The following is a 57,671-nucleotide window of genomic DNA, read 5'->3' as shown; positions in this document are numbered from 1 at the left end:
CTCGGTGAGCAGGACTCGAAATACAACCTGCAAGCCATCGCCCGTGCGCTGCATGGCGAGCTGATGATCGGTACCGTCGGCGACCGTCTGGTGGAACTCGCCGCAGGCTGGGGGGTGATGCTGGTGGTATCGGGCCTGTACCTGTGGTGGCCGCGCGGCAAGTCTTCGGCAGGCGTTTTGTGGCCGCGTTTCAGCCGTCGTGGCCGGGTGTTCTGGCGCGACATGCATGCGGTCACCGGCTTCTGGGGCGCGTCACTGTTGCTGGTGATGCTGCTCAGCGGCATGACCTGGACCGGCTTCTGGGGCAAGCAATACGCTGACCTGTGGAACACATTCCCGGCGGCCATGTGGAACGACGTGCCGCAGTCCGATCAACAGGCGCGCGTGCTCAACACCGCCACTCAACAGACCGTGCCCTGGGCCCTGGAAAACACCCCGATGCCCATGTCCGGCGACCACGCCGAGCACATGAACCACGGCGCGATGCACTCAGCGCCGGCAGCGCCGACCCTGCGCCTGCAACAGGTGGTCGACCTGGCCACCGCGCGCAAGGTCGAGCCCGGCTACAGCATCACCTTCCCTACCACCGCCGAGGGCGTGTTCACCCTTGCGGTGTTCGCCAACGACCCGCGCAACGACGCCACCCTGCATGTGGACCAGTACACCGGCAAGGTACTCGCCGATGTGCGTTGGGCGCACTACAACCTGGTCGCCCGCGCCACCGAAACCGGCGTGATGCTGCACGAAGGCAAGATGTTCGGCCCGATCAACCAGATCATCGTGTTGCTGATCTGCCTGATGATCCTGCTCAGCGCCGTCAGCGGTGTGGTGATCTGGTGGAAGCGTCGGCCACAGGGTGGCCTGGGAGTTCCGCCGTTACGCCATGACCTGCCGAAATGGAAAACCGCGATGGTGATCATGCTCGGGCTGGCGATCATTTTTCCGCTGGTGGGTGCATCGCTGATCGTCGTGTGGGCGCTGGACCGCCTGGTGCTGTCACGCTTTTTTGGCCAGCATCAACCGGTCTCAGGTTCACGATGAAGCGCACAAACGCCGTCATCAAAGCTCATCTTTTTGATGGCCATACCAGAGCTCGCCTGCATCCGGATCTATCGCTGCCCATTCATCACCCAACGGCCCACGCTTTCTCCAGAAAGCATCAGTGACCAGCACCGACAGGCTGCCCAGTCGCCTCAAACGACTGACCAGCGCACTCGGGGAAGGCGCGGGCCGGGCGCTGAGCATCATCGACTCGGCCGCCGTCAGCGCCGGTATGTACTTGAGTAGGGCCCCCCCCTGGCAGGACAGGTAAATACGCCCGGCGTCGGGCTGGTTACTCAGCACCACAGACAGGTAGCTGTTCAGTACGTCGTGGGAGATAAAATTAGGTAACAGGACGAGGTCAAGCGGCTTGAGGTTGGGCCTCGACGGGATTGACTTGTAGAAGGCATGCACCGCCGCAACTTTGTAATTACGCAGCACATTCTCAGCCGGTACGTCGAACCCGGCATGCCCCTTCCAGAACAGCAACTCCAGCGTACTGTTACCAAAACCGGACCGGTCCTCCACGGGATCGATCGCGACAAACCCGGTCATTTTCGCAGGCATCAACACCGCGCCTAAATACGATTTACCGGCAAAGGGCGCGATCAATCGCTGAGCGTAACGGGCTGCGTCATCGGCATAAAAAAACAACGGCCCGCAGAATGAATGGAAATGGGGGTCGGCAGTGAACGAATGCGGCGACCGCTTGGGCCACCATCGCGTCGTGACCCGCTCCTTGCGGCCCCATATTTCACTGGTGAGCCGGATACGCAACTCCCCTATGGCTGCCAGCCGGCGCACATAGTCGCGTACGGTTAATGAGCCATCGCGCAGTCGCGCCGAATCGTGGCTCACATTCCTTGCCCATTCGGACACGGGCGCGGTCTTGGGCACGGTATACCAAAGCAGTGCACGGTCAGCGCATAGCAGGTACAGCGGCAATGCCTCGCCGTTGCGTGGCGTCGTCATGAATGACAACGCTTTGGAGATGACCGGAGGGGCAAAGAAGTGCTGAGCCATTTCATCGTCGGCGGCAGCGATGGTTTCGGTCGACGCACACAGGTACAAACCCGCCAACACATAGCCTTGGGGGAGTTGGCCCTTGACAAAGACCGGTTTCAAATCGTCATAACGGTCTCTGACAAGCGGCAGGGTCGTCATGTACAACTCCTTGCCAAACGCCTTGAGCACATAACCGACGGCAACCTGAGCCTGTGCGTTCCAATTACGGTAGACATGCCGAACCGCATCGAGTGCGCGAGTAAAGATCGGGCCGCACGGTGAGTCGGCTCCAGCATCGCGCACCTCCAATGGGGCAGCGCGGTACTGATTCGGCACAAACCCGATTTGTATCCGCCTGGGACTGCCCCACACTGCATTGCCTTCCACCACACGCAAATCGCCGGCCCGTGCCGCCTGATCGATAAATGCCTGCGGTAGCAGTGCTCCACTGCGCAGTTGTCGTTCGATAGGGTTATCACTCAAGTCGCCAGCGCCAGGGGATGTAGCGGCCAACTTGTTTCTCAACAGCGTTTCCTCGACATCGTTCGTCAACTGGTAACTGAGGATCGTGCCATTTGGCCCGAACACATACTGGCGTTTAACGTGCGCTTCACGGGTCAGCAGCCTGCACAAAACCGCCGTGGGGATCATGCTTTGATAAAGGGCTTTTTGAGACGCCGACAACAGTATCTGCACCTCCTGTTCCATCCGGGACTGATAGAAAGCCGCAAGGGTCGCGCCCCCTGGATAGAGCCCAGTCGCAATCACGGGGTCAGGGTAGATCCAGTCAAGTGTTGGGCCTTGAGCCGGGACCACCAACGGTTCAGTCGCCACAAACAGGCCATTGGTCAGCCTGAGGATGACGCCGCCGTAGGTCCGGCGTTGCCTGCTGCCAACCGCAACCGCGGCATGGCGTGCCGCATCATCCGCTGAGGCAAACGCCGGGCTCAGGCGTCGAGGCGCCAGCGTTTCATAGCCGCTCCACGTCGGCTTGACCTGCCCGCTCGTATCCCAGAGCTGACTGCCGCGCACCACGTAAAGCATGCCCTTGGCGATCCATTCCCGGACAAACTCCAACGCCGTTTTCTTGCCGGACTCCAACTGCATGCTTGCGAGCCCCAGCAGGTTGTCCGCCAGGCCACCGACTTTCACGTCGATCAATGATGGCTGATAGCGCAAAAGCGCACCGTCCAAGTTGGAAAAGTAAACCGGCAGACTCTGCGCTCTATCGCGCAGGCCTTCGGTCAACGCGGCCAGCAATACTCCCGGCCTTACAAAATACAGCGTCAACCACGCATTCGCCCCCTTCAGCCACGGCGGCGACCAATGCTGCGACCGGAACAAGGCGTGCATCTCATAGCCCTCGGGCAATATCGGCTCATTACGTAGGTTGCGAGAGAACAAGCGATTGAACTTAAACAGCTCACCTGCGTTGACGGCGCCTACCGCTTCGGTCGCAATGTACTGCGGCAGGTCTTTATGCTTAAGGATGTACGCATAGCAGGCCGGCTCGGGAACTGTGCGTCCCTGCAAACGCGCATGCAGGTTACGCGCAGCATCATCGCCACTGGAGAACACGGCACTGTAGAGGACGTAATCGAGTGGTCCGAACCTGGCTGCATAGGTGAAGTTGGGCGACCAATCACTGTAGACGGCCCCACGTGGGCCCCACAACTTGTTGCCCTGGATGATTTTGAACTCCCCTGCAACCGCCAGTCTCCGCACCCAATCGGCCGGCCTGATATCACCGCGATCGAGTCGCCGCCCGAGTCGGTTCTCCCCAGCCAGCGGGCCAATATTGGCCAGCAGCAACTTTTCCTGAGGCGAATGATTCGGGGCGAACTCCAACAAACAATCTTGCGCCCCGGACAGGTAGGCCACCCTTTCATCCGAGATGATCGAGTACATCTCGTCATCGGAAAACACTTGCAGGTTGATCAGCGCTTCTTCCTGCGTCCAGCCACGTCGCATAACCCAGTTCGGATGGACCATCGACAGCGCCACATGCGAGCCGTAGCGGGCGTGCAGCTCATAACCCTCCATCGGGATCAGCGCCCCTTGGTCACCCGCGGGAAAAAACAGCGTGGACGAAAACGGATGTCCCATGCTTTCCAGGGGCGGCGTGACCACGAAACGGCCGTCTACCCCCTTGAGCACATACCCGCCGTAATAGAGGCTGCGTCGGCTGCCGATTTGTTCATGGGCGTGCAGAGCCGCATCACGAGCACTGAGAAACGAGCGGCCAAAGGCCAGCGGATACTCCGGGGCCAACAGCGGCGAGTGCGTATCCACGCGCCCGACATCACGCCATAACTTACCCGCCTGCACCACCCACAGTTCAGTGGCTTCGATCACCCTGCGTAAATAGTTGCGCGGTGTCAGCGTACCGGCGACCAGTGCAGCCTGGGCGCCGTTGTCACTGATTACGCCGTCGCTATCTGACTTGAACAGTTCGGTAACCCGTGCTGTCGACGGCACCTTGAGTTTAAGCAACGCGTCGTCATGGGCACGCATGTAGAGGTCAAGACCGCGACTGGGGTTTTGCAGGGCCAGCGTACTGTGCCCCTGACGAATAGCGGCCACCACCTGTGCAGGAGAAAAGAACGCGCTGGCCAGCCAGCGCTCTTTCGCCGCCACGGCATCCTTCTCGTACCAGTCATTGAAGTAAATGGCCTCCAGACGATACTGGGCAGGCAACACCAACGCGCCGCCAGGCCCCTTTGGAAACAACGCATCCAGCGCAAACAAAGGCTCACGCTTGGGCGACGCGAGGGTCGCGATATAACGGTCCTTGCTGATGTGCTTGAGCACAACGCCAACGTGCGGCTCCGCAGGCTGTGCCGACGGTGTAGAGAGCGCCGCCGCCAGCGCCAACGGCACCTGGTCGAAGACGGCAGTGAACAACGGCTGCTCGGTCAGCGCTGATGACGTAAAGGGTTCGAAAACCACCCAATCGGCCGGCACTCGGCCCACGGAGCCACCCCACAATGCGGTAGGCACAACCAGGCTTAACGAGCCGAAGCTGGAAACTTTTTTGACGAACTGATCAAAGCTGCCATACACCCCAACCGGGTTGTTGGGCGGTTTTCCAGCCTGCACCCACAACGCAAAGCTGAACTCCGCCGGTGAACCGGCGGGGGTATGGCAAATCAATGAACCATCCGGGCCGGACAAGTAGGATGACGGGAAAAAATCGCGGTCATGCACATCCCGGTAAAAGTCCACTCCAGACAAGAACCCCAGGAAAGCCTTGGCCATGCGCTCATCAAAACTGGGGTTTTTCTGCAGAATCGCAGCGTGCTGCGCGGGGTGCGAATGGTAGCTGGCGACACAGGTATAGCCCGCTGGCTGAAGATAGTAGCCATCGGCACCGATGCCCAATACCGCGCGCAGATCAAACTGCATCCCCCCACCCGGCACCGGCTGAGTCGCGAAATAGTCACCGGCGGGGTTGCGCACAATCACCCCGCCGTATTCGACGTCGCGCCGGTCGCCGATTGCCTGGTGTGCCCAGTAGGCGGCGTCCGCCTCATTCACAAACGCAGGGCTCAGCGGCGGCAACGTGGCCGCCCCCCGGTTCGAACTCGCAGCGCGTTCTTCACGTGACAATCTGATAGCCATTTCAACTCCTTGAAAGAATGCCTGGGCATAGCGCCCGGCCCCTCATTCTTGCGGCGGGGGGCGTCTTCCAATCGGTAGATAAGTAGCCACCGGGATCAGCGCTCACCGTTGTCCGGGCGTTGGCAGCGCACCATTACGGCACAGACGCGTGCCCAACCGCTGCAACCGGGAGCCACATTGGTGCGCTACGCAACCTTGCGCTACCCCTCCACGCCGTCTGTTCAAGGCTTTTGCGACTTCGGCACACCCCTTGCTATCACCTGTGCAACGTCCCTCATCTGCCACCCATAAAAATATCGGTCACGGAGATCGCACCATGAAGCGTCGCAGCTTGATCAAGGCTTTCACTCTTTCGGCATCCATTGCCGCCATGGGCATGACCTGGACGATCCAGGCTGCCGAGACCATCAAGGTCGGCATCCTGCATTCGCTGTCCGGCACCATGGCGATCTCCGAAACGTCGCTCAAAGACATGGCGTTGATGACCATCGACGAGATCAACGCCAAGGGCGGGGTAAACGGCAAAATGCTCGAACCTGTGGTCGTCGACCCGGCGTCGAACTGGCCGCTGTTCGCCGAGAAAGGCCGCCAGTTGCTGACTCAGGACAAGGTCGCCGTGGTGTTCGGTTGCTGGACATCGGTGTCGCGTAAGTCGGTATTGCCGGTGTTCGAAGAACTCAATGGCCTGCTGTTCTACCCGGTTCAATACGAGGGCGAAGAGATGTCGCCAAACGTGTTCTATACCGGTGCGGCGCCGAACCAGCAGGCGATTCCGGCAGTGGAATACCTGATGAGCGAAGAAGGCGGCAGCGCCAAACGCTTCTTCCTGCTGGGCACCGACTACGTGTACCCACGCACCACCAATAAAATCCTGCGCTCGTTCCTGCATTCCAAAGGCGTAGCGGATAAAGATATCGAAGAGGTCTACACCCCGTTCGGCCATGCCGATTACCAAACCATCGTGGCCAACATCAAAAAATTCTCGGCGGGCGGCAAGACCGCGGTGATCTCCACCGTAAACGGCGACTCCAACGTGCCGTTCTATAAGGAGCTGGCCAACCAGGGCTTGAAAGCGACCGACGTACCGGTGGTGGCGTTCTCCGTGGGTGAAGAAGAACTGCGCGGCATCGACACCAAGCCGCTGGTGGGCAACCTCGCTGCCTGGAACTACTTCCAGTCGGTGGAGAACCCGGTCAACAAGAAATTCGTCGCCGACTGGAAAGCCTACGCGAAGAAACACAACCTGCCGGGCGCCGACAAAGCCGTGACCAACGACCCGATGGAAGCCACTTACGTGGGCATCCACATGTGGGCGCAGGCGGCTGAAAAAGCCAAGTCCACCGACGTCGACAAAGTGCGTGAAGCACTGGCCGGGCAGACCTTTGCTGCGCCGTCCGGCTTCACGCTGACCATGGACAAGACTAACCATCACCTGCACAAACCCGTGATGATCGGCGAGATCCAGGCTGACGGGCAGTTCTCGGTGGTGTGGCAGACCCAGGAGCCGATCCGGGCGCAGCCGTGGAGCCCGTATATCCCTGGCAATGACAAGAAGCCGGATTATGCGGTGAAAAGTAACTAAGCCCGACCCGGTCTAACTGTGGGAGCGAGCAAGCTGGCTCCCACAGTTAGACCGCGCATGATCAGGACACTTTGTTATGCCCACTGCCCTCTACCGCTTCATTCTCGCCGCGCTGCTGTTGCTGCCCTTGGCCGCACACGCCAGCGACGCCGAAGACTTCCTGTCTGCCAACCCGACCCAACAAGCCAAGCTCCTGAAGGACTGGGCTGCGCAGCCTGACCCGGCGCGTATCGAGTTGGTGGACGCCTTGCAACAAGGCCAACTCACCGTCAACGGCGAGATCAAAACCGTCCGCCTGAACAACCGTCTGCGCGGCTTGATCGACAACGTACGGGCCAGCCAGCAACTGCTCGCCGCCGACCCCAAGGTGCGCCTCGCCGCCGCGCAAACCCTGCAAAAAAGCGCGCAACCTGCGCAGCTGAAATTCCTCGACAAGCAGGTCGCCGCCGAAACAGACGAGGACGTGCACACGGCACTCAGCCTGGCGTTGGCCAATCTGCAACTGGTCGACCCCGATCCCGTGGTGCGCCTTGCCGCCGTGCGCTTACTCGGCAACACCGGCGACCCGCTGGCCCGCACCCGCCTTGAGGCGCTGCTGGCCCCAGGCGTCGAAACCGATGCCGCCGTGCACACCGCCGCCGAAACCAGCCTGGCCCAGGTCAAACGCAAGTTGATGGTCGGCGAGCTCCTCGGCCAGGCCTTCAGCGGCATGTCCCTGGGCTCGATTCTGTTGCTGGCGGCCCTGGGCCTGGCGATCACCTTCGGCCTGCTCGGCGTGATCAATATGGCCCACGGCGAGATGCTGATGCTCGGCGCCTACTCCACTTACGTTGTGCAAATGCTGATGCAGCGCTACGTGCCGCAAGCCATCGAGTTCTACCCGCTGATCGCGCTGCCGGTGGCGTTTTTTGTCACCGCTGCCATCGGCATGGCGCTGGAGCGCACGGTGATTCGTCACCTGTACGGTCGACCGCTGGAAACCCTGCTGGCCACCTGGGGCATCAGCCTGATGCTGATCCAGTTGGTGCGCCTGGTGTTCGGCGCGCAGAACGTCGAAGTGTCCAACCCCGAATGGCTGTCGGGCGGGATTCAAGTGCTGCCCAACCTCGTGCTGCCGTACAACCGCATTGTGATCATCGCTTTCGCCTTGTGCGTGGTGCTGCTGACCTGGCTGCTGCTGAACAAAACCCGCCTGGGCCTCAACGTGCGTGCCGTGACCCAGAACCGCAGCATGGCCGCGTGCTGCGGCGTACCGACAGGCCGCGTGGACATGCTTGCGTTTGGCCTGGGTTCCGGCATTGCCGGGTTGGGCGGTGTGGCGCTGAGTCAGATCGGCAACGTCGGCCCGGACCTGGGCCAGAGCTACATCATCGACTCGTTCCTCGTCGTGGTGCTCGGCGGCGTCGGCCAGTTGGCCGGGAGTGTCATGGCCGCCTTCGGGCTGGGCATTGCCAATAAGATCCTGGAACCCCAGATCGGTGCCGTGCTCGGCAAAATCCTGATCCTCGCGCTGATCATTCTGTTTATCCAGAAACGCCCGCAGGGACTCTTCGCACTGAAAGGACGGGTGATCGACTGATGAACCAGCCATTGATGCTTACGGCCGCGCAAAAGGCCGGCCCCAAGGTGACGGTTGCCGTCGGCGCAGTGATCCTGACCCTGCTGCTGGCGCTGCCGTTGTGTTCCTTGCTGTCGCCGGAACACCCGCTGCATGTGTCGGCCTACACGCTGACGCTGGTGGGCAAAATTCTCTGCTACGCCATCGTCGCCCTCGCGCTGGACCTGGTGTGGGGCTATGCCGGTATGTTGTCTCTCGGCCACGGTTTGTTCTTTGCCCTGGGCGGCTATGCGATGGGCATGTACTTGATGCGCCAGGCGTCCGGCGATGAATTGCCGGCGTTCATGACCTTCCTCTCGTGGACCGAATTGCCCTGGTACTGGGTCGGCACCGAGCACTTCCTCTGGGCCATGTGCCTGGTGGTGCTGGCGCCCGGTCTGCTGGCACTGGTCTTTGGTTTCTTCGCCTTCCGCTCGCGGATCAAGGGCGTGTATTTCTCGATCATGACCCAGGCCCTGACCTTCGCCGGGATGCTGCTGTTTTTCCGCAACGAGACCGGTTTTGGCGGCAACAACGGCTTCACCAATTTCCGCAGCATTCTCGGCTTTGGGATTACAGAGCCGGGCACGCGGGCGGTGTTGTTTGTGGCAACGGTGCTGCTGCTGGTGGCGAGCCTGTACATCGGCTGGCGCCTGGCCAAGAGCAAGTTCGGTCGGGTGCTGACCGCCCTGCGCGACGCCGAGAACCGCCTGATGTTCTGCGGCTACGACCCACGTGGCTTCAAGCTGTTCGTGTGGGTGTTGAGCGCGGTGTTGTGTGGGTTGGCCGGGGCGTTGTATGTGCCGCAAGTGGGCATCATCAACCCCAGTGAAATGTCGCCGACCAACTCGATCGAAGCGGCGGTGTGGGTGGCCTTGGGCGGGCGCGGGACGTTGATCGGCCCGCTGCTGGGCGCAGGGGTGGTCAATGGCATGAAGAGTTGGTTCACCGTGGCCTTCCCGGAATATTGGCTGTTCTTCCTCGGGGCGCTGTTCATCATCGTCACCCTGTACCTGCCCAAGGGCGTTATCGGTCTGCTGAAGAAATGAGGAACGTCATGCTTGAACCTATTTTCGACGCAGGCAGCGGCCGCGATGCCATCGGCATTGGCCAGGCCGCCGGCAAGGGCCTGAACACCCGCCACGGCACCATCCTGACCCTGGAAGACATCAGCGTCAGCTTCGATGGCTTCAAGGCACTCAACGATTTGAACCTGTACATCGGCGTCGGCGAATTGCGCTGCATCATCGGCCCCAACGGCGCGGGCAAGACCACGCTGATGGACGTGATCACCGGCAAGACCCGCCCCAGCCATGGCACCGCCTGGTTTGGCGAAAACCTCGATCTCACCGGTATGAGCGAAGTGCAGATCGCCCAGGCTGGCATTGGGCGCAAGTTCCAGAAGCCCACGGTATTCGAAGCCCTGAGCGTGTTTGAAAACCTGGAGCTGGCGCAGAAGACCGATAAATCGGTGTGGGCCAGCCTGCGCGCACGCCTGAGCGGCGAGCAGAAGGACCGTATCGATGAAGTGCTCGACACCATCCGTCTCACCGCGTCGGCACAGCGCCCGGCCGGCTTGCTGTCCCACGGCCAGAAGCAGTTCCTGGAGATCGGCATGCTGCTGATGCAAGACCCGCAACTGTTGCTGCTGGACGAGCCGGTAGCGGGCATGACCGACGCCGAAACCGAATTCACCGCCGAACTGTTCAAGCGCCTGGCGGGTAAGCACTCGCTGATGGTGGTGGAACATGACATGGGCTTTGTCGGTTCGATTGCCGACCACGTGACCGTGTTGCACCAAGGCAGCGTGCTGGCCGAAGGGTCGCTGGAGCAGGTGCAGGCCGATGAGCGGGTTATTGAGGTGTATTTGGGCAGATAAATCGGCCAGCTTTGAGTCGCAAGCCGCTTGAAGCCTAACTAACGGAGTTCCAATGCTACAAGTACAACACCTGCACCAATACTACGGCGGTAGCCACATCCTGCGCGGGCTGTCTTTTGACGTGAAGATCGGCGAAGTCACCTGCCTGCTGGGCCGTAACGGCGTAGGCAAGACCACTCTGCTCAAATGCCTGATGGGTCTGCTGCCCTCCAAGGAAGGCGTGGTGAATTGGGAAGGCAAGGTCATCACCGGGGTCAAGCCGCATCAGCGTGTGCATGCCGGGATTGCCTACGTGCCCCAGGGCCGGGAGATTTTTGGCCGGCTGACAGTGGAAGAAAACCTGCTGATGGGGCTCTCGCGTTTTCCGGGCTCAGAAGCCAAGGAAGTGCCCGCCTTCATCTACGAATTGTTCCCGGTGTTGCTGCAAATGAAGCATCGCCGTGGCGGTGACCTGTCCGGCGGCCAGCAACAACAGCTGGCCATCGGCCGGGCGCTGGCCAGCCGTCCGCGCCTGTTGATCCTCGATGAGCCCACCGAAGGCATCCAGCCGTCGGTGATCAAGGAGATCGGCGCGGTGATCAAGAAACTCGCTGAGCGTGGCGATATGGCAATCCTGCTGGTCGAGCAGTTCTACGACTTTGCCGCGGAACTGGCCGACCAGTATCTGGTGATGTCCCGGGGTGAAATCGTGCAGCAGGGCCGTGGTGAAAATATGGAAAACGAGGGTGTACGCGGCCTGGTTACGATCTAACCTGTAGCGTCCTGACGATAAGCACACACCATGAACCTGCCCCTTACTTGCGCCCTGTTCACCCCCAGCTGGCACGCCGAGCTGGAACTCGGCTACGCGCGTTTCGGCGACACCACGCGCCCGGTGATGCGTCGCCACCTCGGCCCGCTGCGCGTGCAAAAACACCTGTACGCCGAAGGCCCCGAGGTGTGCCAGCACATCATCGTGCACCCGCCGGGCGGGATTGCCGGTGGCGATCGCCTGGACATCAGCGCCCACGTCGGTGCCGGTGCCTGGGCGCAGCTGACCAGCCCCGGCGCGGCCAAGTGGTACCGCGCCAACGGGCCGGCGTTTCAGCAGCTCGACCTCAGGGTCGAAGCCGGCGCGACGCTGGAGTGGCTGCCCCAGGAAACCATTGTATTCAGCGCCGCCCAGGCCGAACTCACCACGCGCATTGAGCTGCAAGGCGATGCGCGGCTGTTCTACTGGGACGTGGTCGCCCTCGGTCGCCCGGCCAGTGGCGAGCGTTTTGACCTGGGCCACTTCCAGTCGCACCTGGATATACGCCGCGACGGCCAGTTGCTCTGGCATGAGCGCCAGCGCATTGTGGGCGCCGACGGTTTGCTCGATTCACCTATCGGCCTGGACGGGCAACCGGTGTTTGCCACGCTGTTGCTGACCGCCGATATTGACCCTCAATTACTGGAAACCTGCCGCGCCCTGCCCAACGCGGTACGCGGCGACCTCACCCAATTGCCCGGCTTGCTGGTGGCCCGTTGTTTGGCCAGCGAAGCGCTGCTGGCACGGGGGTGGCTGATCGATTTATGGCGCGTGTTGCGCCCGGCCGTATTAGGCAGGGAAGCGGTATCACCGAGAATCTGGAGCACATGAAGATCAAACATGTGGGAGCGGGCTTGCTCGCCCCCACACGGGATCTCCATTGTTGATAAGAATGCTGCCTAAGAGAGACCTTGAACCATGGACCTGACCCCACGGGAAAAAGACAAACTGCTGATTTTCACCGCCGGCCTGGTAGCCGAGCGCCGCCTGGCGCGCGGGGTGAAGCTCAACTACCCGGAAACCATCGCCTACATCTGCGCCGCCTTGATGGAAGGCGCCCGCGACGGCCGCACCGTGGCCGAGCTGATGCACTACGGTACCACCCTGCTCAGCCGCGAGCAGGTGATGGAAGGCATCCCGGAAATGATCCCGGATGTCCAGGTCGAAGCCACCTTCCCCGACGGCACCAAGCTGGTCACCGTCCACCAACCCATTGCGTAAGAGGCCGGCCATGATTCGTGATGCAACCGAGCAGGACCTGCCTGCGATTCGCGACATCTACAACGATGCGGTGCTGAATACGACGGCGATCTGGAACGAACAACCGGTGGACCTGGCCAACCGTAAAGCCTGGTTCAGCGCGCGCCAGGCTCTGGGATATCCGGTCCTGGTGGCGGTGGAAAACGGCGAAGTCACGGGCTACGCCGCGTTTGGCGACTGGCGCCCGTTCGAGGGCTTCCGCTACAGCGTCGAACACTCGGTGTATGTGCGCAGCGACCAACGCGGCAAGGGCCTGGGCCCGCGCCTGATGGAAGGCTTGATCGAACGCGCGCGCACCTGCGGCAAACACGTGATGGTCGCCGCCATCGAAAGCAGCAACCAGGCCTCGATCCGCCTGCATGAACGCCTGGGGTTCATCACCACCGGGCAGATGCCGCAAGTGGGTATCAAGTTTGGCCGCTGGCTCGACCTCACCTTTATGCAGCTTGCCTTGAATCCGGGCGCAGAACCGCCCCAGGAGTGACATCGATGAACGCGGCTCAACTGCGTCGAGTCCATACTGAAAGTTTTGCCCACTACCGCCTGGGCTTGATCGAGCTGTTGCTGGACGCGGTCAAGCATGGCGCTTCAGTGGGTTTCATGGCCGATTTCGATGAGGCTCAAGCGCGTGCGTATCTGAACGGCGTGCAGGCGAGTATTGAAGACGCCAGCCTGCTGCTGTGGGTGGTGGTGCGCGACGAGCAGGTCATCGCCAGCGTGCAGTTGGCGCTGTGCCAGAAAGCCAACGGCCTGAACCGCGCCGAAGTACAAAAACTGCTGGTGCACAGCCGCGCACGGCGCCATGGCCTGGGCCAGCAACTGATGAACACCCTGGAACTCGCTGCCCGCCAGCACAAACGTGGCCTGCTGTACCTGGACACCGAGGCTGGCTCCGGCGCCGAAGCCTTCTACCAGTCCCTGCGCTACACCAAGATCGGCGAACTGCCCGACTACTGCCAACGCCCGGACGGGCGCTACAGCCCGACCGCTATCTACTTCAAGACCCTGGGGCAACCTGCATGATTCCTGGCGAATATCAGATCCAGCCTGGCGACATCGAACTCAACGTGGGCCGGCGCACCGTCACCCTCAGTGTGGCCAACAGCGGCGACCGGCCTATCCAGGTGGGTTCGCACTACCATTTTTTCGAGACCAATGACGCGCTGACGTTTGACCGCGCGGCAAGCCGTGGCATGCGCTTGAATATTCCGGCGGGAACGGCGGTGCGGTTTGAGCCGGGGCAGGCGAGGACTGTCGAACTCGTCGAACTGAGCGGAATGCGGCGAGTTTATGGGTTTGCGGGAAGAGTCATGGGCGAGCTTTAGGTCGACTGCAAGCATCAAGCTGCAAGCTGCAAGAAAGAGCAGCTTGTGGCGCCACACCTGCTTTTTCTTGAAGCTCGCAGCTTAAAGCTCGCAGCTCATATCCGAGGACCGAGGCTATGAAAATCACCCGTCAGGCATATGCCGACATGTACGGCCCCACCGTCGGTGACAAGGTCCGCCTGGCCGACACTGACCTGTTCGTGGAAGTCGAACAGGACTTCACCGTCTACGGCGAAGAAGTCAAATTCGGCGGCGGCAAGGTCATCCGCGACGGTCAGGGTCAAAGCCAATTACTCGCCCATGAAGTCGTCGACACACTGATCACCAACGCGTTGATCATCGACCACTGGGGCATCGTCAAGGCCGATGTGGGCCTGAAGAACGGGCGCATCCACGCCATCGGCAAGGCCGGCAACCCGGACATCCAGCCCGGCGTGACCATGGCCATCGGCGCCAGTACCGAAGTGATCGCCGGTGAGGGCATGATCCTCACCGCCGGCGGCATCGACAGCCATGTGCATTTCATCTGCCCGCAGCAGATCGAAGAAGCACTGACCAGCGGCGTCACTACCATGATCGGCGGCGGCACCGGCCCGGCCACCGGCACCAACGCGACCACTTGCACCTCCGGGCCCTGGCACCTGGCGCGCATGCTCCAGGCCAGCGATTCGTTTGCGATGAACATCGGCTTTACCGGCAAGGGCAACGCCAGCCTGCCGGAGCCGTTGATCGAACAGGTCAAGGCCGGCGCCATCGGTTTGAAGCTGCACGAAGACTGGGGCACCACGCCCGCGAGCATCGACAACTGCCTGAGCGTCGCCGACCAATACGATGTGCAGGTGGCGATCCACAGCGACACCCTCAACGAGTCCGGCTTTGTCGAAACCACATTGGCCGCGCTCAAGGGCCGCACCATCCACACCTACCACACCGAGGGTGCCGGTGGGGGGCACGCGCCGGATATCATCAAGGCCTGCGGCTTCCCCAACGTGCTCCCCAGTTCCACCAACCCGACGCGGCCGTTCACACGCAATACCATCGACGAACACCTGGACATGCTGATGGTCTGCCATCACCTCGACCCGAGCATTGCCGAAGACGTGGCCTTCGCCGAAAGCCGCATCCGCCGCGAGACCATCGCCGCCGAAGACATCCTGCACGACCTCGGCGCATTCTCGATGATCAGCTCCGACAGCCAGGCCATGGGCCGCGTGGGCGAGGTGATCACGCGCACCTGGCAGACCGCCGACAAGATGAAAAAACAGCGCGGCGCCCTGCCCGGCGACGGCCCCGGCAACGACAACTTCCGCGCCAAGCGCTACATCGCCAAGTACACCATCAACCCGGCGATCACCCACGGCCTCAGCCATATCGTCGGTTCCATCGAAGTCGGCAAATGGGCCGACCTGGTGCTGTGGCGCCCGGCATTCTTTGGCATCAAGCCGACCCTGATCCTCAAGGGCGGCGCGATTGCCTCAAGCCTGATGGGCGATGCCAACGCCTCGATCCCCACGCCGCAGCCGGTGCACTACCGCCCGATGTTCGCCAGCTTCGGCAGTTCGTTGCACGCCACCAGCCTGACCTTTATCAGCCAGGCCGCGCAGGACGCCGGATTGCCCGAAGCCCTGGGTTTGAAAAAGCAGATCGCCGTGGTCAAGGGCTGCCGCGACGTGCAGAAAACCGACTTGATCCACAACGATTACCTGCCGGATATTGAAGTGGACCCGCAAACTTATCAGGTCAAGGCCGACGGCGTGCTGCTGTGGTGTGAACCGGCGGACGTGCTGCCGATGGCCCAGCGGTATTTCCTGTTTTGAACGTCAGCCCAGCGGCTGCACTTCAGCCCGCGATGGGCCGGGCTGGTCCCCGGCCTGGGCCACCACCTCACGTTGCGACAAGTCGAGCAGGGTTTGATAGCGCTCCTCCTCCACCTGACTGTAGAGCGCGTTCAAGGCATTCGTGTAATCCTGATCGAACTGTGGATGGGCGCTTTCCAGTGCATCCAGCCTCGAGTCACGGCTGCGCTGCCACTGCGCGAACGTCTCGGGGTATTTCTGCTGTAAGTAATCAACCCAGTAGCCACGCGCGACCAGTTCGTGGAAAAACGCCTGGGTGCTCTCCGCGGCCAATACGCTCTGGACCGCAGCCTCCAGCTGCTGCCTCGGGAGCGGCATGCCATAGTTCATATGCGCGGGCTGGGCCGGCAGGTCCAGTCTGGACTGCAATCCCACACGGTATTCCAGGCGAATCTCGGCCTCGTCAGGGTGGGCACGCCGTGCAATTTCTGCGGACGCCAACGCTTCAACCTGCCCTAGACGAAACAATTGCCGGGACAGCTTCAACAGCGCCGGCCCCTTGAGATCCAGCCGCGACGGGTCGATCCCAAACAGAGTGTCGTGCTCGTAAACCTTCACCTCCAGCCCGCTGAAGGTAAGAATACGTCCGTCGACGCAGGTGCCATGAGTATTAGAGATGCCGAATAGGGTTTGCCGCAGCTCAGTGTCAGCGCCCGCGGCCTTGAGTACCCGCCATACGCGTCGTGTCAGGTCGGCGCGAGCCACCCTGAATTCCTTGGTGTCCTGCAACATCTTCAGCAGATTAAAAAACGCCGCGCTGTCCGGCTCCGCCTCTAACTGATCCCAAAGCCCGCGATGTTCTTGCAGCGTTTCAGATTCCAGTGTTTCAAACCACGGATCGCGCTCTGCTGGCGTGGCTTGCACCGGTTCAAGCACTTCATCGGGTTCGGCCGGCGCGTCCTCGTCTTCGCTGCTCGTCGGGCTGTCAAGTTGCTCAAGCATTTGCCGCAACTCGCGCCTGGAAAAGCCCAGCGCATGAGTGCGCTCGGTGCGCTCGGCATAGTCTTGCAGCCGCTCCAGCGCCTCGCGCGGCAGTTGCATGTTGCCGGAAAGATCGGTACCGAACATCAATGCGTCATGGCCACCCTCAAGCGCCAGGGGCGGAATTACATCGATTTCGTTGAGGCTCAGATTCAGTCGGTTCAAGGCCGCATGCTGCAAGACGCCTGCGGGCCAGTCTGTCAGTCGGTTACTGGCAATATCGAGTGTTTGCAGATGCGGGAACGCCTGCATATCGAACGTTTCCAGGTTGCAATGGCTGAGATCCAGCCACCGCAGTTGTGGCATCGTGGCCAATGCGCGGTACAGGCGCGCGGGGTCTATCAGTGGGTTGGTCGACAGTTCCAGGCGCTGCAGATGTTCCATGCGGCTGACAGCCTCGGGCACCTCCACCAGCAGGTTGCCGTTGAGCATCAACGTACGCAGCTGAGGAAATGCGTGCAGAAAACCGTTGGAGCCGTCCTCGGTCAACCTGACGCCCTTCAGGTTCAAGCTTTCAACGTGGGTGAAGCCGGTGGGCAATCCAGGCAAATCGCCGACCTGGACGCCCTCCAGTACCAGCGCGCGCTGAACGGCCTCGCCCGGCAACAGGCTGCTGCGCCAGGACTCAAGAATGCGTTGCGCCGCCCATCGGCGTGTCTGGGACGAAACCCGCCAGCCGTGACCGTGGGCTTCGCGGATAAACATCCAATCATTCAGTTCACGGGTCAACGTCTGCGACGAACGCTCCCACTCCAGAACACGCAGGTGAATGCTCAGCTCGGTGGCGCCATCGGCCTGCAGATGCTGTGCCCAGGCGTGCAAGGCGTCAGGTTGCAGCGCAGGGTTAAGGCGTTGCAGGCGCTGCTCAACCGATAGCGCGCGGCCTGCGGCGTCCGATGGCAGAGGCAGTAACCGCTGGATAACCGTCATACCGGTCTCGATCGGTGGAAACGCGTCCGGAACGTCCTCCAAGGCAAACCGGCCCAGGGCGCCATGCGCCAGACCGTAAGCGTCCTCAACCCGCTGCTGCGCCGCCGCGAATGCCGACTGGGTGGCGGGGTCCAGCGGCGCCCCGGTCAGGTTGCTGGCAATGACCAATCCATCGCGGTCCAGAGCGACCTGCGGCACGTGGGTGAGCTGGCTATCACGCAAATCCAGCCAAGACAGTTGCGTCAGGTTTTGCGCCCCGATCGGCCAACTCTGCAGTTTTGTGCGGCTAAGATTAAGCGCTTGTAAACCCGGCATGGCGCTCACATCCAGCGCGATGATCGGGTTATCTGCCAGGTTGAGGTGCGCAAGCGACGGCAGCGCACCCGGCGCCAGCGGCGACTCGACGAGGGCGCAATTGCTGAGGTCCAGTGTGCGCACGTTGGCAAAATTCTGAATGAACCGGGCCAACTGTGCAGGCGGCACGCGTGCACCGATCAGTTGCAACGTCTCGACATGGGCAAAGCCCTCGGGCGCCAACTCGGGCAGTTCGCTCACGGCCAACGCGCGCACGACCAATTTTGATGACCGTTGCGCGGTACCGAAGCGCTTGAGCAGGCCGTTGTACCAGCACGCCCGCAAAGTGAAGCGCAAATTGGAGCGCCGCATGCCTTCGCCCGAGGTGTCGAGGGTGTGGCTCCAGTCATCCAGTGTGCGGTTCAATTCGGCGTATTCGGTGCTCAAGGCTTCCATGGCATTAAACCGCGCCTGAAAGCCGCTCACCTGTGCCTTGAACGCTTCGAACAATGCCTGACGCTGCTCCATCAGACCCATATAGCTCAGTTCGTCGTGGCCCTGCCATTGCAGCCGGCTCAGTTCGCCCTCGCAGTAACTGCGGACCATTTGCTCCAGGTCCAACAGGTGTTCGGCGTGACGGGTCACGTAGGCGAACGCCGGTAGGAACTGCTCTCGGCTGATGTGCGACCAATTCATGGTCAGCCCCGACCACAGCCGCTCACGCCCCGGCTGGAACATCTCGGGCGGCAGCGTACTGATCGATGAGCTGGAAAAGTCCAGACGTTCCAGCAGAGGCAATTGAAATACGCCGGTCGGGAACCGCCACTGGAAGGCCCTGCCGAGTTTTAACCTGCGCAGTTGGCTCAGACGGCTGACATCCAGCACCTGCCCGGACGTCAACGCACACTCCAGGCTGAGTTCCCGCAAACCGGTGAGATTGCCCAGGCGCATTACCTGCATCTGTTCCAACGGAAAATTCGAGGCGATGCTCAAATTCGTCAGGTGCGGCATGTGCTCCAGCGCCGCGGGAACCGCACTCAGATCGGGAGTGTTGGCCACCAGCCTGAGGGTTTCAATCTGCGGAAAATAGCCGAGCACCTGCTCAACCGTGGCATTGGTGATCCCGCGACCGCTAAGGGTCAAGGTGCGTACATGGGAAAAGTCTGCGGTTAACGCCGGTAAGGGCTCATCGGTAAATATCTCCAGTTCGGCAAAACGCGCTCGCTCGGCCAGGGGCGAACGCCGCCAGCAGGCTTTGATCGCCTGAACGACCTGTCGCTTGCCGCCCATTGCCGCGAAAAATCCCTGCATCAATTCGGCCGAAGGCGCGCCGGCCCATTGGTCGAGGGTACTCTCCAGCGTTTGCCATTCGCGCATACGATTATTGAGCAGGTTGTAGATTTGCGATTCGTCGTCTCCTGCGGTCATGCGCCTGAGGATGAATCCATTGGCTTCGTCCTCCGTGAGTTGTGGATAAACCGCCCGCACCCGGCTGGCCAACGACGCCATCATGCCCTCGCCGCGACCGCTGGCGGGGTAGCCGATCAGCCTCGGCGAAATCCGCTGCGGCGGTTTGAACCAAGGTTGACCTCGCACATGGCCTTCAACGATCTGCGCCGACGCCTGGCGATGCTCCACCGCGTAGTCGATGATTGCTCGACGTAACGCCAGGCTTTGGCTGACCTGCGGCATACCCAGCGCCTGACGCGCATCATCCGGCAAGGCGTGCATGATCGAATCGTAAAAACTATCACCGTGCTGCGTGAGGCTGTTAAGGGCCTCACCGCGCGCGTTGAATGCTTGGTAGCGCGGCCCTTTCTTGACCAAGTATTTGCGTTGCGCGGCGGTCTCGCTGCCGATGCTGTCAAGCAAAGCGCCGTCGATGCTGCCTTCGCGCACCTCAAGTCGCAGTTGGCCCGACCAGCCCGGCAAGTGTCCCAGGGTGTGCAAGGCCAAGCGCTTGCTGTCGGCCGAGGTCAGGTTTTCCATGTGCAGGCCAGCAAACGCGTGGCCGACCCGGCCCTGGCGCACATACCAGCGCGCGCGCTCTTGCATCTCCAACGGCACGCGCCCGGTATCGTGCAGGCGGATCAATTGTTCGGTGTCGGTTTCGTCGAGCAGGGTATGCGCGGCGGATTCGCTCAGGCCAGGGTAAAGCCGTTGCAGTTTGGCCACCCTCGGCGGCGTGCGCCGGGTGCCGGTGTACAAGCTGTCGAATATTGCCGGTTGGCGGGTGCGGGCGTAGTCAGCCAGTTGTTTGCTGAACTCCAATGCGCGGTTATCGCGCACCCGCGCCGGCTCGCTGCCAAGCAGGTCGACCACTTCCGACTCATCCAGCGCCGCCAGGATATGCGACGGTAATTGACCGTTCAGTACGTCGGCACGGCTGATGCGAATCGTCGGTCGCTGCTTCAAGGCATTGTTGATGCGTTCTACACCATAGGTCTGTGAGCGTCCGCTCAGGCCCGGCCCGTCAAACACGCGCAGCGTCCTGCCCGCAGGCCAGCGCGGCAACTCGGTGACCAGTGGCAATACATACAGATAACGGCCATCGACCGCCCGACCGCTGCTCACTTGCTCGATCACTTGTGCCACATCCCGCTCCACGCTGAACAACCGCAAGGCGTCTGCCACTTCAGGCGGCGGCGGTTGGTTGTCCAAGTGCATTTTGCGCAACGTGTGATCGCCGGCCCCAGCGATGTCGGCGATGGCCAACAATTGGTCATCGGTGAAACCGTCCGTCACCGGCCCCATGCGGCGCAACAGCGTGACCCGGTTCCAGCTCGACGGCTGTTCATGGGTCAGGCGCCAGGCCCCGGCGCCATTGTGCGTGAGTGGCGGTTGATAGGCGTCGGGGTCGGCAGGGTGCTTGATCCGCCAGCGTTGCAGGCTTTCGTCGTAGGTTTTTTCGTAGACCTTACCCGACTGACGGATGTAGGTCTTGCCCGCCTGATGATACTGGCCCGCCGCGTTGGGCGCGGCATCCGCGAGCAATACGTCAGGGCTTTCGTAGCCGTCGAATGCAGGTTTCCACAGCCGCCCCTGCCCCCCAGGCAAGGTCACCGGTGCCAGCGCTTCGATCACCGGTTCGGGTTTGGCTGCAAGCAGTTTGCCCGCGACTTTACCGCCTGCCGCCATCGCCCCGAGCAGTGCCAGGTTTTCGGCCACGTCCACCAGGTGGACCTTGGCAGCCTGGCGATCCCCCTCACTCCATTCCAACGAACCTTCAAGCGTTTCGTACAACAACTGGCCCGCCATCACCCCCATCATCACTTCGCCCAGCACCGGGACGAACATCGAGACCGTGTTCAACACCAGCATGCCGATGTTGAGCAAGCGCGCCAGCTTCTCCGAGCGCACCCGCGCGTCCACGTCTGCCGTGGGGACGGCATGGCTGCGCGCGTCGCCGATCATTTTGTCGCGGTGTTGCTCGAAGAGGTAGTGCCACAGGTCGACGTTGGCCGCCCAAATGCCGTGGCCCGCGCGCGTCAACGCGGTGGGCGCGAGAAAGGGGTCAGGGTTGGCTTCCCTGACAGGCGGTGGGCCGGGTGGCAGTTCCTTGATATCGGTGAATACGCGAAAGGGATTGAAGCCCTGGGCCAACTCCGTCAACAACGATACATGAGGTAACAGGGCCTCGCCAAAGGAGCGGGCCGGTGCGTCTTCCGTGAATTGGCTGAAATACGCAGGTCGGTCGCTGTAAGCCACGAACTGGCTGAAAAACCGCTGGTAGGCCGTCGGGCTACCGTCATCTGGGGCTGTGGCGTCGCGCGCAGTAAAGCGCTGCTTGAAGGTGGCCGTCAGTTGCGCCCAGGTAAAGCGCTTGAGCGGGTGCTGCGGGTCGTTGGGGATGTAGAGAATGACGTCGTCGCTGTAACGAAATTTTTCGCAGATGACAAAGGCGAGGCAGCCGGTCATGCGCTTATTCATCAAGCCAAGGTCGCGAAACCACACGGGCTTGCCGTTGACCTTGGGGTTGAGCGACCCTTCGATCACGCTCTGCATCAAGCGGTAATCGGCAGGCTCGATATCGTTGCTCAGCAGTGCCTGCTCGGCTGCGGCAGCCAGGGCCGCTTTTTGGGCGCTGATGAATGTGTCGCGCAACGCTTGCTCCGCGCCCGGCTCGGCAGGTTGCAGGTAGTTTTTCAGGTAGCGCTGATATTTCGCACCCACGTCCAACGTGCGGCACAGACGGATGAACTGCGTCACCGTCAGCGGGGTGGCAAGTGTTTCGAAGTGGCCCGGCGTCGCCCCCGGCACCAGAAACCCCGACGAATGATGAAAGGCGCCCGCTTCGCATTCACGGGCTTCAAAACTGTGCAGCGCCGCCTGCAACAAGGGCAGGCGCGACACCTCGAAACGGCTGATCTCGATAGCGAGTATGCCGACCTCGATCGGTTTATTGAGGCACAACAAGGTGGTGTTGAGGTCCAGTTCGACCTTGTAGGTGTCTTTCAAGGCCTTAGCCAATAAGGGGGCGGCAAAGGTGTCGATGTCTTGCAGGGTCGACATGGCTTTGTCGAGCGCGGTCTGTGCAGCAAAGCGCTGAGTGAAACACGCGCGCACGGTCTTGCGCTGGGACGCCGATGCCTGGCGATAGAAGTCAGGCAGTGCGGCCGGGGCTGCTTTTAGGGCAGTGCGACGTTCGGGGGTGGCATTGATCAACCAGGCGGGGCTTGATTGCTCAAGAAAGGTGCGGTGCAGGCTCTGAGTAGCCGGCGGCGTCGCCGAGAGGTCGGGCATGATGTCGCTCCTGTGAAATGGAGCGTCAGCACATCATGCCCACTCGGGCGTTCGACGGTAGATAAATGTAGCGATGAAGGTTTAGAAGTGTTCTCGTGGATTGAACGCAGCTTTTTTCGCCAATTCCTGCCACAGGGCGATGGTCTCGTCATCCGCCTGCTTGGGCATCACGGCCTTGAGCTGTATGTACAGGAAGCCGCGCTCCCCGGCCTTGTTCAACAAGCCATGCCCCTTGGCGCGCACGCGCTGACCATTTTGGCTGCCGGCTGGAACCTTGAGGTTGATCTTGCCGGTGAGGGTCGGGACTGCCACTTCCGTGCCCAGCGCCAGCTCCCAAGGTGCCAGCGGCAAGTTGATGATCAGGTTTTCACCTTCCACTTCAAACTTCGGGTGCGGCGCAAACTTGATGATCAGGTACAGGTCGCCATTGGCCCCACCGCCAATACCCGGCGCGCCTTGCGCCTTGAGGCGGATGCGCTCACCGTCGGCCACGCCGGCGGGGATCTTCACGTTCAGGCTCTTGGTGGTATTGCTCACATGCCGGCCCGAGGCGTCGTATTGCGGCACCTGGAAGCTGATCGGCTTGGACTCGGTCGACAGCGTCTCTTCAAGCGACACGGTGAGCTGCATCTCCACATCCTGGCCCTTGCGCCCGGCAGGGCGACGCTGGCCGCCACCAAAGGCATCGCCGCGGGAGCCGAAGATGGAGCTGAAGAAGTCCGAAAATTCCTCACCGCCACCACCACCGCCATAGCCACCACGGCTCTGCCAGCCTGGTGGCCCCTGGAATGGCTGGCCATGCTGGCCGTATTTGCGCAGCTCGTCGTACTCGGCGCGCTTGTCGGCGCTTTTAAGCGCTTCATAGGCTTCGGACGCGTCCTTGAACTTGGCTTCGGCGTCTTTCTCCTTGCTCACATCCGGGTGATATTTGCGCGCGAGTTTGCGATACGCGGCCTTGATTTCTTTGTCATCGGCCGTCGGCTCGACACCCAGAATCTTGTAATAGTCTTTGAAATCCATCGGCGGTTCACCCTCCTAAATCGAGATCGCACAGCCCGGGGCACAACGTGCGCTGTATTGCACCTGTAGAGTCTTGTGGCCTGGGGGTGCGTCAAAATGTTTTCGGCACTTGCCGTATGCAGCAGATATTGGGGCAAATCCCCAGGTTTCAAGCTTGATTAAACGGATGGCCGGCCTACGCATCCGCCTTCGACTCGCATACACTGCGCGGCCGTTTTTCGACCGGAACCTGATAGACATGAAAAACCCATCCCCAGCCCGTGCCTGCGGTATCGACTTTGGCACGTCCAACTCCACCGTCGGCTGGATCCGTCCCGGCATGGAAACGCTTATCGCGCTGGAGGACGACAAAATCACCCTGCCGTCGGTGGTGTTCTTCAACTTCGAGGAGCGTCGTCCGGTCTACGGCCGCCTGGCCCTGCATGAGTACCTGGAAAACTACGAAGGCCGGCTGATGCGCTCGCTCAAGAGCCTGCTGGGTTCCAAGTTGATCAAGCACGACACCAGCGTGCTCGGCACCGCAATGCCCTTCACCGACTTGCTGGCGCTGTTTATCGGCCAACTCAAGAGCCGCGCCGAAGCAAACGCCGGCCGTGAGTTCGAAGAAGTGGTGCTGGGCCGCCCGGTGTTTTTCGTCGATGACGACCCGATGGCCGACCAGGAAGCGGAAAACACCCTGGTCGACGTTGCGCGCAAGATCGGCTTCAAGGACATCTCGTTCCAGTACGAACCGATTGCCGCCGCCTTCGACTACGAGTCCACCATCGAGAAGGAAGAGCTGGTACTGATCGTCGACATCGGCGGGGGTACGTCAGACTTCTCGCTGGTGCGCCTGTCGCCGGACCGTCGTCACAACGACAACCGCCACGACGACATCCTCGCCACCGGCGGCGTGCACATCGGCGGTACCGACTTCGATAAACAACTGAGCCTGCAAGGCATGATGCCGTTGTTTGGCTACGGCAGCCGCATGAAAAGTGGCGCCTACATGCCCACCAGCCATCACATGAACCTCGCCACCTGGCACACCATCAACTCGGTGTACTCGCAGAAATCCCAGCTGGCGTTGGGCAGCATGCGCTATGACATCGAGGACACCGGTGGTATCGATCGCCTGTTCAAGCTGATCGAACAGCGCGCCGGGCACTGGTTGGCGATGGAAGTGGAAGAAACCAAGATCCAGCTGACCCATGAAGACAGCCGCCATGTGGCGCTGGACCGGGTTGAGCCGGGGCTGAGCGTGGAGCTGAGCCGGGCGCTGTTCGAGTCGGCCATCGACGGCTTGCTGGAGCGCGTGCGCGGCAGTGTGACGCAGTTGCTCAACGATGCATCGGTCAGTGTGGCGCAGGTAGACACGGTGTTCTTTACCGGCGGTTCCAGCGGGATTCCGGCACTGCGTCACAGCATCTCGGCCATGCTGCCAAATGCGCGGCATGTGGAAGGGAATATCTTTGGCAGCATCGGCAGCGGGCTGGCGATTGAGGCGAGCAAGCGATACGGCTGCTGAAACACTGCGGTTCAAATGTGTGAAGCGGGCTTGCTCGCGAATAGGGAAGTGTCAGTCAAAGCTGCTCTGACTGATCCACCGCATTCACGAGCAAGCCCGCTCCCACATTTTGACCTGCGTACATCTTCCCCCCTACTCAGTAGTGACGCCGTAGCGCTCCACGACTTCGCACAACTGTTGCGGGATGGGTGCGATTGGCCCCAAGCAAACGCAAACCCGCTTTTACTTGCCGCTTGCCGCTTGCAACTCGCCACTCGCAACTGCCCCTAAACCATCCCGCCCAGCTTCAGCTCACTCTTCAAATACGCATAATAAATCGGCCCCGCTACCACCCCCGGCAAACCAAACGCGGCTTCAAACACCAGCATCGCCAGCAACAACTCCCACGATTTGGCACTGATCTGCCCACCCACGATCCGCGCGTTGAGGAAGTACTCGACCTTGTGGATAACAATCAGATACCCCAACGCCGCCACCGCCACCCAGATCGACAGCGACAGCGCGACGATGGTGATCAGGGTGTTGGACATCAGGTTGCCGATCACCGGCAGCAAGCCGAGCAGGAAGGTGAGCACGATCAGGGTTTTGGTCAGCGGCAGGTGAATCCCGCACAGCGGCAGCACCACGGCTAGGAATACAGCGGTGAATGCGGTGTTGAGTGCGGCGATTTTGATCTGGGCGAAAACAATGTTGCGAAAGGCCTGGACCAGCAAGTGCAGGCGATCAAACAGGGCGGCGGCCAAGGGTTTGCGTTTGGTCAGGTCGGGCACGCGCTGCAAGGCGATGATCGCGCCGAGCACCATGCCGATCAGCAGGGTGACGAACATATGCGCGGCATCCTTACCAACAAGCTGCAGTTCGCTCAGGTGTTTACTCAGCCAATCGCCGATGGCCACGCGGAATTCGGCAGCGCTGGCGGGCAGGTAAGCATCGAGAAACGGCGGCAGTTGGCCGCGCGCGCGGTCGACCACGCCCATGAATTTGTCGAGGGAAGCTCCGGGATTTTCCGCTTCGTGGAGCAGGAAGCTGATGGCGCCGGCAAAGATCAGCGTCAGTACGCTGACGATCAGGGTGCCAAGCAGAGCCACCGCCAGCCAACGCGCGCGCCGACCTTCGATCAGCCGTTGCAGTTGGGGGGTGAGCATGTTGACCAGCTCATAGACCAGCAGGCCGGCCAGCAGGCTGGGCAGCAATTTGAGCGGCAGTACCAGCAGCAATCCGCCGAAAATGATGATGTAGCTGGCCTGCAACAACACATGACGCTGAGAAAACGTTGGCATACAGCCTCAAAACGAACGGCGTTAAAGGATGGGCAGTCTGCCAGCCTTGGGGAAATCAAGCGAGAGGTCTTAGTGTTGTGAACACGGCCAGTGTGGGAGCGGGCTTGCTCGCGAAGGCGGTGGTTCAGTCACTGATGTGTTGAACGAAAAACGGCTTTCGAAAGCAAGCCCACAGGAGATTCGCGTACTCAGCTGCCTTTCAGGCAAGTGCTCATAAAGGTTTTGCGCGCATCGCCCGTCAGCGTCTTGGTTTTCGCCGATGCATTGCAATCCTTCATCTTCTGCTGCTGCGGGGTCAGGGTCTTGGCGTCGTTGGCCGCCGGGGCGGACAGGCAGGTTTTCATGAAGGCCTTGCGCTCGTCGCCCTTGAGCGTCTTGGTGGAGGCTTCAGCGTTGCAGGTGGTCATTTTGTTTTGCTGGGCGGTGGCGGCAAAGCCCTGGGAACACAACAGCAGGCCCATCATCAACAGCGGAATTCGCAGCATCTTCATGGAGTTTTCTCCCTGTTACCGTGCCGGAGAGCACGGCCTTCCAGCAGTGTAGTCAAAACCTGCTACATCTTCACCGACTGCGTATATGCGTGCGCCGATAATGCTCCGGGGTACAACCCGCCTGGCGTTGGAACATGGCGATAAAAGCCGAGGCGGTGCTGTAGCCCAAGTCGAATGCCACATGTTGCACGCTGCGCTCGCTGTCGAGGGCTTCGATGGCCGCCAGGTAGCGCAGGCGCTGGCGCCATTCACCAAAGCTCATGCCGAGTTCGCGCACAAACTGACGCGCCAGGGTGCGTTCGCTCACGTGTACCTGCTCGGCCCAATGTGCCAGGGGGCGGTTGTCTGCGGGGTCGGTCTGCATGCCTTCCAATACTGCGAGCAACCCGGGGTGGCGGGCGTAGGGCAGGAAGCACTCGTGGATCGGCGCCTGTTTGAGCTGGTCCACCAGCACTTGGGCCAGGCGGATATCGGATGCGGTCTGCGGCATATGCACGTCGCGCTGTGCGAAGTCGCGAAGGATGGCCTTGAGGATATCGCTGATGGCCAGGGTGCAAGGCTGTTGCGGCAGTGGCTCGCAGAGTTCCGGGGCAAGGCCCACCGAGTGGTAGACAATCGCCTCGGCGTTGTAGGAGCTGTGTTCGGTGTGCGGCGGCACCCACACCGCGTATTGCGGCGGTGACATGAAGCGGCTGCCGGCCACTTCCATGCGCATCACGCCGCTGGCGGAGTAATCCAGCGAGCCCCAGAAATGCTGGTGCGGGGTGCATTCAGTGTCCGGGGCGAAATCAGAATAGCGCAAGTACACCGGGCTCGGCAGCTGGGGGAAATCCTGAAGGCGTACGTTGTGCTTGGCCATTTTGTCTGGATACAGCGGTCACTTGTCTGGATCGAAGTATAAGCTTCAATCCAGACAAGGGATAATCCTGCCTCATCAACACGCCTGGTTTCTTTCGATGCAATACGCTTATCCCCTGCTGGCCATTTTTATCTGGGCCGGCAACACCGTGGTCAACAAACTGGCGGTGGGTTCGATCTTTCCCGCTGAAATCGGTTTTTACCGCTGGTTGCTGGCCGCGCTGCTGTTTACGCCGTTCATGCTCAAGCCGGTGATTGCCAAATGGCCGTTGATCCGCCCGAACCTGGGCAAGATCTTCATCCTCGGCGTGCTGGGCATGGCGGTGTACCAGAGCCTGGCGTATTACGCCGCTACGCTGACCAGCGCCACCAACATGGGCATTATCCTGTCGCTGATGCCGTTGATGGCACTGACGGCGGCCATCATCAGCCTTGGCCAGCGCCTGACCTACGGCGCACTGACCGGTGCTGTGCTGTCGTTTGCCGGCGTAGTCGTGGTGGTGTCGGCGGGCAGCCTGGGCGTACTGCTGCAACACGGGGTCAACCTGGGTGACGGCATGATGCTGGTCGCCACCCTGGCCTACGCGGTCTACAGCACCCTGCTGAAAAAATGGCAACTGCGCTTGCCACCCTTGGTGTTGCTGTATTTGCAGGTGCTGGTGGCCGTGGTGGTGCTGTTTCCGCTGTTCCTGTTCTCGGCAAAAGCCGGCCTTGGCTGGGCGAATATTCCACTGGTGCTGTATGCGTGCCTGCTGGCCTCGATGCTGGCGCCGCTGGCGTGGATGCATTCAGTGAAGACCTTGGGCCCGAGCCGCACCACGCTGTTTTTCAACCTGCTGCCGTTGATCACCGCGCTGATTGCGGCGGCGGTGTTGAAGGAAAAGTTGGCGCTGTACCACTTGGTGGGCGGTTTGCTGACGTTGGGCGGGGTGATTTTGTCGGAGCGATGGACTACCCCCGTCAGTAATGCCTGAACACAGCCTGCTCTCACAGCTACACCCCAGCAGCCTTGAGCCTTTGTGCATGCTCGACAAACAACCGAATAGGCTCGGCCCCCTTTCCCACTAGGCCCAGCGATTGGTTGACGATATCGAAATGGTCCAAGGGGTAGTCATCACCGATCACCAACCCCAGGTGTGAGCTATAGCGCCCTACCATGCCATCGCACTGACCCTTTTCCCGCACAAAGCTGCGGGCGAACAAACGGCAACTGCGGTGCGTACCGTCGAACAGGTTACGACCACGGTCAGTGATGCCCGGCTGCAAGGTGCCGGACCACGAGTAATAGCGCACCCCATTGACCTCTTCGGCGCCCTGCCCGCCCCAGGTCTCGGGCAATCCTTGTGGATATTGCTGATTGAACAGCGCCACACCCGCGCTGGTCAGGGACCTATGGGACGCCTGCAGATCCGTCTTGAAGCGCGGACCGCGATAGCCGGTTTCCAGCACGCCCATCACCCAGGCAACCAGGTGAAACAGCGCGCTCATGATCCGGCCCTTGGCGCCGTCGACGGGATAATGGGTGTGGATATGGTCGGCCAGCTCCGAACCATGATTAGGCCCAGCCACCGACGTCACCGACGCCACCCACTCCGGTCGCTTGGCCGCCGCATATCGCGCGGTGAGCGAGCCCTGGCTGTGGCCGATCAGGTTGACCTTGGCGGCTCCGGTTTCGCGGCGGATGCGCTCGATCTGCACCAGCAATTGCTCGCCGCGCACTTCGCTGGAATCGAGCGGCGCCACCTGCACTGGATACACTTGGGCGCCCCCCGCGCGTAGTGCAGGAACAATGCCGTACCAATAGGGAAACAGTCCCAGGCGCACAAAACCGAGCATGCCGGGTACTAGCACCAACGGGTAACACGTGGCTAACGACTTCGGCATGGTGCGAACGGCCTCGAAAATGCGCAGTTGCCCTGCAGCGTAGGCCAACCTCAAGTCATGTAGATGAAGCCCAGGGTAAATTCGATAAAACTTTTTGCTTCAGCCAACACTCACAACGTGGAGCGATCACGCCGGTAGAGCGTGGCGTAAAACCGGATTAGCACCAGGAGATTGAGATGACTGAAGCAAACTTGACTGACGTAGCAACCCTGCGCCAACGCGCCCGCCAGAACGTCGAAAACGGTGCCGTGACCGAAGGCTACGACGCCGACCGCGAAGAAATCATCCGCTTGCTCAACGGCTCGCTCGCCACTGAATTGGTCTGCGTACTGCGCTACAAGCGCCATTACTTCATGGCCAGCGGCGTCAAAGCCCATGTAGCCGCAGAAGAATTCCTCGAGCACGCCACTCAGGAAGCCGAGCACGCCGACAAACTCGCCGAGCGCATCGTGCAGTTGGGCGGCGAACCGGAGTTCAACCCGGATCTGCTGTCGAAAAACTCCCACGCTCAATACGTGGCAGGTAACAGCTTGAAGGAAATGGTCTACGAAGACCTGGTGGCCGAACGGATCGCGGTGGACAGCTACCGTGAAATCATCCAGTACATCGGTGACAAAGATCCGACCACGCGCCGTCTCTTCGAGGAGATCCTGGCCCAGGAAGAAGAGCACGCCGACGACATGGCGGATATTCTCGAAAGCCTGTAATACCAAAAAACCGGAATACCAAAAAGGGCGCGCTGGATAACCAGCGCGCCCTTTTTGTCTGTGTGGGCGGCGGTGAGTCAGCGTTGGTTTTTTTCAAAATGACTCACCGGCGTCCAATGTGTCTAGCAACCACTGGCCACGCTGCCAAAGTGCCTGCTGTTTGGATTCAGCCATACGGTCGAGATTTTTATAAATCATGCTCATGCGTTGATTGCCGCGTAAGCGGTCACCGTGACGCATCAGAAAGTGCCAATACAGCGCGTTGAAAGGGCAAGCATCGTCGGTGGTGCTTTCGCTCACCTTGTAGGCGCAGCCCCGGCAATAGTCGGACATCCGCTTGATGTATTGGCCACTTGCGCAATAGGGTTTGGAGCCCAGGTAACCGCCATCGGCGTGCATCACCATGCCTAAGGTATTGGGCAATTCCACCCAGTCGAAGGCGTCCATGTAGATGGCCAAGTACCATTCGCAAATCTGACTCGGTGCGATGCCGGCGAGCAGAGCGAAATTGCCGGTGACCATCAGCCGCTGGATATGGTGAGCGTAGGCATGCTCAAGGCTTTGGCTGATTGCTTGGCGCATGCAGTTCATCTGTGTCTCGCCTGTCCAGTAGAACGCTGGAAGCGAGCGTGTGTTGCCGAACACATTGCCATCGGCATAGTCAGGCATCTTCAGCCAGTAGACGCCTCGGACATATTCTCGCCAGCCGATCAGTTGTCGAATAAAGCCTTCGGCAGCGTTAAGTGCAATGCTGCCCGACTCGTAGGCTGACGCCACATCGCCGCACAACTGACGCAGATCGAGCAGGCCAATATTCAGCGCAGCGCTGATACGGGCATGAAACAGAAAAGGCTCGTCGCTGGCCATGGCGTCTTGATAGTCGCCGAAGGCTGCCAAGCCCCAGTCGAGAAAGTATTCCCACAGGGCCTGGGCGTCGGCGTGGGTGACCGGGTAGTCGAATGCGTCGAGGGAGCCGTAGTGACTGGCGAAATGTTTGCCCACCAACGCCATCACTTCCTGGGTGATCGGGTCGGGCGCAAATCGGGCGGGTGAGGGAGGCCTAACCCCCTTCGGTAGCGCCTTGCGGTTTTCTGCATCAAAGTTCCAGGCACCTCCGACCGGGCTGCCATCACCCTTGAGCAACAATCCACTCTTGCGCCGCATTTCTCTGTAGAAGAATTCCATGCGCAGCTGCTTTTTGCCGTGTGCCCAATTGGAGAACTCGGTGCGTGTGCAGAGAAAACGACTGTCGCAATGCCACGTTATGCCTAAGCCACAGTCCCTGAGCGATTGCTCCAAGCGCCAGTCGCCGCATTCGGTGATGTGTATTTCGTCTGCTTGCATCAGCGCCTGCCACCGCTGTAACTCGCTCGGCACTGACCCCGTGTTGTCTGGATCATCGAGCGCAACGTACTGCACGCGAACGCCCCGCTGCTGCAGCGCCTCGGCGAAATGGCGCATGGCGCTGAAGATCAGGGTGATTTTTTGCGGATGATGAGGGACATGGCTGGCTTCCTCCATCACCTCGACAAGCAGCACGGTATCGCTTTGGGCATCCAAGCCCTGCAATGAGGCGAGATCGAACGATAGCTGATCACCCAAGATCAGGCACAAACGGTTAGCGTTCTTCATCAATAACTCTGACCGGCGGCGTCCGGCTGCCAGGGGGGGGTTGGGGGGCTGGCACTGCACAGCGCCCACTGCGACAGCGAACGCTGCCATCCGGATGAGGCAGCCAGGCCAAATGCGGACGCCAGCGGCAAAAAAGACGATAACCCACGTTAAAAAATGGCCGGGTCAACCGCCACGATAACGGTGCTGCCCAGATACCGAGCCCCGCTGCTCGCCAGCTCCAGAGCGTAGCGTCCAGCCCGGTGACCCAGGTTCCATCGTCAAACCTGGCGTGCAGTGATGCCTCCATTTGTGCACGCGTGAACCCCAGCGCGTTGGCGTCGAAGGCAGCATCGCTGATATCCACAAATAGAAGGCGTTCGGGTGTAGCGCGCGCACTCAGAAGCTTGATTTCTCGAGCGCAAAGTGGGCACTCGCCCTCAAAATAAAGCGTCAGTGGCCACCGCGAATTCTTGTACAATGAGTCGCTTCCTGTATAAGTTTTATAGCACGATATGCTCAAAATCCATCGCTGACAACGGGCACCCACACCGCTGCGAATTTAGTTTTTTGATGGAGCCAGCTCGGCGGCCTAGCCTGATAGCACATAGCTATCAATGCAGTGAGTATTGCTAACTGGATGGACCCTATTGCGTCGACGTATCGTCAATGAACTCAACGTGAGTGGCTAATAGTGCCACTCGCATCAACTCAGCCCAGTGCAGGGCGAATTTCCGAGCTAGCCATGAAGAAAACGCTTTCGTTGGCCACACGTATAGGGCTGAGCTTCGCGGCCATACTGGCGCTTCTCGTAGTGATCACTGCCATCGGCATTCAGCGCGTGGCGTTTATTGATTCCACGTTGGGCGACGTCAGCGAAAACGCCGCGAAGGTACAGCGCTACGCAATCAATTTCCGTGGCAGCGTGCATAACCGTGCCATTGCGATCCGGGATGCGGTGCTGGTGGCGAACAAAGCGGACCTGGAAAAACACTTGGATGAGATTCGAGCCCTGGAAAAGGCCTACTCCGACTCGGCGGCCCCTATGGACCAGCTGTTCAAAGGCACCAGCGTGACCGCCGAAGAGGTTCGATTGCTGAGCGCCATCAAGGCCATCGAACAACAAACCCTGACATCTACCCAGGCGATAATCTCCCTGCGCCAAGCGGGCGATATTCCGGGAGCCCAAGCGCTGCTGATGCGTCAAACGTCTTTGGAATACAGCGAGTGGCTCAAGCGCGTGAATGCGCTGATCGACTATGAAGAGGCGTCGATCAAGGCGAAGCTTGGCGCGGTGCAAGCCACTGCCAGCCAGTTCAGTACGCTGATGATCATCGCGACCGGCATTGCCCTGTTGTTGAGCATTATGTTGTCGGCGGTGATTATTCGCTTCGTCAACTCCACGCTGGGCGCAGAGCCTACGGAAGTTGCATTAGCCATCGCGCGGTTGGCTGCGGGTGATCTGAATCAGACGATTGCCACGAAGTACCCCAATAGCGTGATGGGCGTATTAAAAGACGCACTTAGCCACCTGGCAGAGACTATCCAGCAAGTGCGCAGGGCGGCCCAAGAGGTCAATCACTCGTCGACTCAATTGTCTGCCACCTCATCGGCCAACAATGACCAGATCAGCCTGCAAACCCGTGAAGCCGAGCAGGTGGCCACCGCCATCACGCAAATGGCGGCAACGGTGAATGAAGTCTCAGGGTATGCCGCGCAGGCAGCTGAGGCGTCCCGGTTGGCTGATATAGAAGTGGAAAGCGGCAATCGATTGGTGGCTAGCACCACACAGGCCATCGAACAACTGGCCGTCACGCTGGAGCAGACCACAGGCACCGTGAACCAGGTGTCCAAACACAGCGAAAAGATCGAGTCAGTGATCGATGTTATCAACGCCATCGCTGCGCAAACCAACTTGCTGGCCCTGAACGCCGCCATTGAGGCTGCGCGGGCTGGAGAACATGGGCGCGGGTTTGCGGTAGTCGCCGATGAGGTGCGCTCGCTGGCCAACCGGACTCAGCGGTCGACCGAGGAAATTCGGGAGATGATCAGCACGCTGCAAGTGGGCACTGAAACCGCCTCGCGAACCATGCGTGACAGCTGCGAGCTGGCAAGCCAAACCGTGGTGCAAACCCGCAGGGCGCAGAGTGCGTTAGCCAAGATCAGCGAGCAGGTGGGTGCGATCAGCGACATGAACGCCCAAATCGCCAGTGCCTCCTCGCAGCAGAACAGCGTGGCCGAAGACGTGGCGCAAAACATCAACCGTATTCACGGCTCCACCGTGCAGTCCGCCACCGGCTCACGCCAAGTGGCAACGGCGAGCATGGCACTCGCGCAGTTGGCGGATCGCCTTACTGCGAAAGTTGCGTTTTTCAGCGCTGCTTAGGCGTCACAAAGGACTCAACAAGCTGCTGACTTTGCCGATAGCCTTATCAAGACCCAACAGGCGGTTTCCCCATGTTCAATACCAAAATCAAGAACCAGCTTCAATCTCAGACAGCCGAGCTGGCGCAGCTGCGACAACTGCGTGATGGACTCAGCCATGAAATGCTGACGTTGAGTATCGATTCGACATTTAAAATTACCGCCTGCAACGACAACTTCGCACAGGCCTTGGGCTATACCCAGAATCAGCTTCTGGGCCGTGCCATGGCCGATATCGTCCCCCAGTACGTCTCCAAGCTGCCGTGCTTTCACAACTTTCGAGCCGCCATCGCCGCAGGTAAATCGATCTCTGACGAATACCGTTACCTGCATGCTGACGGTTCGTTAGTGTGGATTCATGCTCATTGGCAGCCGATAACCGATGCGACTGGCCTGTTAAGTCATATCGCTTGCTATGCGACCAACATTACGTCCCGCGTAGAAAAAGCCTCGGAAAACGCCTCGTTCATTGACGCGCTGCTGCGTTCGACGGCGGTGATCGAGTTCGATCTATCCGGGCATGTGCTCACCGCGAATGATCAGTTCTTAAAAGCCATGGGCTACAACTTGAGCCAAGCGAAAGGCAGTCACCACCGTATTTTCTGCAAGCCAGAAGAAATCTCGTCGCAGAACTACAAGGATTTTTGGTCAACGTTGAACAAGGGTGAATTTGTTGCTGGCCGCTTCGAACGAATTGACAGTCGCGGTCAGACTGTATGGCTGGAGGCGACTTATAACCCGGTGTACGACACCGAAGGCACACTCTGCAAGGTCGTTAAGTTTGCGACGGTTGTCACCGACCAAGTGGCCCGTGAACAAGCCGTCAGTGAAGCCGCCCAAACTGCATTTGAAATCTCCCAGCAGACTGACGTGACGGCTCAGCGCGGCGCCGTCGTGGTGAACGACACGATGCACACCATGCGCAAAGTCGCTGTTGATATGCAGGCGGCCTCTGGCGGCGTTGAAGCGCTCGGCAAGCAGTCATTGTTGATCAGCTCGATCATTCAGACGATCAGTAGTATTGCCCAGCAAACCAACTTGCTGGCATTGAACGCTGCGATTGAAGCTGCGCGCGCAGGTGAGCAGGGGCGCGGTTTTGCGGTCGTGGCGGATGAAGTTCGGCAATTGGCTGGGCGCACCAGCACGGCTACCGAAGAAATTGCATCGGTTGTCTTGCAGAACCAGAAGCTGGTGGATGAGACCGTCGCCGAGATGGCAAACAGCAAATCCCAAGCAGAGCAAGGCCTTGAACTCGCCACCCAGGCTGGCCACGTCATTGTTGAGATTCAGGATGGCGCCAAACGAGTGGTCGATGCGGTGGGCAGGTTTGCGACCCAGGTTGCCTAGGGTCGCAACAGCGCTGGCGCAGAATGTTCGCTAGCGCTGTTGCGACACATCGTTTGATTAATGGGCAAGCGGGTGATTTTCAGCAATCACCCTTTGACTGTTTTCGGTGCTTTGCCTTCGCGCATCTGTTGCAGCAAAGGTGCGCACTGGTTAGGCGCGTCGGCGCTGGGTGCGATCAGTGCCAGCAAACCGGCCGCAGGCCCCGCGATCACACCCAGCGCCACCATGCCCGCGCCACGCAGCGCCAGAGGAATGGCTTTCACACCGGCATTCGGCTTGATAAACGGCCCGTTGACGTACAGCGGTGAACGCAGGGAGAACAGTCGAAAACCTTTCGATTCGGGGTTGATGGTCAAGTCCAGTTGCTCCGTGGCCATGTTCGCCGTGCCATCGATATAGATAATGGCGTTCTCGGTATCAAACACAAACAACCGCGTCGTCGCCAGGCCAGTCTTGATGCCGAAGTCCGCCGCGGCGCAATTGATCTTCACTTCCTTGTCGCCAAACAATCGGCCCACCACGTAGTTGCCCACGTTGAGCCCGGCGATTTCCATCAGGCCCCGGCTGATGGCGCCGTCGTTGATCAGCATCTTCAGGTCACCGTTGGAGGTGCCCAGCAATGCCGCCACGGAGTTGCCGCGACCGGAAATGTCGGCGTCGCCGTTGAGTTCACCAAAGCTGGTTTTCATCGGTTCGAATGTCGGGAACAGCTGCTTGAGCTTGAAGTTACGCGCAGTCAGTTTGGCACGACCTTCCATCGGTGCGGTGCGCCCGTTCAGGCGAATCTGTGCATCCAGCTTGCCGCCGGCCACGCCGAAACGCAGGGGCTCCAGGCTCAGTTCGCCGTCATTGAGCACCAAATGGGTGTAGAGGTCGGTGAAGGGTAGATCGGCACTGTGCACGATGCGCTTGCCGGTGAACGCCACATCGGCATCCATGACACGCCAGCGCTCAGTGCGGAACTCTTCCACCGGCAGCACTTTGGTCGCGGGTTGTTTGCTATCGCCGCCACGGGCTTTTTGCTTGGCATTCGAGTCGGCGCCGATCAGGGGGGCGAGGTCGGTCATCAGCAGTTGGTTGGACACCAACGCGCCGCTGAGTTTGGGGCGCGGCTGGCTGGCAACGTAGCCAAGGCTGCCGTGAATATCGCTGTTACCGATCTTGCCGTTGAAGTTTTCGTAGCGGAACGACGCGCCGTTGGCTTCGTGCAGCTTGGCGATCAGATGGCCATCGGTGGAATAGGCCGGCGAATCCGGCAAGGTCACGCCGGTCAGTGGGTAGAGGTTGCCCAGGCTGGAACCTGCGAGTTTCAGGCGCAGGTCCAGGGCCCCCAGATTCAGCGGATCCGTGAGGGTGCCGGCCAGGGCGATGCTGGTGTCCGCAATCTTGACTTGAGCCTGCAAAGGAAACGGCTTGGCCGCGTCTTGCAACGCCAGCAGGCCGCCGATCTTTCCGGTGCCGTCGAGTTTCTGGCCGTGGTACTGGCCTTTGACCTTGAGGCCGAACGCATAGTCCTGCGGCGCCGAGCCTTTTTCCAAAGCCTTCTTGGCATCGGCGTCGCCGACGATTTCACCAAAGGGCACGGGTTTGCCCAGCGGGTCGATGATGACATCCAGCTGGGTCTTGAGGGTCTGGTCGTCGAGGGTCACGTGGCCCTTGTCGAAGCCGATGGCGCCAATGTCCACCACCCAGTTGGAGGGTTCGGCGTTCGGGTCCTTAGGGTCGAACTTGAAGGTCCAGTTGGCGCGGCCGTCGGCCAGGCGCTGCAATTGCGCACTCGGCTCAGTGAGGTCAATGCGCGGGATCACCACGCGCTGCACCAGCAACGCCAGCGGCGAAATGCGCAGTTCGACCTTTTTAAGCGTGACCATCTGCGGGGTTTTCGACCAGTCGGGGTTACCCAGGGTCAGGTCTTCGGCAATCACATGGGGCCACGGCACCCAGGCGCGCCAACCGCCTTCATCGGGCTCACGTGCCCACACCACCGCGAGGTTGCCGTTGATGGCAAAAGGTCGATGCAGCTCTTCGGAAACCTTGGCATTGAGGGGCGGCTTGATGCGGTTCCAGTCAAAGAACACCAGAACCAATACCACCCCGGCAATTAACAGAACGACGCTGGCGCAACTCCAAGCGACGATTTTACGAGTGCGCGTCATTGCACGGGACTCCTGAATACGACTGGCTGGTTCACAGCCTTTATGGACAGCTTATACGACTACGACTGGCAAACCGTCTGGGGGTTTAACCCAATCGGTCACTTGCCGGGAAAAACATCAATTTCTGACCACTTCGACAGAATCCACCTACGACAGCGCACCATTGTTACCCACGGGCGTGTCGAAAATACCCACACCGGTGCAAAACCGCGGGCTTGAGAGGCCCGGCCTAGAGCCTCCGCTCAGAACAATCAATTCTGTTGATTATTACCATTGCGTTTATGAACTTTTATATCGACTTATCGAGAGTAGCATTAGCCCTGTACCCACTTTATCGCCCTCCCAAGGAGCAACCCATCATGAAACGCCAAGTACTCGCTACCGTCCTGTTATCCATCCTGGCTTCCAGTGCCTTTGCCCTGCCAGCCGTTGAACAGGCCACCCCACAAGTCAAAGCCGATGCCGTTCATTTCAGCCAGACCGTCGCTCGCAGCGGCTCGCAAGAAGAAGAGAACCGTGACTACGCCAAAGGCGCTGTTGCTGAAAATGGTTCGGAGCAAGCCAACAAACGCGCTTACACCGAAGGCCTGACCGAAAACGGCCGCGACCGCCTGGAAGAGAAAGGCCTGGTTGAAGGTGGTGCTGATCGCCTGCTGGAACGTAATGCTGTCGCCGAAGGTGGCCGTGATCGCCTGGAACAGAAAGGCCTGGTTGAAGGCGGTGCTGACCGTTTGCAAGAACTGCATCAAGCACAGAGCTAACCCTGTGGTGGCCCAGAAAAAAGCCCGATCTGTCGATCGGGCTTTTGCTTTCCTGTAGATCGCGTCACGTACTTCCCGCGCCAAGTTCGACGCCGGCAAAGCTGTTTTGCTAGAGTGCGTCGCTGTACTTGCCAACAAAGTCTGCCCGCCCATGCTGCCCCGCGCCGAACAGAAGCAACAGACCCGCCTCGCCTTGATGGACGCAGCCCGCCATCTGATGGAATGTGGCCGTGGGTTTGGCAGCCTGAGCCTGCGCGAAGTGGCGAAGACAGCTGGCATCGTGCCCACCGGTTTTTATCGCCACTTTGCCGATATGGACCAGCTTGGGCTTGTGTTGGTGAGTGAGGTCGGCCAGACCTTTCGCGCTACGATCCGCCTGGTGCGCCACAACGAATTCGTGATGGGCGGCATTATCGATGCCTCCGTGCGGATCTTTCTCGATGTGGTTTCGGCCAACCGTTCGCAATTCCTGTTCCTGGCCCGCGAGCAATACGGCGGCTGCCTGGCCGTGCGCCAAGCCATCGCGGCGTTGCGCGAAGACATCACTCGCGACCTGGCGGCTGACCTCACCTTCATGCCCAAACTGCAGCACCTGGACGCCGAAGGCTTGCACGTGATGGCCGACCTGATCGTCAAAAGTGTGTTCGCCACCCTTCCCGACATCATCGACCCGCCAGCCCAAGCCCTGCCCGCCCACCTCACGCCGCAGGCGAAAATCACACAACAATTGCGCTTTATCTTTATCGGTTTGAAGCACTGGCAAGGCCTGGGCAGCACCGAATAACGCAATCAGCCTGCCGAATGGAAACGCTTGGCCATGGTGTAGTGCTTGTTCCAATAGCGGTTGCTCAGTGAATCGATACGGATGTTTTTGCCGCTGCGCGGTGAATGGATAAATTTACCCTCGCCTATATAAAGGCCCACATGGCTGACCTGGCCGCTTCCGTTTCCTCTGAAAAACACCGCGTCGCCGGGCTGGAGCGCGTTGCGCTTGACCGTCGCAGCCGTCGAACGTTGCATTGCCGTTGTGGTGCGCGGTATTCGGATGTTGGCTTGAGTCTTGAACAGATACACCAGCAGGCTGCTGCAATCGAAGCCCTGCTCTGCCGAGGTGCCACCCCATTTGTAAGGCGTACCCAGCAGTTCGTGGGCGCGGTCGACCACATCGTCGATAGTCGCTTTTTTGTGTGAAGCGCTGAAAGGGGGATGGCCTTTCAGATTGGCCGAAGCCGATGAAAGGGCGAAAGACAGACTGACAATAACCAGGCAACAAAATGACTTGAACATGATGAACGTCGCAGTGGAGTAAACACGGCGCACAGACTAATGATCTCGCAGGTAACCGGATGAATGCCGAATCCTCATGCCCTGTAGGGAAAATCTGAAAACGCCCATCGCGCGTGCAATCAGTAAAATCGCGCACCACTTTGGCGCACGCAGAGAATCCTTCCTCGCTCCATTTAGTGGCGCTACCGCCCTTGCCTACAGGCAATTCCTACTCTCTATCGACATTGGCAAGGCCCTTGCTCTAGCTGTGCTATCGCTCATAGCTGGAAGCTTCCTGATGCTGGTGATCCACCGCCGAATCGCCCCTCAAGTCCTCTGGGCCGCCGAGTTGCTGCTGAATTTCGAAGCACGCAGCAAAAGTCGCCTGCGCTGTTTCAGTGCCGACGGTGAAGACGTTGGCCTTTTCCTGGAGCGCGGCCAGCCGCCGCTGCACGATGGCGAATTCCTACAGGCTGAAGACGGACGCGTCGTACGCGTATGCGCCCGACCTGAACATCTGCTGCACGTCACCTGCAGCAGCGCATTTGAACTGACTCGCGCGGCGTATCACCTGGGTAACCGCCATGTGGCGTTGCAGGTAGGGGACGGCTGGTTGCGCCTGCTAGACGACTACGTGCTCAAGGCCATGCTCGAACAGCTGGGTGCGCAGACCGAAACCATTGAAGCGCCCTTCCAGCCGGAGCACGGTGCTTACGGCGGCGGCCACCATCACTCGCGCCATGGCGATGAAGATTTCAACTACCCACCCAAGCTGCATCAGTTCGGCGTGCGTCTATGAACCCAGCCTGGGCGCTGTTGCGTCTGGCCAGTCCGCAATTGCCGATTGGCGGCTACAGCTATTCCCAGGGCCTGGAAATGGCGGTGGAGAACGGTCGTGTCAATGATGCGGCCACTGCACGACGCTGGATCAGCGATCAGTTGCTGCTCAACCTTGCGCGTTTCGAAGCACCGTTGCTGCTCGCACATTGCCAAGCGGCCTTTGATGAGGATTGGCCGCGCCTGGCGCAATGGTGTGATGAGCATCGCGCCAGCCGCGAGACCCGCGAGCTGTATCAGGAGAGCCGGCAGATGGGCTACTCGCTGCAGCAATTACTCAGCGGCTTGCCGGAACTGGACGACGCCGCCCGCGCATTTCTTGAGCGGTGCGCCGAGCCGCATCTGGCCCTGGGCTGGGCCCTGGCCGCTCGCGCCTGGAGCATCAGCCCCGCTGATGCCCTGGCGGCGTGGTTGTGGAGCTGGCTGGAAAACCAATTGGCCGTGCTGATGAAAACCCTGCCCCTCGGCCAGCAAGCCGCCCAGCGCCTGACCAGCGAACTGCTGCCGCTGCTGCAACAAGCCCAGCAGGACGCCAGCCGCATCGACCCTACCCATTTCGGCAGCGCCGCTTTCGGCCTGTCCCTGGCGTGCATGGCCCACGAGCGCCAGTACAGCCGCCTGTTCCGTTCCTAGGAGAACACAGACATGAACTCACAACCTTTACGTGTTGGCATCGGCGGCCCGGTGGGCTCCGGCAAGACGGCCCTGACCCTGGCGCTGTGCCTTGCGCTGCGTGATCGCTACAACCTGGCAGTGGTCACCAACGACATCTATACCCGCGAAGACGCCGATTTCCTGGTGCGTAACCAAGCCCTGGCGCCGGAGCGCATTATCGGCGTGGAAACCGGCGGCTGCCCGCACACGGCGATCCGTGAAGACGCCTCGATCAACCTCGAAGCCGTGGATCAGCTCAACCGCCGTTTCCCCGGCCTGGACCTGATCCTGGTGGAGTCCGGCGGCGACAACCTTTCGGCCACCTTCAGCCCCGAGCTGTCGGACCTGACCATCTATGTGATCGATGTGTCTGCCGGCGACAAGCTGCCACGCAAGGGCGGGCCTGGTATTTGCAAATCCGACCTGCTGGTGATCAACAAGATCGACCTGGCACCGCTGGTGGGCGCCTCGCTGGAGCTGATGAACAGCGACACCCAGCGCATGCGCAACGGTAAACCCTTTGTGTTCAGCAACCAGAAAACCGGTGTCGGCCTGGATGACATCGTCGCCTTTATCGAACGCCAAGGCCTGCTGACCGCCGCCTGACCAACCCTCAAGGAGCCTGTTTATGAGCCTCAAGAAACTCTTCACCGCCGCCGCCCTGCTGCTGGCCCCTGCCCTCGCCTTCGCTCACCCGGGCCACGGCGACAACGGCCTGGTGGCCGGCATCAGCCATCCCTTGGGTGGCATTGACCACTTGTTGGCCATGGTGGCCGTCGGTTTGTGGGCCGCCCAACAAAAAGGCGCCGCCCGCTGGGCATTGCCGTGCACCTTCGTGGGCACCATGCTGATTGGCGGCGTGCTGGGTTTTGAAGGCTTGGCACTGCCAGCGCTGGAAAGCGGGATTGCTGCATCGGTGCTGGCCCTGGGCCTGGCGGTGGCGCTGGCGGTGCGGCTGCCGTTGTTTGTGGCGGTGGGGGCGACAGCATTGTTCGCGCTGTTCCACGGCGTAGCGCACGGATTGGAGCTGCCGGACATGTCCAACCCTTGGGCGTATGCGGCTGGGTTTGTGGGCGCAACGGCAGTGTTGCACGCGGCGGGTTATGCGGTAGTGCGTTTCCTGCCGGCGGCTGCGGCGCCGTTGGTACGGGTTGCGGGGGCGGCGTCGGCGGCGACTGGGGTTTGGTTGCTTGCCAGTTAAAAGCCGCAAGCTACAAGCTGCAAGTAGACGCCGATTTGCGCCAACTTGCAGCTTGTAGCTCACAACTTACAACTGCCCCTCTGCTACCATGCGCGCCTACACCCCTGCCGTGACGACGCCAGCCAATGCCCAGCGCTTCCCAACCCTCCTTGAACACCGTGCTCACGCACTTCCACAGCCTGATCGTGCCGCTCTGGCAAGGCCCGGGCTGGAACGCCGAGCTGGCGCTGCCCTATGAGGCGCTGGATGCCGATCACCGGCCGCTGCCCCCACAACGCTACCGCGCCATGGCCTGCGCGCGGCAGCTGTACCTGTTTGCCAGTCTGATCGACGAGCCTGGCGCAGCCTTCGCCGAGGAGCGCGCAGCTGTTCTGTTCCGTTCGCTGCAACAGCACTTCCACGACGCCGAGCACGGTGGCTGGTTCTACAGCATCGATCCCACCGGCCAGCCGCTCGACAAGCGCAAAGACCTGTACACCCACGCCTTCATCATCTTCGCCTGCGCCCATTACTGGGCCAAGGTGCGTGCGCCGCTGGTGGAATCGGTGCTCAATGCGGCCCTGGAAGTGGTCGCCGAGCGGTTTTCCACAGGCGACGGCCTGTATGAAGCCGTGCTGGAGCGCAACTGGTCATCGCTTAAATCCGGCCCGCTGCAAAACCCGTTGATGCACTTGGCCGAAGGTTTCCTCGCCACCCTCGCGGTGCGTGAAGATGCCCACGTGCAGGCAGCCCTGCTGGCACTGGCGACAGCCATGCAACAGCGTTTCATCGACCGCCAGCACGGCGTAATGATGGAAAAACCGCTGGGCGCTGTGGATAACTGGTTCGAACCGGGACACCAGTTCGAGTGGTTCTTCTTGCTGGAATCTTCAGATGTACTGCGCGGTACGCCGCTGCATGCGTCGCTGACCCGGGCTTTCGCCTACGCCGAGCAACAGGGTGTGGATAACGTCAGCGGCGCAGTCAGCGGCATGCTGGCGCTGGACGGCACGATGCGTGACGGCACCCAACGTATCTGGGCCCAGGCCGAATACCTGCGGGCACTGACCTTGCGGCCGGACAGCGAAGCGGTGCTACAGCGCCAATTGCTGGCGCTGCAACAGCATTTTCTGCATGAGAAGGGTTGGAATGAATGCCTGGATGCCGAGGGCGTCGTGAGTCGACGGGATATGCCGTCGACTACGCCTTATCATTTGGCAACGTGCTATCAGGGTCTGACCCGGTATCTGGCCTGACTTTCAGGGCCTCTTCGCGAGCAAGCCCGCTCCGACATTTGACCGCGTCCTACCTTTGGAATGCAGGCGAATGTGAGAGCGGGCTTGCTCGCAAAGCAGGCGGCGCTATCTAGAGCTTTACTTGGCCCCGCGCTCAATCGCAAACCCAGCCCAAGTCTGGCTCACCGGCATCAACTCCAACCGGTTGATATTCACATGCGCCGGCGTATTCATGACCCAAAAAATCGTGTCAGCAATATCCTGCGGCTGAATCGGCTCGGCACCAGCATAAGTCGCGTCATACCGCGCCTGGTCACCACCAAAGCGCACCAACGAAAACTCGCTCTCGCACAGGCCGGGCTCGATGTTGGTCACGCGCACGCCGGTACCTTGCAGGTCGCAACGCAGGTTCAACGAGAACTGCTTAACAAACGCCTTGGAGCCGCCATACACATGGCTGCCTGGGTACGGGTAGCTGCCGGCGATGGAGCCCAGGTTGATGATCCCGGCGCCACGGCCATGCGCGATCAGGCGCGGCAGCAGCAGGCTGGTGGTGGTCAACAAGCCCTTGATGTTGGTGTCGACCATGGTTTCCCAATCGTCGAGGCTGCACTTGGGCGCCGGGTCAGTGCCCACGGCCAGGCCGGCGTTGTTGATCAGCCCGCGCAGCTTGGCGAACGACGGCGGCAGGTTGGCGATGGCGTCTTCCATGCCCTTGCGGTCACGCACGTCCACCACCAGGCCATGCACTTCGGTCTGCTTTGAAAGCTCTTCGACCAGCGCATTCAGGCGGTCGGCACGCCGGCCAGTCAGCACCAGTTTCCAGCCGGCGTCTGCAAAACGACGAGCACAGGCTTCGCCGAAACCTGAGGTTGCGCCAGTAATAAACAGCGTGTCGGACATGGTGTTCTCCTTGCGGGCATCGGGAAAAAATCAGCCAGCAGAATGCCCTGACGCCGCAGTGGCGGCAACCGCTAAGCGCATAACTTCATGCGCGACTGATCACTTTTTAACCATTTCGCGCAAAGCCTCATGAACCGTGGCTTGCAGCCATATACGCGCAGGTTATCCACAACTGCGCCCACAGTCTTTGGGGGCAAGTGCAAAAAGCCCCAGGCCTCTATACACAAGGGTTACAAGGGGGTTTAGAAAGTTTTTTGCTTGACCTTAGACGGGGCGTATGTAGACCCACCGACAGGCCGGAAAGCAGAACGATGGCTCCAGGCCAGTCATTCCGGCCTCTGCGGCCGTCTTTCCAGAGTTTAGTCACAGACTTATCCACAGGCTGGCGGGACATATTTCGGTCATATACCTGTGTCTATAAACAGGTTGACAAAGCCCTCGGGCGGTTGCGAAAAAGCCGCTGATCAAAAAACAAGCGACTCGCTGCAAGTCACGGTTTTAAAGGTTTTCAGCCAGCTACTACCACGTTACCCACAGCCGGTTCCACAGTGGGTGGGGACAAGTCAAAACTGTGACAAAACAGGGATTTGTGGCGGCTATATGTCGCGCTTTAGAGGGCGGCTGGATTTGTTTTCCACAATTTCCAGAACCGTCTGTGGATAGCACTAAAAAGACTGCGGGAGCCGCTTTTATGTGGGCTCCCACAGTGGGTGCTGCGTCGTTATTTAGATTAGTGCCCGCCGAGGTAGGCGTTGCGCACTTCCTCGTTTTCCAACAATTCCTTACCAGTACCCGTCAGGCGAATCTCACCGTTAACCATCACATACGCCCGATCCGACAGACGCAACGCATGGTTGGCGTTCTGCTCCACCAGGAAAATAGTCATCCCGGTCGCCGCCAACTCGCGCAGGGTCGAGAAGATCTGCTTCACCACAATCGGCGCCAGCCCCAGGCTTGGCTCGTCCAGCAGCAACAACTTTGGGCGGCTCATCAACGCGCGGGCGATGGCGAGCATTTGCTGTTCGCCACCCGACATGGTCATAGCGCGCTGGTTGCGCCGCTCCTTGAGACGTGGGAACAGCTCGAACATGCGCTGCATGTCTTCCTGCGCGAACTTGTCGCCAATCGGGATGGTGCCCATCAGCAGGTTTTCCTCGACGGTCATGTCGGGGAACACCCGCCGCCCTTCCGGCGACTGCGCAATGCCGTTGGAGGCGATGTAGTGCGATGACTTGTGGGTAATGTCGACGCCGTTGTAGAGGATCTGCCCCGACTCGGCCCGTGGCTGGCCAAAGATCGACATCAGCAGCGTGGACTTGCCCGCGCCGTTGGAGCCGATCAGGCTGACGGTTTCGCCTTCGTTGATATGCAGCGAGACTTTTTTGAGGGCCTGGATCGGACCGTAGTACACGTCCAGGTCCTTCATTTCGAGGATAGGTCCGCTCATACCAGCTCCTCTTCGTCGGCGCCCAGGTAGGCGGCAATCACTTTCGGGTCGTTTCGGATCGCTTCCGGCCCGCCTTCGGCGATCACGTTGCCGTGATCCAGCACCACGATGTGGTCGGAAATACTCATCACCATGCCCATGTCGTGTTCGATCAGCACTACCGTGAGGTCGTGTTCGTCGCGCAGCAGGCGAATCATCGCGCTGAGGGCTTCGGTTTCCTGGGGGTTGAGGCCAGCTGCCGGTTCGTCGAGGCAGATGATCTGCGGCCGCGTGCACATGGCACGTGCGATCTCCAGGCGGCGCTGCTGGCCGTAGGAGAGTTCGCCGGCCAGGCGATTGGCACAGTCCACCAGGTCCACCACCTCCAGCCAGTAGAAGGCGTGGTCAAGGGCATCGCTTTCGGCTTTGCGGTAGCCCTTGGTGTTGAGAATACCGGCGAGCATGCTGCGGTTGACCCACATGTGCTGGGCGACCAGCAGATTTTCCACCACCGACATTTCCTTGAAAAGGCGAATGTTCTGGAAGGTTCGCGCCAGGCCAGCACGGTTCACCAGATGGGTGCCGCCGAACATCTTGTAGTAGACCCGACTGAGGAAGCTCTTCGGCGAGACAAAGTCGACGGCTTTGAAGCGCTCGCCGAGCAGTTGGATCACGTTTGTCTGCTTGCCACGCACATTGAGTTCAATCTTGCCGCCGCTGGCTTTGTAGAAGCCGGTGAGGCAGTTGAACACCGTGGTCTTGCCTGCGCCGTTGGGGCCGATCAGGGCGAAGATCGAGTTGCGTTCGACCTTGAGGCTCACATCACTCAAAGCCTTGATGCCACCGAAGTGCATCATCAGGTGTTCCACCTGGAGGACGACTTCCTTGCTCATGGCGCTACCCCCTTACGTGGCGTCACACCGGAACGGCTGATCCGCATCAGGCCGCGTGGTCGCCAGATCATCATCACCACCATCAACACGCCAAACAGCAGCACGCGGTATTCGGAGAAGCTGCGCAGCAGTTCAGGCGCGACGGTCAATACGAAGGCCGCAATCACCACGCCGACCGTCGAACCCATGCCACCCAAGACCACGATGGCCAAAATCAACGCCGACTCAAAGAAGGTAAATGACGACGGGTTGACGAAGCCCTGGTAGCTGGCAAAGAACACCCCGGCCAGGCCCGCGGTAGACGCGCCGATGGTGAACGCCGAGAGCTTGACCAGTACGTGGTTCAGGCCCATGGAGCGGCAGGCGATTTCATCTTCGCGCAGCGCTTCCCAGGCACGGCCGACCGGCATGCGGGTCAGACGATGCTTGATGTACAGCACCAGCATCACCACGATGAACAACACGATGTAGATAAAAATGAACTTGAAATTAGGGCTGTAATCGATGCCGAAAAACTCATGAAAGGGCACCCCACCATCCTTGGCCTTGCGCACGAACTCCAACCCCATGAAGGTCGGTGACGGCACGGGCATGCCATTCGGACCGCCGGTAAACGACAGCCAGTTGTTAAGCACCAAGCGGATGATCTCACCGAAGCCCAGGGTCACGATAGCCAGGTAGTCACCGTGCATTCGTAATACCGGAAACCCGAGGATGCACCCCGCCAGCGCCGCCGCGATGGCCGCCAGTGGCAGCACCGTCCAGAAACCCAGGCCCAGGTATTGATAACCCAGCGCCAGGCCGTAGGCACCGATGGCGTAGAACGCCACGTAGCCCAAGTCGAGCAAGCCAGCCAGGCCTACCACGATGTTCAAGCCCAACCCGAGCAACACGTAGATCAGCCCGAGGATCACCACGGTCAGCAGGTACTTGTTGGCGAAGATCGGGAACACGATGGCGATCACGATCAGTGCCGGAATGATCCAGCGCAGCCGCGATTTATAGTCCGGTTTCTGCACGTGCACGCCGGAGCCGCTGCTCTCTAATCCCTGCAGGATTCTTATACCCTTGGGCGTTTGCAGGAACAGGCTCATGGCGAACCGGCCGAGCATTACAATCGCGACCATCACGCCGACGCGGGCCGGTTCCAGGTTGAAGCTGTAGCCATCGAGGACAACACCGACGATGGGCCCGAAGATGATCAGCGAAATCAGCCCGGCAAGGACTGCATCGACCACACTTTTCTTGATATCGATTGGTTTGGCAGCAGACATGTTTACACCTTAGCCACGAGTGGGCGACCAAGCAGGCCCTGAGGACGGAAAATCAGAATCACCACCAGCAGGGAGAAACTGAACACGTCTTTGTAGTCAGAGTTGATCAACCCCGAGAACAGCGACTCGGAGATACCCAGGATAATCCCGCCCAACATCGCCCCTGGCAGGGAGCCGATGCCGCCGAGTACCGCTGCGGTAAACGCCTTGATGCCTATGATGAAGCCGGCATAGAAATCGAAGGTGCCGTAGTTGAGGGTGATCAGCACGCCGGCCAGGGCCGCCATGGCGGCACCGATGACGAACACATAGGAGATCACCCGGTCGGTGTTGATGCCGAGGATCGAGGCCATCTTGCGGTCTTGCTGGGTCGCGCGGCACATGCGGCCGAGCTTGGTGTACTTGATGATGTAGGTCAGCAACGCCATCCCGGCAAACGCCGCCACGAGAATGAACACCTTGGTGTACGTGAGCTGCACGAACCCGGTGCCGATGTCGACACGCCAGGCGCCTGCCAGCAAGGTTGGAATACCTTGTTGCTTGGCGCCCTGGGCGATCTGCGCGTAGTTCTGCAGGATCAGGGAGATCCCGATGGCGCTGATCAGCGGTGCCAGGCGGGTGGAGTTACGCAGCGGTTTGTAGGCGACACGCTCGATGACCCAACCGTAAACGCCGGTGACGACGACGGTGAAGACCAAGGTGCCAAGAATGAGCAGCGGAAAGGATTCGATGCCGAAGTAAGCCAGCAGTGCCAGACTGATCGCCGCGAGGTAAGCGGAAATCATATAAACCTCGCCGTGGGCGAAGTTGATCATGCCAATGATGCCATAGACCATTGTGTAGCCGATGGCGATCAGGCCATAGACCGACCCGAGGGTCAGGCCATTGACCAGTTGCTGCAGGAAAATACCATCCATAACGCAATCTCACGCGGTGAGCACCTGCACACCGGTGGGTGTGCGGCGCTTCTGGAGGAAAAGACAGATATCGATCACGACACCACTCCCCTGTGGAAGCGGCGGTTCGACGCTTCGACTTGCTCGCGAATGCGGTGTATCAGTCAACACATTTGCTACCTGACAGACCGCTTTCGCGAGCGAGCCCGCTCCCACATTGGTTAGGTGCTGACTAGCCTTACTTCTGCTTTTCCAACTGGTGGTATTTACCTTCCTTGTCCCACTGGTAAACCACATAGTCGGAGACTTTCAGGTCGCCCTTGGCGTCCCAGGTCTTCTCGCCCATCACGGTTTTCACAGGGTTGGCCTTGAGCCACTTGGCGGCGTCTTCGCCTTTGTCGGACTTGGCGCCGTTGAAGCCGGCGGCCAGGGCCTGGAGCGAAGCGTAGGCGTACAGGGTGTAGCCTTCAGGCTCGTAGCCGGCTTTGCGGAACTCTTCCACCACGGCCTTGCTTTCGGGCAACAGGCGCGGGTCCGCGCCAAAGGTCATGTAGACGCCGTCCACGTATTGCTTGCCGCCTGCGGTGGTGACCAATTCGTCGGTCACTACGCCGTCATCGGACATGAACTTCACATCTTTCAGGCCGGCTTCACGCAGTTGGCGAACCAGCGGACCGGCTTCCGGGTGCAGGCCGCCGAAGTACACGACATCAGCGCCGGTAGAACGGATTTTGGTGACCAGCGCACTGAAGTCTTTCTCGCCACGGGTCAGGCCTTCTTCCAGCACCGGCTTGACGCCGCGCTTGGTCAACTGGGCAGCAGTGGCGTCAGCCAGGCCTTTGCCGTAGGTGTCCTTGTCATTGATCACGGCAATTTTCTTGCCCTTGAGCACGTCGACGATGTAATCGCCGGCGACGATGCCTTGCTGGTCGTCACGCCCGCACATACGGAACATTGCGCTCATGCCGCGCTCGGTCACTTGTGGGTTGGTGGAACCTGGGGTGATGGCGATCACGCCCGCGTCGTTATACACCTCGGACGCCGGGATGGTGTTCGACGAGCAGAAGTGCCCGACCACGCCGATCACTTTGTCCTGGTCGACCAGCCGGTTGGCGACGGCTACGGCCTGCTTGGGTTCGCAGGCATCGTCGCCGGCAACCAGCTTGATCTGTTCACCGTTAATGCCGCCGGCCTTGTTGATCGCATCGGCTGCCGCTTGGGCACCCTTCATGTACTGCTCACCGAATGAGGCGTTGGCGCCAGTCATCGGCCCCGCAACGCCAATCTTCACATCAGCTTGAACAAACGTAGAAACACCCAGCGCCGCTGCAACGGCGAGGGCCAGGAAACCTTTCTTGTAAAACGTCTGGGACATGAGTAGTGCTCCGATATTTTTGATTTTTGGCACGACAACTTGCGTTCAAACTTTTCACTGAAAGCTCAGAGCAAGGCGCGTGCCACTACGTTTTTATTCTTCAAAAAGACACGGTGTCATTGTTATTGCAGGTGTTTCAGCGCCATTCGCAAGGACGTGCAACCGTCTAGCATCACAAGGTGCAACCAGCGGATCGAAAAAGTACAACCTCGGCAGGTCGCACCTGCAACCAACCCGATAAACGACAGTTCCTACAGCTGTAACAAATGACGTAACGGAACTGCACATTTACAGTGCGTGACTGCTACGACTTGCACCAATACAGATTAGTAGCCGACTAAGAAAATGCAGGCTTTTGAGCGGTACTTCGCTGATCAGATCACGATCCTCAGACATTGGCCTGCGTGATACAGCGAAAAACCGGCCTCATAAAGACAGCTGCGCAGACCGACCCCGGCCAGCGGTTGCATGGGCGCGAAGGGAATCGGCAATGCCTGTGGATTCTGGTGACACAAGTAGTCGGCAAACGCTTTGCCGACCACGCTGCCGGTGGTCACGCCGCGTCCGTTATAGCCCGTTACTGCCACCAGGCCAGGGGCGGGTTCGAATAGGCGCATCAAGTGGTCCGGTGTGAAGGCAATGCAGCCGGTCCAGGTATAGTCCCACTGCACCGATTTGAGGTACGGGAAGTAATGCCGCTGCACCCGATCGGCCCACGCCTCGAGGAACCAAGCCGGTTTCTGGTTTCCGTTGCCCAGGCTACCGAGCAACAGGCGGCCATCGGCATCGCGGCGAATGCTGCTCAGCACTTGGCGCGTATCCCACGAGCCTTGGCCGCCGGGAAGGATTTGCTGGGCGGCGTCCCCCGTCAGCGGGACCGACGCGACCTGGTAGTAGTAACCGGGGAAGAAATTGCGCCGCAGTTCGGTCCATTCGCCTTCGGTATAGGCATTTGAGGCGATGACCACCTGTCCAGCCTGCACTGAGCCTTGGGCCGTCTGCACCGACCAGTGCGCACCTTGGCGCTCGAGTTGGGTGACCGGGGAATGGTCGAACAACTGTCCGCCTAGGCCGACAGCCGCATTCGCCAAACCACTGGTGTAAGCCATTGGATTCAAGGTGCCGGCGCGCCGATCCAGCAAGGCTGCCGCGATTTTCTGAGTGCCAGTGGCTTGCTCGCATGCCTGGCCGGTGAGCAATTCCACCGGCGCGCCCCGGCGCTTCCATTGTTCTTCACGACTGCGCAAATCCGCTTCGCCACGGGCGTTGTGCGCCATGTGCAACGTGCCCTCGCGGCGCAATTGGCAATCGATGTTGTATGTGTCGATCAGGCTGAACACCAGCGACGGCGCCGCGCCCAGCATGCGGTTAAGCTGGCTGCCCACCGCCTCGCCGAAACCGGCTTCGATCTCGTCCGGCGGGATCCACAGGCCGGCGTTGACCAGCCCGACGTTACGCCCCGAGCCGCCATGGCCGGTGCGATGGGCTTCCAGCACGGCAACGCTTTTACCCTGCTCCAGCAAGTGAACGGCCGCCGACAGCCCGGTGATCCCGGCGCCGATCACGCACACATCCACGTTGACATCGCCCTTGAGCGCGACGCGATCCGGCCTGCCAGGGGTGAGGTGTTCCCACAAACATGTTTCGCGCAGTGCCATTGCCAGACTCCGATGAGACCTAACAAACAACCATTTCAGGGTTGTAAACCCAATCAACTGTGGGAGCAGGCAAGCCAGCTCCCCCATTTTGACCTCACTCCGACTGAGAGATCAGTCGAAGGTAATACCCTGGGCCAATGGCAGCTCCAGCGAGTAATTCACCGTATTGGTCTGCCGCCGCATATACCCGCGCCACGCATCCGAGCCCGATTCACGCCCACCGCCCGTCTCTTTCTCACCGCCAAACGCACCGCCGATTTCCGCGCCGCTCGGGCCGATGTTGACGTTGGCGATGCCGCAGTCACTGCCCACGGCCGACATGAACTGCTCGGCTTCGCGCACATCGGTAGTGAAGATGCATGACGACAAACCTTGCGGCACGGCGTTGTTCAGACGCAGGGCTTCAGCGAAATCGGTGTAGCCAATCACGTAAAGAATCGGCGCAAACGTTTCAGTGCACACCACGTCGCTTTGCTCGGGCATTTCGACGATGGCCGGCGACACGTAGTAGGCGTTAGGGAATGTGTCTTGCAGTTGGCGCTTGCCGCCGAACACCTTGCCGCCTTCGCTCAAGGCTTGCTCCAGGGCGTCCTGCATGTTCTCGAAGCCGTGTTTGTCGATCAGTGGGCCGATCAGGTTGCCTTCCAGCGGGTGGCCGATGCGCACCTTGGAATAGGCGGCCTTGAGGCGGGTGACGATTTCCTGCTTCACCGATTCGTGGGCGATCAGTCGGCGCAGCGTGGTGCAACGCTGACCGGCGGTGCCGACGGCGCTGAACAGGATGGCGCGCACGGCCATGTCCAGGTCGGCGCTTGGGCCGAGGATCATTGCATTGTTGCCGCCCAGCTCCAGGATGCTGCGGGCAAAACGTGCGGCGACTTTCGGTGCCACTTCGCGGCCCATGCGGGTGCTGCCGGTGGCGCTGATCAACCCGACGCGCGGGTCATCCACCAGAGCGGCGCCGGCGTCGCGGCCGCCGATGATCACTTGGCTGAGGTACTCGGGAGCGCCGTCGAATTTCTTCAGCACACGCTCGAACAGCGCCTGGCAGGCCAAGGCGGTAAGCGGGGTCTTTTCCGAGGGTTTCCAGATCACCGCGTTGCCGCACACCAGCGCCAGGGTGGTGTTCCACGCCCACACGGCGACCGGGAAGTTGAAGGCGCTGATCACGCCGACCACGCCCAGTGGGTGCCAGGTTTCACGCATATGGTGGCCCGGGCGTTCGGAGGCGATCGTCAAACCGTACAGCTGGCGCGACAGGCCGACGGCGAAGTCACAGATGTCGATCATTTCCTGCACTTCGCCCAGGCCTTCCTGGGTGATCTTGCCGGCTTCCCAGGACACCAGCTCGCCGAGATCGGCCTTGTACTCGCGCAACACATCACCGAACTGACGCACCAGTTCGCCGCGGCGCGGTGCGGGCACGTTGCGCCAGGCCTGGAATGCATGCTCAGCGCGACTGACCTGTTGCTCTACCTCGGCGGCGCCTTCCCAGTTCACGCTGCCGATACGGCTGCCATCGATCGGCGAATGCACGGGTTGTTTCCCAGACTGGTACAGCGCCGGGTTTACCCCGAGACGATCAAGCAATGCGGCAACCATGGGTCACTCCTTCAATGTTCAAAACAGAAAATAGCGCCGCCGACAGACACGGCGATCCAGAGCTTATTTGTAGCTGGCCCAAGACGTGCCAACAAACGACGATTAGGCGAGATATCATTCCGTTTATTCATGCAAAGAATAAAAAGAGGCGTGCCGTGCTCAATAAAAGACATTTGCCCTCGATCACTGCCTTGCAGTGCTTCGAAGCCGCCACCCGCCACCTGAGTTTCACCCGCGCCGCCGAGGAACTGAACCTCACGCAGAGCGCGGTGAGTAAGCAGGTGGCGCAGTTGGAAGAGTTGTTACAACACCTGCTGTTTCGCCGGGTGCGCCGCCGCTTGCAGATGACGCCAGCGGGCGACCTGTACCTGGTGGAAGTGCGCAAGATCCTCACGCAGGTGGAGATGTCCACCCACTACCTGCGTTCCTACGGCGGCGAGACCGAAGTGTTGCGGGTGTCTACGCCCTACACCTTCGGCGCGCGCTGGCTGGTACCGCGCCTCAAGGGATGGCGGCTGCGTCACCCGCAGATCCATCTAGACCTGTGTAATGAGCAGGCGCCGGACGAGCTTTTGCAAGGCAAGGCCGACATGGCCTTCTACTTTGGCCAGGGCTCACGCCCCGGCACCGAGAGCCTGAAGCTGTTCAGCGAAGAGCTTGTACCTGTCTGTGCACCGGAAAGCCTGCCCGCGCAGCCGTTCACCGATCCCACGCAACTCAGCGATCTGGTCCTGCTGCAAAACGCCTCACGGCCGCAGGGCTGGCATGACTGGTTCGCCAGCCAGGGCTATCAGACAGAGCACAGTTACCACGGGCCACGATTCGACACGTTCTATATGTGTATTCGTGCAGCGCAGGTGGGCTGTGGCGTGGCGTTGTTGCCGCGCTTTCTGGTGGAAGAAGAGTTGGCCGAAGGCAAGCTGGTGATCCCCTGGCAGCATGCGCTGCCGAGCCAGGATGCGTATTACTTGGCCTACCCCGAACATTCGGCGGAAGTGCCCAAGGTGCGTGAGTTTGTGAAGTGGATGATGGAGCAGGTGCTATAGCGCCTGCGATGGCGCCAGTGGCCTTACCGAAAAAATCACTGGCAAAACAACACAGGTCTATGCGCCACTAGCCCTCTTCCCTAATTGTGCGTAAAGGTCGGCGCCCATTGCCGACCCGTCTGGAGATTCCCGCTATGAGCGAGAGTGTGTTTGCCGATCGCATCGTGCAGAACTTGCTCGACACCGACTTCTACAAGCTGACCATGATGCAGGCGGTGCTGCACAACTACCCCAACGTGGAAGTTGAATGGGAGTTTCGTTGCCGAAACAGCGAAGACCTGCGCCCGTACCTGGCGGAGATCCGCTACCAGATCGAACGCCTCGCCGAACTGAGCCTGAGCCCGGACCAGCTGGGTTTCCTGGAACGCATCAGCTTCATGAAGCCGGATTTTTTGCGCTTCCTCGGCCTGTTCCGTTTCAACCTGCGCTACGTGCAAACCGGCATCGAGAACGGCGAGTTGTTCATCCGCCTGCGTGGGCCGTGGCTGCATGTGATCCTGTTTGAGGTGCCAATGCTGGCCATCGTCAGCGAGGTGCGTAACCGCTACCGCTACCAGACCGTGATCATCGAACAGGCCCGCGAGCAGTTGTATCGCAAATTCGACTGGCTGACGGCGAATGCCAGCAGCGATGAGCTGTCGGAACTGCAAGTGGCCGACTTCGGCACGCGCCGGCGCTTCTCGTACCGCGTGCAGGAGGAAGTGGTCAGTGTGCTCAAGCACGATTTCCCCGGGCGTTTTGTCGGCACCAGCAACGTGCACCTGGCCCGTGAATTCGATATGAAGCCGCTGGGCACCATGGCGCACGAATGGATCATGGCGCACCAGCAACTCGGCCCACGCCTGATCGACAGCCAGATCGCCGCACTCGATTGCTGGGTCCGCGAATACCGTGGGCTGCTGGGCATTGCCCTGACCGATTGCATCACCACCGACGCGTTCCTCGGCGACTTCGATTTGTACTTCGCCAAGTTGTTCGACGGCCTGCGCCATGACTCCGGCGACCCGGTGCAATGGGCGGAAAAAGCCATCGCCCATTACCATAAGCTGGGCATCGAGCCGATGAGCAAGACCCTGGTGTTCTCCGACAGCCTGTCGCTGCCCAAGGCCCTGGAGATATTCCGCGCACTGCGGGGTCGGATCAATGTGAGCTTTGGCATTGGTACCAACCTGACCTGCGATATTCCAGGTGTCGAGCCGATGAGCATCGTGCTTAAAATGACCGCCTGCAATGGCCAGCCCGTCGCGAAGATCTCCGATGAAGCGGGCAAGACCCACTGCACCGACCCGAATTTTGTCGCCTACTTGCGTCATGTTTTCAAAGTACCTGCCATCTCTAGCAAGGAGTGAATCATGCAAGCCGTACAGCGTGAGATTGCTGAACAGCTCAAGGTCCAAGCGCCGTTCAAAGACCAGGCCGCCCTCGAGGCCGAAATCTCCCGGCGCGTGACCTTTATCCAGAACTGCCTGCGCAATGCCGGGCTCAAAGCGTTGGTGCTGGGCATCAGCGGTGGCGTCGACTCCCTGACCGCCGGCCTGTTGGCCCAACGCGCGATGCAGGAACTGCGCGCCAGCACCGGTGATGACGCCTACCGTTTTATCGCCGTGCGCCTGCCCTACGAAACCCAGTTCGATGAAATCGACGCCCAGGCCTCGGTGGACTTTATCGAACCGGACGAGCGCCACACCGTGAACATCGGCCCGGCAGTGAAAGCCCTGGCCAATGAAGTGGCGGCGTTTGAAGGCAAGGCTGCCGTATCCCGCGATTTCGTGCTGGGCAACACCAAGGCGCGCATGCGCATGGTGGCGCAGTACACCATCGCCGGCGCGGCCGGTGGCCTGGTGATTGGCACCGACCATGCAGCAGAAGCGGTGATGGGCTTTTTCACCAAGTTTGGTGATGGCGCGTGCGATCTGGCGCCATTGAGCGGGCTGGTGAAGAACCAGGTGCGCGCAATTGCACGGCACTTTGGTGCGCCGGAATCGTTGGTGGAGAAAGTGCCGACGGCGGACCTGGAAGACCTGTCGCCGGGCAAGCCGGACGAAGCGTCACATGGCGTGACCTACACCGAGATAGATGCATTCCTGCACGGCGAGCCGGTGCGTGAGGAAGCGTTCCGGATTATCTGTGAGACGTATCGCAAGACTGAGCACAAACGGGTGATGCCGTTTGCGCCGTGAGGTGAGCCAGATAGGCTTGTGTTGACTGCCAGACCGTTATCGCAGGCAAGCCAGCTCCCACAGTTGACCGGGTTCCAGCATGAAAATGCAGTTGAATGTGGGAGCTGGCTTGCCTGCGATGAACGATGACCCGGTTCAACTGACCGCCCACAAAAAAGCGCCCTTCGGGGTAATGCTGTTCACTTAAGCGGAGCAGCCTTACGATTCACCGGAAACCGGGTCTTTGATATCTTCACCGTCCTGGGTCTCGAAGGCCTTGGACGGTGGTTCAGAAACATCCCTCCAACACCCGCCCT

At 60.3% G+C, this 57,671-nt stretch carries 46 protein-coding genes and 2 pseudogenes (1 of these 48 running past the window's edge); 29 read left to right on the top strand and 19 right to left on the bottom strand.

Annotation, left to right across the window (positions count from 1 at the left end; translation table 11 throughout):
* Positions 1 to 1,041: the 3' portion of a PepSY domain-containing protein gene (locus AACY52_RS15575; RefSeq protein WP_339427227.1), read on the top strand. The gene continues 342 nt to the left of window position 1, outside the view; 1,041 of the gene's 1,383 nt are visible here — the last part of the coding sequence; its start codon lies beyond the left edge, outside the window; its stop codon occupies positions 1,039 to 1,041.
* Positions 1,042 to 1,059: 18 nt separating this feature from the next.
* Here AACY52_RS15575 and AACY52_RS15570 read toward each other — a convergent pair whose 3' ends face one another.
* The gene (locus tag AACY52_RS15570) at positions 1,060 to 5,667 is read right to left on the bottom strand and encodes a DUF4329 domain-containing protein (protein WP_339560596.1); all 4,608 of its coding nucleotides are present in this window, start codon (positions 5,665 to 5,667) and stop codon (positions 1,060 to 1,062) included.
* 316 nt (positions 5,668 to 5,983) lie between these two features.
* Here AACY52_RS15570 and urtA point away from each other — a divergent pair, with 316 nt between their 5' ends.
* The 11 genes from urtA (at position 5,984) to ureC (ending at position 15,917) form a co-directional block, all read left to right on the top strand.
* Positions 5,984 to 7,249 carry an urea ABC transporter substrate-binding protein gene (gene urtA, locus AACY52_RS15565; protein ID WP_065874307.1) on the top strand — a complete coding sequence of 422 codons (1,266 nt, stop codon included), beginning with the start codon at positions 5,984 to 5,986 and terminating at the stop codon, positions 7,247 to 7,249.
* A gap of 76 nt (positions 7,250 to 7,325) precedes the next feature.
* Positions 7,326 to 8,828, top strand: a complete 1,503-nt coding sequence (urtB, locus tag AACY52_RS15560; RefSeq protein ID WP_339415732.1) for an urea ABC transporter permease subunit UrtB — start codon at positions 7,326 to 7,328, stop codon at positions 8,826 to 8,828.
* Positions 8,828 to 9,895 (top strand): urea ABC transporter permease subunit UrtC, encoded by a 1,068-nt coding sequence (gene urtC / locus AACY52_RS15555; RefSeq protein ID WP_339415730.1) that lies wholly within the window; start codon positions 8,828 to 8,830, stop codon positions 9,893 to 9,895. Before urtB ends, urtC begins: the two co-directional genes overlap by 1 nt.
* Positions 9,892 to 10,725 (top strand): urea ABC transporter ATP-binding protein UrtD, encoded by an 834-nt coding sequence (gene urtD / locus AACY52_RS15550; RefSeq protein WP_339415728.1) that lies wholly within the window; start codon positions 9,892 to 9,894, stop codon positions 10,723 to 10,725. Before urtC ends, urtD begins: the two co-directional genes overlap by 4 nt.
* A 52-nt stretch (positions 10,726 to 10,777) precedes the next feature.
* On the top strand, positions 10,778 to 11,476 hold the full coding sequence (urtE, locus tag AACY52_RS15545) for an urea ABC transporter ATP-binding subunit UrtE (protein WP_339427231.1): 699 nt from the start codon (positions 10,778 to 10,780) through the stop codon (positions 11,474 to 11,476).
* A gap of 30 nt (positions 11,477 to 11,506) precedes the next feature.
* Positions 11,507 to 12,346 (top strand): urease accessory protein UreD, encoded by an 840-nt coding sequence (locus AACY52_RS15540; protein WP_339415726.1) that lies wholly within the window; start codon positions 11,507 to 11,509, stop codon positions 12,344 to 12,346.
* Positions 12,347 to 12,433: 87 nt separating this feature from the next.
* Entirely contained in the window at positions 12,434 to 12,736 is a 303-nt protein-coding gene (ureA, locus tag AACY52_RS15535) for an urease subunit gamma (protein WP_339415724.1), read from the top strand.
* A 10-nt stretch (positions 12,737 to 12,746) separates the two neighbouring features.
* Positions 12,747 to 13,259 carry an N-acetyltransferase family protein gene (locus AACY52_RS15530; RefSeq protein WP_339427233.1) on the top strand — a complete coding sequence of 171 codons (513 nt, stop codon included), beginning with the start codon at positions 12,747 to 12,749 and terminating at the stop codon, positions 13,257 to 13,259.
* A gap of 5 nt (positions 13,260 to 13,264) precedes the next feature.
* Positions 13,265 to 13,798, top strand: a complete 534-nt coding sequence (locus tag AACY52_RS15525) for a GNAT family N-acetyltransferase (RefSeq protein WP_339415720.1) — start codon at positions 13,265 to 13,267, stop codon at positions 13,796 to 13,798.
* A complete protein-coding gene (locus AACY52_RS15520; RefSeq protein ID WP_339427234.1) occupies positions 13,795 to 14,100 on the top strand; it encodes an urease subunit beta in 306 nt (101 codons plus the stop codon). The genes AACY52_RS15525 and AACY52_RS15520 overlap by 4 nt, the downstream gene beginning before the upstream one ends.
* A gap of 116 nt (positions 14,101 to 14,216) precedes the next feature.
* Positions 14,217 to 15,917: an urease subunit alpha gene (gene ureC / locus AACY52_RS15515; RefSeq protein WP_339415717.1), complete on the top strand. Its 1,701-nt coding sequence runs from the start codon at positions 14,217 to 14,219 to the stop codon at positions 15,915 to 15,917.
* Positions 15,918 to 15,920: 3 nt separating this feature from the next.
* On the opposite strand, the gene AACY52_RS15510 is transcribed toward ureC, so the two are convergent.
* Both AACY52_RS15510 and AACY52_RS15505 read right to left on the bottom strand, forming a co-directional pair.
* Positions 15,921 to 22,904 carry an NEL-type E3 ubiquitin ligase domain-containing protein gene (locus AACY52_RS15510; protein WP_339560595.1) on the bottom strand — a complete coding sequence of 2,328 codons (6,984 nt, stop codon included), beginning with the start codon at positions 22,902 to 22,904 and terminating at the stop codon, positions 15,921 to 15,923.
* Positions 22,905 to 22,985: 81 nt separating this feature from the next.
* A complete protein-coding gene (locus tag AACY52_RS15505; protein ID WP_339427236.1) occupies positions 22,986 to 23,924 on the bottom strand; it encodes a DnaJ C-terminal domain-containing protein in 939 nt (312 codons plus the stop codon).
* A gap of 238 nt (positions 23,925 to 24,162) precedes the next feature.
* Here AACY52_RS15505 and AACY52_RS15500 point away from each other — a divergent pair, with 238 nt between their 5' ends.
* Positions 24,163 to 25,431, top strand: coding sequence for an Hsp70 family protein (locus AACY52_RS15500; protein ID WP_339415713.1), 1,269 nt, complete (start codon positions 24,163 to 24,165; stop codon positions 25,429 to 25,431).
* Between the two features lie 266 nt (positions 25,432 to 25,697).
* Here AACY52_RS15500 and AACY52_RS15495 read toward each other — a convergent pair whose 3' ends face one another.
* From AACY52_RS15495 to AACY52_RS15485, 3 genes are all read right to left on the bottom strand, one after another.
* Positions 25,698 to 26,711 (bottom strand): AI-2E family transporter, encoded by a 1,014-nt coding sequence (locus AACY52_RS15495; protein WP_339415712.1) that lies wholly within the window; start codon positions 26,709 to 26,711, stop codon positions 25,698 to 25,700.
* Positions 26,712 to 26,899: 188 nt separating this feature from the next.
* Positions 26,900 to 27,202: a PsiF family protein gene (locus AACY52_RS15490; protein ID WP_339415711.1), complete on the bottom strand. Its 303-nt coding sequence runs from the start codon at positions 27,200 to 27,202 to the stop codon at positions 26,900 to 26,902.
* Between the two features lie 70 nt (positions 27,203 to 27,272).
* Positions 27,273 to 28,061, bottom strand: a complete 789-nt coding sequence (locus AACY52_RS15485) for a helix-turn-helix transcriptional regulator (protein ID WP_339415709.1) — start codon at positions 28,059 to 28,061, stop codon at positions 27,273 to 27,275.
* A gap of 97 nt (positions 28,062 to 28,158) precedes the next feature.
* Here AACY52_RS15485 and AACY52_RS15480 point away from each other — a divergent pair, with 97 nt between their 5' ends.
* Positions 28,159 to 29,034, top strand: a complete 876-nt coding sequence (locus AACY52_RS15480; protein ID WP_339415708.1) for a DMT family transporter — start codon at positions 28,159 to 28,161, stop codon at positions 29,032 to 29,034.
* Between the two features lie 19 nt (positions 29,035 to 29,053).
* Here AACY52_RS15480 and AACY52_RS15475 read toward each other — a convergent pair whose 3' ends face one another.
* Positions 29,054 to 29,944, bottom strand: coding sequence for a triacylglycerol lipase (locus AACY52_RS15475; protein WP_339415706.1), 891 nt, complete (start codon positions 29,942 to 29,944; stop codon positions 29,054 to 29,056).
* Between the two features lie 176 nt (positions 29,945 to 30,120).
* On the opposite strand from AACY52_RS15475, the gene AACY52_RS15470 reads away from it, so the two are divergent.
* Positions 30,121 to 30,651, top strand: coding sequence for a bacterioferritin (locus AACY52_RS15470; protein WP_065874325.1), 531 nt, complete (start codon positions 30,121 to 30,123; stop codon positions 30,649 to 30,651).
* 93 nt (positions 30,652 to 30,744) lie between these two features.
* On the opposite strand, the gene AACY52_RS15465 is transcribed toward AACY52_RS15470, so the two are convergent.
* Together AACY52_RS15465 and AACY52_RS15460 are read right to left on the bottom strand one after the other, a co-directional pair.
* Positions 30,745 to 32,283 carry a cryptochrome/photolyase family protein gene (locus AACY52_RS15465; protein ID WP_339415831.1) on the bottom strand — a complete coding sequence of 513 codons (1,539 nt, stop codon included), beginning with the start codon at positions 32,281 to 32,283 and terminating at the stop codon, positions 30,745 to 30,747.
* Positions 32,270 to 32,743: a DUF393 domain-containing protein gene (locus AACY52_RS15460; protein ID WP_339415705.1), complete on the bottom strand. Its 474-nt coding sequence runs from the start codon at positions 32,741 to 32,743 to the stop codon at positions 32,270 to 32,272. Before AACY52_RS15460 ends, AACY52_RS15465 begins: the two co-directional genes overlap by 14 nt.
* A 264-nt stretch (positions 32,744 to 33,007) precedes the next feature.
* On the opposite strand from AACY52_RS15460, the pseudogene AACY52_RS32260 reads away from it, so the two are divergent.
* From AACY52_RS32260 to AACY52_RS32245, 4 genes and pseudogenes are all read left to right on the top strand, one after another.
* Positions 33,008 to 33,520: pseudogene (locus AACY52_RS32260) on the top strand (MCP four helix bundle domain-containing protein); the annotation flags it as partial.
* A gap of 69 nt (positions 33,521 to 33,589) precedes the next feature.
* A complete protein-coding gene (locus AACY52_RS32255; RefSeq protein WP_370468028.1) occupies positions 33,590 to 34,648 on the top strand; it encodes a methyl-accepting chemotaxis protein in 1,059 nt (352 codons plus the stop codon).
* 71 nt (positions 34,649 to 34,719) lie between these two features.
* Positions 34,720 to 35,496 (top strand): annotated as a pseudogene (locus AACY52_RS32250) (PAS domain-containing protein); the annotation flags it as partial.
* A 99-nt stretch (positions 35,497 to 35,595) separates the two neighbouring features.
* Positions 35,596 to 36,033: a methyl-accepting chemotaxis protein gene (locus AACY52_RS32245; protein ID WP_370467830.1), complete on the top strand. Its 438-nt coding sequence runs from the start codon at positions 35,596 to 35,598 to the stop codon at positions 36,031 to 36,033.
* 86 nt (positions 36,034 to 36,119) lie between these two features.
* Here AACY52_RS32245 and AACY52_RS15445 read toward each other — a convergent pair whose 3' ends face one another.
* Complete coding sequence (locus AACY52_RS15445; RefSeq protein WP_339415701.1) at positions 36,120 to 38,189, bottom strand: AsmA family protein; 2,070 nt, start codon at positions 38,187 to 38,189, stop codon at positions 36,120 to 36,122.
* 359 nt (positions 38,190 to 38,548) lie between these two features.
* Between AACY52_RS15445 and AACY52_RS15440 the strand changes: the two genes are divergently transcribed.
* Positions 38,549 to 38,950 carry a hypothetical protein gene (locus AACY52_RS15440; RefSeq protein ID WP_339415700.1) on the top strand — a complete coding sequence of 134 codons (402 nt, stop codon included), beginning with the start codon at positions 38,549 to 38,551 and terminating at the stop codon, positions 38,948 to 38,950.
* 151 nt (positions 38,951 to 39,101) lie between these two features.
* Positions 39,102 to 39,734 (top strand): TetR family transcriptional regulator, encoded by a 633-nt coding sequence (locus AACY52_RS15435; RefSeq protein WP_307387336.1) that lies wholly within the window; start codon positions 39,102 to 39,104, stop codon positions 39,732 to 39,734.
* 5 nt (positions 39,735 to 39,739) lie between these two features.
* Here the strand turns inward: AACY52_RS15435 and AACY52_RS15430 are convergent, their stop codons facing one another.
* Positions 39,740 to 40,237, bottom strand: coding sequence for a C40 family peptidase (locus AACY52_RS15430; RefSeq protein WP_339415693.1), 498 nt, complete (start codon positions 40,235 to 40,237; stop codon positions 39,740 to 39,742).
* A 277-nt stretch (positions 40,238 to 40,514) separates the two neighbouring features.
* On the opposite strand from AACY52_RS15430, the gene ureE reads away from it, so the two are divergent.
* From ureE to AACY52_RS15405, 5 genes are all read left to right on the top strand, one after another.
* Positions 40,515 to 41,015, top strand: coding sequence for an urease accessory protein UreE (gene ureE, locus AACY52_RS15425; protein WP_339560594.1), 501 nt, complete (start codon positions 40,515 to 40,517; stop codon positions 41,013 to 41,015).
* Positions 41,012 to 41,686: an urease accessory protein UreF gene (locus tag AACY52_RS15420; RefSeq protein ID WP_339415692.1), complete on the top strand. Its 675-nt coding sequence runs from the start codon at positions 41,012 to 41,014 to the stop codon at positions 41,684 to 41,686. Before ureE ends, AACY52_RS15420 begins: the two co-directional genes overlap by 4 nt.
* Positions 41,687 to 41,698: 12 nt before the next feature.
* Positions 41,699 to 42,313 (top strand): urease accessory protein UreG, encoded by a 615-nt coding sequence (gene ureG, locus AACY52_RS15415; protein WP_065874333.1) that lies wholly within the window; start codon positions 41,699 to 41,701, stop codon positions 42,311 to 42,313.
* A gap of 22 nt (positions 42,314 to 42,335) precedes the next feature.
* Positions 42,336 to 42,908, top strand: coding sequence for a HupE/UreJ family protein (locus AACY52_RS15410; protein ID WP_339415691.1), 573 nt, complete (start codon positions 42,336 to 42,338; stop codon positions 42,906 to 42,908).
* 125 nt (positions 42,909 to 43,033) lie between these two features.
* Positions 43,034 to 44,143, top strand: a complete 1,110-nt coding sequence (locus AACY52_RS15405; RefSeq protein WP_339415689.1) for an AGE family epimerase/isomerase — start codon at positions 43,034 to 43,036, stop codon at positions 44,141 to 44,143.
* Positions 44,144 to 44,260: 117 nt separating this feature from the next.
* Here the strand turns inward: AACY52_RS15405 and AACY52_RS15400 are convergent, their stop codons facing one another.
* From AACY52_RS15400 to AACY52_RS15365, 8 genes are all read right to left on the bottom strand, one after another.
* The gene (locus AACY52_RS15400) at positions 44,261 to 45,025 is read right to left on the bottom strand and encodes an SDR family oxidoreductase (RefSeq protein WP_339415687.1); all 765 of its coding nucleotides are present in this window, start codon (positions 45,023 to 45,025) and stop codon (positions 44,261 to 44,263) included.
* A gap of 730 nt (positions 45,026 to 45,755) precedes the next feature.
* Positions 45,756 to 46,472 carry an ABC transporter ATP-binding protein gene (locus tag AACY52_RS15395; RefSeq protein WP_339415685.1) on the bottom strand — a complete coding sequence of 239 codons (717 nt, stop codon included), beginning with the start codon at positions 46,470 to 46,472 and terminating at the stop codon, positions 45,756 to 45,758.
* A complete protein-coding gene (locus AACY52_RS15390; protein ID WP_339415684.1) occupies positions 46,469 to 47,344 on the bottom strand; it encodes an ATP-binding cassette domain-containing protein in 876 nt (291 codons plus the stop codon). The genes AACY52_RS15395 and AACY52_RS15390 overlap by 4 nt, the downstream gene beginning before the upstream one ends.
* Positions 47,341 to 48,618, bottom strand: a complete 1,278-nt coding sequence (gene livM, locus AACY52_RS15385) for a high-affinity branched-chain amino acid ABC transporter permease LivM (RefSeq protein WP_339415683.1) — start codon at positions 48,616 to 48,618, stop codon at positions 47,341 to 47,343. Before livM ends, AACY52_RS15390 begins: the two co-directional genes overlap by 4 nt.
* Positions 48,619 to 48,620: 2 nt before the next feature.
* Complete coding sequence (locus AACY52_RS15380) at positions 48,621 to 49,535, bottom strand: branched-chain amino acid ABC transporter permease (RefSeq protein ID WP_048727385.1); 915 nt, start codon at positions 49,533 to 49,535, stop codon at positions 48,621 to 48,623.
* A gap of 217 nt (positions 49,536 to 49,752) precedes the next feature.
* Complete coding sequence (locus AACY52_RS15375; RefSeq protein WP_339415680.1) at positions 49,753 to 50,889, bottom strand: branched-chain amino acid ABC transporter substrate-binding protein; 1,137 nt, start codon at positions 50,887 to 50,889, stop codon at positions 49,753 to 49,755.
* Positions 50,890 to 51,263: 374 nt separating this feature from the next.
* The gene (locus tag AACY52_RS15370; RefSeq protein ID WP_339560593.1) at positions 51,264 to 52,547 is read right to left on the bottom strand and encodes an FAD-binding oxidoreductase; all 1,284 of its coding nucleotides are present in this window, start codon (positions 52,545 to 52,547) and stop codon (positions 51,264 to 51,266) included.
* Positions 52,548 to 52,658: 111 nt separating this feature from the next.
* A complete protein-coding gene (locus tag AACY52_RS15365) occupies positions 52,659 to 54,149 on the bottom strand; it encodes an aldehyde dehydrogenase family protein (RefSeq protein ID WP_339415678.1) in 1,491 nt (496 codons plus the stop codon).
* 155 nt (positions 54,150 to 54,304) lie between these two features.
* On the opposite strand from AACY52_RS15365, the gene AACY52_RS15360 reads away from it, so the two are divergent.
* From AACY52_RS15360 to nadE, 3 genes are all read left to right on the top strand, one after another.
* The gene (locus AACY52_RS15360; RefSeq protein ID WP_339415677.1) at positions 54,305 to 55,195 is read left to right on the top strand and encodes a LysR substrate-binding domain-containing protein; all 891 of its coding nucleotides are present in this window, start codon (positions 54,305 to 54,307) and stop codon (positions 55,193 to 55,195) included.
* Positions 55,196 to 55,329: 134 nt separating this feature from the next.
* Positions 55,330 to 56,544 (top strand): nicotinate phosphoribosyltransferase, encoded by a 1,215-nt coding sequence (gene pncB / locus AACY52_RS15355; RefSeq protein WP_339427243.1) that lies wholly within the window; start codon positions 55,330 to 55,332, stop codon positions 56,542 to 56,544.
* Between the two features lie 3 nt (positions 56,545 to 56,547).
* Complete coding sequence (gene nadE, locus AACY52_RS15350) at positions 56,548 to 57,375, top strand: ammonia-dependent NAD(+) synthetase (protein WP_339427244.1); 828 nt, start codon at positions 56,548 to 56,550, stop codon at positions 57,373 to 57,375.
* Positions 57,376 to 57,671 lie beyond the last annotated feature (296 nt).

Origin of the sequence: Pseudomonas sp. EA_65y_Pfl1_P113, assembly GCF_963970525.1 — a bacterium.
GTDB lineage: Bacteria > Pseudomonadota > Gammaproteobacteria > Pseudomonadales > Pseudomonadaceae > Aquipseudomonas > Aquipseudomonas tritici.
This window is presented reverse-complemented; position numbering and strand designations above follow the sequence as displayed.

What these genes read in the sequence shown, in the direction of transcription:
- AACY52_RS15570 (WP_339560596.1), bottom strand. Translation starts at nt 5,667, where the DNA reads ATGGCTATCAGATTGTCACGTGAAGAACGCGCTGCGAGTTCGAACCGG.
- urtA (WP_065874307.1), top strand. Translation starts at nt 5,984, where the DNA reads ATGAAGCGTCGCAGCTTGATCAAGGCTTTCACTCTTTCGGCATCCATT.
- urtB (WP_339415732.1), top strand. Translation starts at nt 7,326, where the DNA reads ATGCCCACTGCCCTCTACCGCTTCATTCTCGCCGCGCTGCTGTTGCTG.
- urtC (WP_339415730.1), top strand. Translation starts at nt 8,828, where the DNA reads ATGAACCAGCCATTGATGCTTACGGCCGCGCAAAAGGCCGGCCCCAAG.
- urtD (WP_339415728.1), top strand. Translation starts at nt 9,892, where the DNA reads ATGAGGAACGTCATGCTTGAACCTATTTTCGACGCAGGCAGCGGCCGC.
- urtE (WP_339427231.1), top strand. Translation starts at nt 10,778, where the DNA reads ATGCTACAAGTACAACACCTGCACCAATACTACGGCGGTAGCCACATC.
- AACY52_RS15540 (WP_339415726.1), top strand. Translation starts at nt 11,507, where the DNA reads ATGAACCTGCCCCTTACTTGCGCCCTGTTCACCCCCAGCTGGCACGCC.
- ureA (WP_339415724.1), top strand. Translation starts at nt 12,434, where the DNA reads ATGGACCTGACCCCACGGGAAAAAGACAAACTGCTGATTTTCACCGCC.
- AACY52_RS15530 (WP_339427233.1), top strand. Translation starts at nt 12,747, where the DNA reads ATGATTCGTGATGCAACCGAGCAGGACCTGCCTGCGATTCGCGACATC.
- AACY52_RS15525 (WP_339415720.1), top strand. Translation starts at nt 13,265, where the DNA reads ATGAACGCGGCTCAACTGCGTCGAGTCCATACTGAAAGTTTTGCCCAC.
- AACY52_RS15520 (WP_339427234.1), top strand. Translation starts at nt 13,795, where the DNA reads ATGATTCCTGGCGAATATCAGATCCAGCCTGGCGACATCGAACTCAAC.
- ureC (WP_339415717.1), top strand. Translation starts at nt 14,217, where the DNA reads ATGAAAATCACCCGTCAGGCATATGCCGACATGTACGGCCCCACCGTC.
- AACY52_RS15510 (WP_339560595.1), bottom strand. Translation starts at nt 22,904, where the DNA reads ATGCCCGACCTCTCGGCGACGCCGCCGGCTACTCAGAGCCTGCACCGC.
- AACY52_RS15505 (WP_339427236.1), bottom strand. Translation starts at nt 23,924, where the DNA reads ATGGATTTCAAAGACTATTACAAGATTCTGGGTGTCGAGCCGACGGCC.
- AACY52_RS15500 (WP_339415713.1), top strand. Translation starts at nt 24,163, where the DNA reads ATGAAAAACCCATCCCCAGCCCGTGCCTGCGGTATCGACTTTGGCACG.
- AACY52_RS15495 (WP_339415712.1), bottom strand. Translation starts at nt 26,711, where the DNA reads ATGCCAACGTTTTCTCAGCGTCATGTGTTGTTGCAGGCCAGCTACATC.
- AACY52_RS15490 (WP_339415711.1), bottom strand. Translation starts at nt 27,202, where the DNA reads ATGAAGATGCTGCGAATTCCGCTGTTGATGATGGGCCTGCTGTTGTGT.
- AACY52_RS15485 (WP_339415709.1), bottom strand. Translation starts at nt 28,061, where the DNA reads ATGGCCAAGCACAACGTACGCCTTCAGGATTTCCCCCAGCTGCCGAGC.
- AACY52_RS15480 (WP_339415708.1), top strand. Translation starts at nt 28,159, where the DNA reads ATGCAATACGCTTATCCCCTGCTGGCCATTTTTATCTGGGCCGGCAAC.
- AACY52_RS15475 (WP_339415706.1), bottom strand. Translation starts at nt 29,944, where the DNA reads ATGCCGAAGTCGTTAGCCACGTGTTACCCGTTGGTGCTAGTACCCGGC.
- AACY52_RS15470 (WP_065874325.1), top strand. Translation starts at nt 30,121, where the DNA reads ATGACTGAAGCAAACTTGACTGACGTAGCAACCCTGCGCCAACGCGCC.
- AACY52_RS15465 (WP_339415831.1), bottom strand. Translation starts at nt 32,283, where the DNA reads ATGAAGAACGCTAACCGTTTGTGCCTGATCTTGGGTGATCAGCTATCG.
- AACY52_RS32255 (WP_370468028.1), top strand. Translation starts at nt 33,590, where the DNA reads ATGATCATCGCGACCGGCATTGCCCTGTTGTTGAGCATTATGTTGTCG.
- AACY52_RS32245 (WP_370467830.1), top strand. Translation starts at nt 35,596, where the DNA reads ATGCACACCATGCGCAAAGTCGCTGTTGATATGCAGGCGGCCTCTGGC.
- AACY52_RS15445 (WP_339415701.1), bottom strand. Translation starts at nt 38,189, where the DNA reads ATGACGCGCACTCGTAAAATCGTCGCTTGGAGTTGCGCCAGCGTCGTT.
- AACY52_RS15440 (WP_339415700.1), top strand. Translation starts at nt 38,549, where the DNA reads ATGAAACGCCAAGTACTCGCTACCGTCCTGTTATCCATCCTGGCTTCC.
- AACY52_RS15435 (WP_307387336.1), top strand. Translation starts at nt 39,102, where the DNA reads ATGCTGCCCCGCGCCGAACAGAAGCAACAGACCCGCCTCGCCTTGATG.
- AACY52_RS15430 (WP_339415693.1), bottom strand. Translation starts at nt 40,237, where the DNA reads ATGTTCAAGTCATTTTGTTGCCTGGTTATTGTCAGTCTGTCTTTCGCC.
- ureE (WP_339560594.1), top strand. Translation starts at nt 40,515, where the DNA reads ATGCTGGTGATCCACCGCCGAATCGCCCCTCAAGTCCTCTGGGCCGCC.
- AACY52_RS15420 (WP_339415692.1), top strand. Translation starts at nt 41,012, where the DNA reads ATGAACCCAGCCTGGGCGCTGTTGCGTCTGGCCAGTCCGCAATTGCCG.
- ureG (WP_065874333.1), top strand. Translation starts at nt 41,699, where the DNA reads ATGAACTCACAACCTTTACGTGTTGGCATCGGCGGCCCGGTGGGCTCC.
- AACY52_RS15410 (WP_339415691.1), top strand. Translation starts at nt 42,336, where the DNA reads ATGAGCCTCAAGAAACTCTTCACCGCCGCCGCCCTGCTGCTGGCCCCT.
- AACY52_RS15405 (WP_339415689.1), top strand. Translation starts at nt 43,034, where the DNA reads ATGCCCAGCGCTTCCCAACCCTCCTTGAACACCGTGCTCACGCACTTC.
- AACY52_RS15400 (WP_339415687.1), bottom strand. Translation starts at nt 45,025, where the DNA reads ATGTCCGACACGCTGTTTATTACTGGCGCAACCTCAGGTTTCGGCGAA.
- AACY52_RS15395 (WP_339415685.1), bottom strand. Translation starts at nt 46,472, where the DNA reads ATGAGCGGACCTATCCTCGAAATGAAGGACCTGGACGTGTACTACGGT.
- AACY52_RS15390 (WP_339415684.1), bottom strand. Translation starts at nt 47,344, where the DNA reads ATGAGCAAGGAAGTCGTCCTCCAGGTGGAACACCTGATGATGCACTTC.
- livM (WP_339415683.1), bottom strand. Translation starts at nt 48,618, where the DNA reads ATGTCTGCTGCCAAACCAATCGATATCAAGAAAAGTGTGGTCGATGCA.
- AACY52_RS15380 (WP_048727385.1), bottom strand. Translation starts at nt 49,535, where the DNA reads ATGGATGGTATTTTCCTGCAGCAACTGGTCAATGGCCTGACCCTCGGG.
- AACY52_RS15375 (WP_339415680.1), bottom strand. Translation starts at nt 50,889, where the DNA reads ATGTCCCAGACGTTTTACAAGAAAGGTTTCCTGGCCCTCGCCGTTGCA.
- AACY52_RS15370 (WP_339560593.1), bottom strand. Translation starts at nt 52,547, where the DNA reads ATGGCACTGCGCGAAACATGTTTGTGGGAACACCTCACCCCTGGCAGG.
- AACY52_RS15365 (WP_339415678.1), bottom strand. Translation starts at nt 54,149, where the DNA reads ATGGTTGCCGCATTGCTTGATCGTCTCGGGGTAAACCCGGCGCTGTAC.
- pncB (WP_339427243.1), top strand. Translation starts at nt 55,330, where the DNA reads ATGAGCGAGAGTGTGTTTGCCGATCGCATCGTGCAGAACTTGCTCGAC.
- nadE (WP_339427244.1), top strand. Translation starts at nt 56,548, where the DNA reads ATGCAAGCCGTACAGCGTGAGATTGCTGAACAGCTCAAGGTCCAAGCG.